Here is a 57,671-nt window from a genome sequence, read left to right as displayed (position 1 = left end):
TAAAGGTAGATAGCTGGTCATTACTGTCTCTCTTTGCAAACGAAAGCTTCAGTTCATTGCTGGATTGGGAATGGGATTCAAACGGACAATTATTCCTATCAAGCGCTTCCATCATGTATGAAGCTATTATGGAAGGTGTAGGGGTTCCGCGCTTTAATGAAACGGAAGACCATGTATTCGAGTGGAAGCTGCCGCAAATGGTATTGGATGAATTTGAACCAGAATTTTGGGAACAACCTATTCTTGACACTACAACGAAGGCATTTTTAGAAGAATGGTATGATTATGCTATTACTTCTTTCCTGAACAAAAAGGAAGGAATAAAGGAAAAAATAGATAACTTGAAGAAAACTTCCCTTACAACGGAAGAATTTACTTCCTATTTTGATGCAAAACGTTTTCGTGAGTGGATGGAAGGGGAAGACGAGCGTCCTTTTACCATCGGACTTCGTATTTCAGAACCGATGGAAGATGATGAACCATGGATTCTCGAAACCGTTTTAAGGGATAAAAGAAACCCAGAAAAACTGCTTACTACAACTCCCTCAAAAAATGTTCCGGTAAAATGGAGACAATATCTAGATGATGTAATGGAAGAACAAGAACGTTGGGTAAAACTCTTTCCCTGGTTAGGAGATAGTGATGGGCTAAAAAGGGAATTAGATGAGCTTTTAGCTTGGGATTTTTTAACGATTGCAAGTGAAAAGCTACTCTTGCTCGGAGTAGAAATTTTACTGCCATCTTGGTGGGTTGCGATGCGTGATGCGCAATTAACCGTGAAGGCAAGAATAAAGCAAACGAGTACAAACTACCGGCCATCCTTTGTCGGATTAAATGCCTTGCTTGACTTTGATTGGCGATTGTCCATGAATGGCGCTGAAATTTCCGAAGAGGAATTTAATCATCTCGTTGATCATCAGCGAAGACTGATTAAAGTAAATGGGCAATGGGTCAAATTAGATCCCAAAATGATTCGGCAGCTGCAAGACTTAATGAAACGGGCAAAGAAGGAAGGGTTGCGTCTTCAAGACATTATGGAGCAAGAATTAGTTCCAAGAGAAGAAATGGATATGGAGGAGTTAGAAGACTTTAATCCACGTGCCTTTGCAAACATTCAAATCGAGCTAAACCGTTCCTTAAAAAAGCTATTTCATGAATTAAGGGATACTTCCAATATCCCAGCCGTTCCGGTACCGCCGCAGTTTGACGGAAGTCTTCGCCCCTATCAACAGCATGGTTTCGATTGGCTTGTGTTTTTGAGACAATTTCATTTCGGTGCTGTTTTAGCCGATGATATGGGGCTTGGTAAAACCATTCAGCTCATTACGTACTTATTGCATGTAAAACATACAGAGGGAAATCCTGCACCGGCTTTAATTATCTGTCCGACATCCGTACTTGGGAATTGGCAAAAGGAAATCGAACGCTTTGCCCCGGAATTGTCCGTTAAACTGCATTATGGAGCAAATCGTTACAAAGGAGATCACTTTGAAGAAAATTTGAAAGGAACAGATATTGTATTAACAAGCTACGGGCTTTCCCATCTAGATTTTGACGAGCTTTCTTCCATTGAATGGGGAACGATTGCCCTAGATGAAGCCCAAAATATTAAAAATTCCCAAACCAAACAATCAAGGGCAATTCGCAAATTAAAAGGATTACATCATATCGCCCTTACTGGAACACCAATGGAGAATCGATTATCAGAACTATGGTCTATTTTTGATTTTACCAATCACGGGTATTTAGGTACCTATACACAATTTCAAAAGCGATTTATTCTGCCTATTGAAAAGGAAGAGGAACAAGCAAAAATCGGGGAGCTTCAGTCACTGATTCGTCCATTTTTGCTCCGTCGTACGAAGAAGGACCCTGAGGTAGAATTAAACTTGCCGGATAAGCTTGAGCAAAAGGAATATTGCCCATTAACATCGGAACAAGCCTCTTTATATGAACAGCTTATTCGTGAAACCTTTAATCAAATGGATGAGCTGACAGCAATTGAGCGTAAAGGAATGATCCTCCAAATGTTGAACCGTCTCAAACAGTTATGCAATCATCCGGCATTATATCTTAAAGAGGAACATCCGGATAATGTGGAACAACGCTCTCATAAGATGGAGAAGCTATTGGAATTGGTGGAATCCATTTTGGATGCTAAGGAAGCGTGTCTCGTTTTTACCCAATATATTGGAATGGGCGAGATGATTCAAAAGCTTTTATACGAACGTTTCGGTCTTTCTGTTCCTTTTTTAAACGGAAGTATGCCTAAAGCAAAAAGAGATGAATATGTTGGGCGTTTCCAGGATGGGGAATTCCCAGTGTTCCTCCTTTCTTTAAAAGCAGGTGGAACAGGGCTTAACCTAACGGCCGCAAATCACGTTATCCACTATGATCGCTGGTGGAATCCCGCAGTAGAAAACCAGGCTACTGATCGTGCTTACCGAATTGGTCAAAGTCGTTTTGTCCATGTTCACAAGCTGATTACAACCGGCACATTAGAGGAAAAAATTGATGCTATGCTTGAGAAAAAACAAGCATTAAATGATGAAATTATTAATAGTGACAACTGGATTACAGAGCTATCTGATCAGGAATTGCATCATTTGCTTATGTTATCTTAAAAACAGGATCAGCCTGAATATAGGCTGATCCTGTTTGCGTAAAATCAGACTATTGTGACTATATTACTAGGACTAAATAATCTAGTTTATCTCTCAATTACTATGTTAATTTATAAGTGTCTGAATTTTTTGTCACTAAGAGATTCAGAATTTTTTTTCGGGGGAGGTCTCTATTTAATCTATTAATCTATTTTTAAAAACTACTAATAGGGGGACAATAAATGCTGAAGCGAAGTCTTGCAATTTTACTTATTTTATTATTAGCTTGCAGTAGTGCAGTATTTGGGACAGGAAGTTCCCATGCTGTAAATCTAGACAAGGCAAACAAAGTAAAACCAACCAAGGTTCAGCCGAATGTAGATCCGAACAAAGATGTTCGTGTCTTTGTTGAGATGACGGGTGATCCAACCATTGAATATGCGAAGCAAAAAGGTGTTAAATACAATAAACTTAGTAAACAAGAAAGAAAAGGCTTGGAAGACAAAGCACTTGATGAACAAAAAACAGTTAAAGGCAAAATAAAGGACAAGAAAATAAAAACCAAGTTTATTAATGATGTAACAACTATCGTAAACGGTTTCAGCGCCGACATAAAATATGGCGATATTGACCAAATTAAAGCGATTGATGGTGTTAAGTCTGTACAGGTTGTAAACGAATACAAGAGGCCACAAGAAACACCTGATATGATTTATAGCAAGGAGCTGGTACAAGCACAAGAGGCTTGGAGAAACTACGGCTATAAAGGGGAAGGAATGGTTGTCGGTATCATTGATACTGGAATTGACTATGATCATAAGGATATGAAATTAACGGATCCTTCTAAGGAAAAGTTAACAAAATCGAAAATAAATGAGCTAGTTGCAGACAATGGTCTGCCAGGTAAATTTTATACAGATAAAGTTCCTTATGGATATAATTACTATGATAAAAATGATATTGTAAAAGATTTGGGAGCTGGTGCATCGATGCATGGTATGCACGTAGCTGGTACGGTCGGTGCAAACGGAGACGAAAACAATGGAGGCATTAAAGGAATCGCACCAGAAGCACAATTACTGGCGCTTAAAGTATTCAGTAATGACCAATCCAATAAATCAACATATGGAGATATTTATGTTAAAGCCATTGATGATGCGATTAAGCTTGGAGCGGATGTTCTGAACATGAGTTTAGGTTCACCATCCGGATTTGTTAACGCTGATTCACCTGAGCAGCAAGCGGTAAAACGTGCAACAGAGAATGGCATTGTTATGTCCATCTCTGCTGGGAACTCTGCTTATTTTGGAAATGGATACTATTATCCACTTACATCTAACCCTGATTATGGTGTAGTCGGGTCACCGAGTGTTTCGAATGAATCAATTTCTGTTGCATCATTTGAAAATACGAATATGGTAACGGATGGATTGAATTATACGATTGATGGAATTGCTGGAAACGCACCATTTTTATCTGCTGGACAAACACACCCGAATAGTGTTGAGCAAAAAACGTTTGAAGTTTTAGCTGCAGGATTAGGGGGACCAAATGATTTTGCCGGCAAAGACTTTAAAGGAAAATATGCTCTTGTCCAACGTGGAACCTATAACTTTGTAGACAAAGCCCTTAATGCTCAAAAAGCTGGAGCGGCAGGAGTTATTGTTTACAACAACCAAGAAGGTATTGTTAATATGGCATCTGATCCGGCTATCACGATTCCTCAGCTATTTATGCTAAAAGGTGATGGTGATAAACTGAGAGCTGCATTAGATAGCAGCAAACCGGTAACTATTACGTTTAATGGCGGTAAACTGGGTATCCCAAATCCAGATGCGGGAAAAATGAGTGCGTTCTCTTCTTGGGGTGTAGCACCGAGCTTAGATTTTAAGCCGGAAATTACAGCACCAGGCGGACAAATTTATTCCACACTTAATGATAATAAGTATGGTTTAATGAGCGGTACCTCTATGGCAGCACCACATGTTTCAGGTGGATCCGCTTTAGTGTTGGAACGCGTTGATAAAGATTTTGGTTTGGATAGCAGTGACCGCGTATTATTAGCGAAAAATTTACTAATGAATACAGCAAAACCAGTTGTATTTGATGGTAATTTCGTTTCTCCTCGCCGTCAAGGTGCAGGATTAATGCAAATTAACTCAGCTTTAACAACACCTGTAATTGTTACAGAATCAAAATCAAATGTAGGAAAAGTTGCTTTAAAAGAAATTAAAACGGGTAAGGTAACATTCCAATTAACGGCGAAAAACTTAACAAATAAACCAGCAACCTATAATTTGTCCATTAATGCGCAAACAGATACAGCTTTACAAAACGGCAGCGATTTAATTAACGCGCCAAACCTTGTTGGAGCAACTGATTTAAATGGACTTGTTGACTTCAAAATCAATGGCAAAGCAAAGGACCAAGTAGTTGTACCTGCAAAAGGTGATGTGAAAATTAATATTACGATGGATGCAAGAGCGGCTGAAAAGGAGTTAGCTTCTGCATATCCAAACGGATTCTGGTTGGAAGGATTTATTCAATTAACAGATCCATCTGATAACAATCCAACATTAACAGTTCCATATGTAGGATTTGATGGTCAATGGGATAAAGCGCCAATTTTTGATAAACCAATGTGGGATGCAAGCTCCTATTATGGTTACACAGGAGTAGTAACTTCTCAAGGTGGAGACTATGCTTTCCTTGGCGGAGATGTAAAAACGGGGGATATCGATCCTGCAAAAATTGCTTTCTCGCCAAATGGCGACGGGGTTCAAGATGATGCATTGCCAATCTTATCATTCATACGAAATGCAAAAAATGTAACTCTTTATGTGCTAGATAGCAAGAAGCATAGAGTAGCAACGATTGTAAATGAAGGAAACATGTATAAAGACGCTTATGATAGCGGAAATGGTTCTAAGTATACTTTAGATCCAAACTTTGTATGGGACGGAAAGATCAATGGAAAAACAGCACCGGAAGGTCAATACTACCTTCAAGTAGCAGGTGTCGTTGATTATCAAGCTGCGAAACCTCAAACCATTGAATTACCTATTAAACTAGATGTAACAAAACCAAAACTTGATGTAAGCTACGATAAAGTATCCAAGAATCTTACTGTACATGCTTCCGATGAGAAAAACGGCAGCGGACTTTCATACTGGGATGTTATCGTTGACGGTAAATCCGTCACAAATAAAGCTTACTATTCTGAAGCAGATACTAGCTTCAATGTAGGAGACATTAGCGGACATACAGTACTGGTTGTAGCATATGATAATGCTGGTAATACAACTGTTGTGCCTGTGAAATAATAACTTAAAAGATAGCTGCCAGTGCATTTCTGGCAGCTATCTTTTTTTCTTTATTATTCAGTTAGATTGATTCCTAGATCAAAACCTAATTCGTGCCGTTCAACAACGATTTCGTGCGGTTCATTTTTCCATTATTAAAAATAAGGTATATTAATGTCGCACCATATACTATTCAAACCACGCTTACTCAGGATATTAGAAAGGTTGTAAATTTCCAACCTAAAGGAAAACAATGCAGTAAAACAACGTAACAGCATATCATTGTATGCTGTTATTTTTTATGCCACAAGACCTTGATAAATCAACATTTAGTAATTTTTTTGAAAAAGGGCTTTGCAAACGTAACAGTGTTATGTTACATTATTTTGTGAAAGGAGACGAATACGATGAGTGAAGAATTAATATCTAAAAAAGATTTATTAGAGCTTACCAATATTTCTTATGGGCAGTTATATAGATGGAAACGAAAAAACCTAATACCGGAAGAATGGTTCATTAGGAAATCTACCTTTACAGGTCAGGAGACATTTTTTCCGAAAGAAAAGATTTTAGAACGAATTGAAAAAATCCAGACAATGAAAGAAAATCTTTCCCTTGACGAGCTGGCAGATGTATTTTCTCCCAATTTGTCAGAGCTTAGCCTAGAGGAAGAGGAAATTATCCAAAAAGGAATTGCTTCGCAGCCTGTGTTAAATATTTTTAAGGAATTGAATCAAGAAATGAAAAAGTTCTCATTTGAACAAATGCTTTCTATTTATATTCTTGAAAAGCTATTGCGCTCAGGTGACATTAATTTGGACGAAGGAAAAATGGTATTGCATGTGATGAATGATAATTATCATTCCATTAAAAGCGGGGAGTTGTTTTTCATCCGAAAGCTTGGAATATCCTCCTGTTTTGTCGTTTCTAGTGTGGATGACATTTATTTTGAAAAATCAACAAAAATTGTGACTCGGGTTTCTTTAACAAACTGTATGGAAGAACTGAAATCAAAATTATTGTAAGGGAGAAATGATGAACATGAATAAAAATCGGGATTTGATCATAAATGGATTTGGTAGTTCCAGTGGCGGTGAATTTGAGCTTGCTTCGATAAACGGAAAAGGCAAGGTGCATGGGGATATAGATTGCAAACATTATGATTGCAACGGATTTGGAACGGTGAACGGCAATATTAAAGCGGAAACGGTAAAAATTAATGGTAAATCGACAATCAATGGCAATGTTGATGCAGACAGCATTACTATTGATGGGCACTCTTCCATGAGCGGGGAAGTGAATACGGAAAAAATAAGAATATCCGGGAGTGGTTCCATTGGCGGATCTTTACGTGGAGAGCACATAAAAATTAACGGGAAAGCCTCCATTGGGGGGGATTGCGAAGCGGAGGAATTTGATTCTGAAGGGTTATTTACAATCGGTGGATTACTAAACGCGGAAAATATCGATATTCTTCTATACGGCGACTGTAAAGCCAAGGAGATTGGCGGACAGACCATTCGCATTAAGCAGAGGATTCATGGTTTTATGAAAATCGTCAAATCTATTTACCCAACTAGATTAGTAACGGATGTTATTGAAGGGGATGATCTTTACCTCGAAGGTGTAAAAGCAAAAATTATCCGAGGTAACAATGTTACGATTGGGAAGAACTGTGAAATTGATTTGTTGGAATATAAAGGAGCCATTGAGGTTGATAAATCTTCCAAAGTGATGAAAACCAACCAACTCTAATATTAAAGGAGGTTATCGTATGGAAAAAAGGAATTTAAATATATTTGGTTCTGGTAGCTCTGGGGGCGGAGAGTTCAACAAAATAAAGATTAGCGGTGATGGAACCATTACGGATGCCCTCACCTGCCAAGTATTTAAGGTATACGGAACAGGAGTTGCTATGGGCGATGTGAAAGCAGAATCGCTTGATATTTACGGAACGATTGATATACATGAAAATGTAAAATCAGGAAGCATTAAGATTTACGGAACAATGAGTGCAAATAAAGACGTAGCTGGAAAAGAAATGAAAATTCGGGGTGCCATGGATGTAGGCGGGAATGTCTCAGGGGAGGATATAAATTTGAAAGGAAGCCTTTCTGTAAAAGGTGATTGCGAAGTGGAAAACTTCATTTCAGATGGTTCCTTTGAAATTGGTGGCTTATTAAACGCTGGTAAGGTAAACATTGAATTGAAATATGGAAACAGCTCTGTGAAGGAAATAGGCGGGGAGGAGATACAGGTAAAAAGGAAATCCTCCTTTCTAGGTATAAATAAACAAAATGGAAGCCTAGATGTAGATACAATTGAAGGTGACCATATTTATGTTGAATATACGAAAGCATCTGTAATTAGAGGCAAAAAAGTTGAGATAGGACCTGGTTGCGATATTGGCTTAGTGGAATATAATGAACAGTTCCATTGTGCAAAAAATTCAAATGTAAAAAGACAGATAAAAATATAGGGTATGTTAGGGAGTTGAATGAATGGCTACAAAAAATAGCAAGTTAGGCTGGGTTGTTGCGGGATTATTATTAGGGATTTTGATGGCATCTATGGATAATACCATCGTTGTGACGGCTATGGGAACAATTGTTGCAGATTTAGGAGGGATTGATAGTTTTATTTGGGTAGTTTCTGCTTATATGGTAGCAGAAATGGCGGGAATGCCGATCTTCGGGAAGTTATCTGATATGTTTGGTAGAAAGCGATTTTTTATGTTTGGTTTATTACTATTTATGATTGGCTCCATTTTATGCGGAACTGCTGAAACCATTACACAATTGAGTATATGTCGTGCCATACAAGGAATCGGTGGTGGAGCCCTAATTCCAATTGCCTTTACGATAGTATTTGATATTTTTCCTCCTGAAAAGCGAGGGAAGATGGGTGGATTATTTGGGGCAGTATTTGGTTTATCAAGTATTTTTGGTCCGCTATTAGGTGCCTATATTACCGATCATATTAGCTGGCATTGGATATTTTATATTAATCTGCCGCTTGGCGTTGTAGCGCTGCTATTAATTACACTCTTTTATCATGAGTCTCGTATACATGAAAAACAAAAAATTGATTGGTTTGGTGCAATTACCTTAGTAGGATCCGTTGTATGCTTGATGTTTGCTTTAGAACTCGGCGGGGCGAAATATGCATGGGATTCTAGTATTATTCTAGGATTGTTTGCCGGTTTTGCCGTTCTATTTATTCTCTTTATCTTGATTGAGAGAGTTGTATCAGCGCCCATTATTTCTTTCAAAATGTTTAAAGAAAGATTATTTGCCGGGAGTACGATTGTATCTCTCTTCTATGGTGCAGCTTTTACGGGGGCAACCGTTTACATTCCTATATTTGTGCAAGGGGTTTACGGCGGAACGGCTACTAATTCAGGGTTAATCCTGCTTCCAATGATGCTTGGCTCAGTTGTGTCTGCACAAGTTGGCGGGTTTTTAACTACGAAATTAAGCTATCGAAATATCATGTTTATTTCCGGGATTATTACGATTATCGGAATCTATTTGTTAACTACTATAAATCCAGATACTGCTCGCTTTGTTTTAACGATTTATATGATTATTACCGGCTTTGGGGTTGGATTTTCGTTTTCTGTGCTTGGTATGGCTACTATTCATAATTTCGGTATGGATCAAAGAGGATCAGCAAGCTCGACAAGCAACTTTGTTCGTTCACTGGGCATGACAATTGGAATTACAGTGTTTGGAATGATTCAAAAGAATGCATTTTCTGATCAATTGAAGAAGGTTTTCGCTGGAATGGGACAGATGCCGCAAAATGGCTCCTATAATCCAAATGCAATTCTAAAGGAAAGTGCACGCTCACACATTCCTGTACAGGTTTTAAGCAAAATTACAGACGCATTATCCACTTCGATTGTCCATACTTTCTTATGGGGATTAGTTCCCGCTGGATTAGCTTTCTTGTTTATTTTTGTGATGAGCAATGAGAAAATGGCATTCCAAAAAGCCGATGGCAAATAGTTGTGAAAGGAATGTTAAAAATTTTCAAAATCAATATACAGACTTTGGATAATAGGGTAAAATAATAGAGAGTCGTAAATCAAAAGAGGTGATCTATCTTGAAAAGAAAAGATCATGATCAACTAAAAAAAGTAATGGCTAACTTAGCGGGTATCGGGGTAAAAATAACGAAAACGAAATCTCGCCGGGAGCTTTTTAAAGTGCTGGAGGATGTCAAATTAATCCCCAAATATCCAAAACTACATCATTAGTCATAAATAAGTCAGATGTGCTAAGCGCAACTGGCTTATTTTTTTGCAGGTGAATTTATGAAACCTTCCATTGTTATTTTCGTCTGCAAAAGCAGCTGCATATTTAATTTTTAACTACGGAATAGGTTAAAAGTCTAAATTCATATCCGTCTAGAGATGGAAAACATTAGAACTTAGAAGTGTATAATAAAGATAGAAAATTCTGATTAGGGGTGTGGAGATGGAGTATATCATAGACATACAAGGGATAAAGAAAAGCTATAAAAAAAGAAAATCGAAGGAAATAATTCAAGCAGTCAAAGGTGTCTCATTCCAAGTGAAAAGAGGAGAGGTTGTAGGACTGCTTGGACCAAACGGGGCCGGAAAAACAACCACTATTAAAATGATGTGCGGCTTGCTGCTTCCTAATGAAGGAACGATAAAAATAAATGGCATCGACATTGGAAAGCAGCGTCTAAAAGCACTTCGACATATTAGTACCGTTTTAGAGGGAAATCGAAACCTTTATTGGAGATTAACAGTGCGGGAAAACTTGGAGTATTTCTCGGGAAATCGAGGTTTGTCGAAAAAGGCAGTATCGGCTCAAATTGATGAATTATTAGAGCGGCTAAATCTGACACATAAAGCAAATGAAATGGTTAATTCCTTGTCACGAGGAATGCAGCAGAAGGTTTCCATAGCGGTTGCCTTATTATCCAATACGGAGATTATTTTTCTTGATGAACCAACATTGGGGCTCGATATTGAAACAAGCTATGAAGTTCGCAAATTATTAAAGGATATAGCGAAGGAGTACAATAAAACGATTTTACTAAGCTCTCATGATATGCCTGTTGTCCAAGAAATTTGCGAGCGGGTGATCATTATTAATGAAGGAAGAATTGTATCGGACGAGCGGGTTAGTGATTTGCTTGAATTGTTTGATACGAAGGCATATTCCTTTACGGTTAATTCAGTGCTTTCAGATAAGAATTTAAAAGAAATTCAAAATCATTTTATGGCTGAGTTAGAGCTTAATGACGGAATGCAATCCGTCATTACCGTTACGATTACGCATAGCGAAGATTTTTATAAAGTAATCAATTTGTTTGAGGAAATGAATATTGAAATCGATAAAGTAGATCGTTCTATTATTGATTTTGAACAAGTATTTTTGAAAATTGTAAAGGGGGAAATGAAACGTGAAATTGCTGCAACTGTTTAAGGCGAATTTTCGCAGGGAATTTATCCTGCTGAAGAGATATCTTCCCAATACAATTAGCGAACTGATAACTTTCTTTTGTATTTTTTTAGCCATGTTTTTTGGGATAAAAGTGGTCGGTGATCCATCCTCGATGGAAACAAATATTCAATATACTATTGTCAGCTACGTATTTTGGTTCTTGTCCATGGGTGCCATGCAGGGAATAGGGTGGAGTATTATGAGTGAAGCACAGCTTGGAACACTAGAGCAAATGTATATGTCTCCAATGGGGGCTTGGAGGATATTATTAGCGAGAATTGTTTCAACCACCCTGCAGCAGCTAATTATTTTAGCTGTCTTATTGTACTTGTCTATGCTGGTAACTGGCACCTGGTTAAATATAGATGTGGTTTCCATTTTACCTGTATTAATTTTCACCATTATTAGTATGTTTGGCATTAGCTTTATGATTGCTGGAATGGCTATTATTATTAAACAAATTAATGCCTTTTTACAGGTTTTGCAGTTCATCTTAATGGGACTAACTTTCTTTCCTATGTCTATTTCGCCTCTTTTAGCTGTCTTACCAGTTGTAAAAGGTGTAGATATGATAAGGGGAATTATGATTCAAAATCAAACACTTCTTGATTTTCATTGGGCAGATTACGCCAGTTTAATTGCAAATGCTATCATTTATCTTGTTTTGGGAATACTTGTCTTTAAAAGATGTGAGCGCACTGCGATGACTAAAGGAGTATTGGGGCAATATTAGAAATTTTCCTGAAAATGCTGTTGCCTTTTTACTTATTATCTGTATAATACTTAATAATAATGAAAACTCGAGGATGAAGAGAGTAATCTATATGGGGAAAAATAGAGAGTCGGGGATGGTGGAAGCCTGGCACAGAACCAATGGATGAAGCGCACTTCGGAGAGATGAATCTGAACTACAGTAGGATGAATCGGGAACTCCCGTTACAAGGTAAAGTGGTCATTAACCTGAACAATTAGAGTGGTACCGCGGGCTAGCTCGTCTCTTTATATAAGAGATGGGCTTTTTTTAATTAGATTAGGAGGGAAAATAATGGATTTAAAACAAGTCTTGGCAGTATGCCTAAAAGATTATCTGCACGGGGTGTTAACTCAGGAAAAAATATATAATTTAATCGAAATTCCGAAGAATCCCGAGCATGGAGATTTAGCTTTTCCTTGTTTTCAACTTGCAAAGCTTTTGAAAAAGTCACCGGTAGAAATTGCAACGGAGCTTTCTGAGGAGTTAGGGAAAAGTAATCATTTTTCTAAAGTAAACCCAATTGGTCCTTATTTAAATGTATTCTTTTCTTCAAAAGAAATTGGGAAGAAGGTTGTCACAGAAGTATTAAAAGACGGGCATGCATTCGGAAAGGGTTCAATAGGTGAAAACAAAACGGTTGTATTGGATATGTCATCTCCCAATATTGCAAGACCGTTCTCAATGGGGCATTTACGATCTACTGTTATCGGAAACGCATTAGCAAATCTCGCTGACAAATGCGGATATAAAACGGTAAAAATAAATCATTTAGGAGATTGGGGAACCCAATTTGGAAAGCTTATTACTGCCTATAAGAAATGGGGCGATGAAGAAAAGGTCAAAGCTAATCCTATCCAAGAACTATCGAAGTTATATGTTAAATTTCATGAAGAAGCTGAAATAAACCATAATCTTGAAGCAGAAGCACGCGCAGCATTTAAAAGCTTAGAAGACGGGGATAAAGAAAATTTACAATTATGGCAATGGTTTCGGGATGAGTCTTTAAAAGCATTTATGGGAATTTATGATTTATTAGGTGTTTCATTTGATTCGTATAATGGTGAAGCATTTTATAACGATAAAATGGATGAGGTTGTCGACTTACTGAAGGAACGAAAATTATTGGAGACTTCAGACGGGGCAGAAGTTGTCAAGCTAGATAATAACCAGTTACCGCCATGTTTAATTAAAAAATCAGATGGAGCTACTCTCTACGCTACACGGGATTTGGCTGCCGCAATATATCGACAAAAAACTTATCAGTTTGATACCGCCCTATATGTTGTTGGTCAGGAGCAAACCGTTCATTTCAAACAGGTAAAAGGTGTATTAGAAAAATTAGATTTCGGGTGGGCAGATGGAATGCATCATATTCCTTTTGGGCTGTATTTAAAGGATGGAAAAAGAATGTCAACTCGGAAAGGACGGGTTATTCTTTTAGAAGAAGTTTTAAGAGAAGCCATCCAACTTGCTGAAAAGAATATTAAAGATAAAAATCCAACCTTGGTGAATGCAAATCAAGTGGCAGAATCTGTTGGAGTAGGCGCAATTATTTTCCATGACTTAAAAAATGACCGAATGAATAATATTGAATTTTCCTTAAAAGATATGCTTACATTTGAAGGAGAAACAGGGCCATATGTTCAATATACACATGCTCGAGCGATGTCTATTTTACAAAAAGCGGAAATCGATGAATATGAATTTCACGGCCTAAATGATCAAGGAAGCTGGGAAATCATTAAGCACTTAAATCATTTCCCTGATATAATCGAAAATGCGTACAACCAGTTTTCCCCATCTGTGTTGGCAAAGTATTTAATTCATCTTAGTCAGTCCTTCAATAAGTACTATGCAAAAGTACGGATAATTGAAAAGGATGAAGAGCTATTATCAAGACTTTCGTTAGTAAAGGCTGTCACTATTGTACTGAAGGAAGGATTAAGAATTCTTGGTGTTAAGGCTCCGAATGAAATGTAAGAAAAAAAGCAGTGGTATGAAACTCTACATCCGTACAGAAACAGAATTCGTTGCTCTTAAGCGGACACAGGATCCCTTATTTTGATAAAACAGTCCTAATCTAAGGGTGTTTCGGACACAGAATCCGTTATTAATGGAAAACTACAATGAAATCACTGCTTTTTTGCAAAATAACGGAACCTCTGTCCGCAAAAATGAAGAATAACCTCATTTTGTCACAGATAGCGGATCCTATGTCCAGTATCACATCCATACTAGTTAAAAAGACCAAATCAATAGGATTTGGTCTTTTAACTAGTAATCTTTTTAAATCGCCTCCGAATTGGTAAGCGCAATATTATGTTTCACTTTTATTTCTTGAGTGCTTTTTTTCTTTACCTCAATATACTTAACGTGAAGGTCTTCTATTTCCTTAATAATAAATTCAAAATCCTCAAATTCGATAATATCGCCTTGCTTGGCCTCGTAATTTTCGGATAACACCCAACCTCCGAGTGTGTCGATATCCTCTTCTTGAATATCAATTCCTAATAAGTCGTTTACTTCACTTAAAAGTACTTTAGAATCGATAATAAAATGATTTTCTTTTACTTTCCGAATCAATGGAACTTCATCCATATCAAATTCGTCGCGGATTTCTCCGACAATTTCCTCTAATATATCTTCAACCGTAACAAGACCGGAAGTACCGCCATACTCGTCAATTAATACAGCCATATGGATTCGTTCCTTTTGCATCATGACCAATAAATCATGAATAGGAATCGAATCAATCACACGAATAATTGGTCGTATATAATCTTCTAAAGATAATGCTTCAATCTCTTTGTCATGGATTATGTCCGTAAGCACTTCTTTTACATTCACAATTCCGATGATATGGTCTTTATCTCCGTCAATGATTGGATAACGGGTAAAGCGCTCTTCTTTCGCAATATCTAAGAATGTTTGAAGATCATCTTCTTTCGATAAAGAAATAATCTCGGTACGAGGTACCATTATTTCTTTGGCAATTCGGTTATCAAATTCAAAGATGTTATTTACATATTTAAACTCTGATTGATTGATTTCTCCACTTTTATAGCTTTCTGATAAAATAATTCGCAATTCCTCTTCCGAATGGGCAATGTCATTTTCACTTGCAGGCTTGAGACCAAAAACCTTTGTTACGAGACGTGCTGATGTGTTTAATACCCAAATAAACGGGAACATTAAACGGTAAAAGAAAATCAAAGGTTTTGCATGAAATAAACTTAAAGCTTCTGCTTTTTGAATGGCCAGTGTTTTTGGTGCTAATTCACCAACTACCACATGTATGAAAGTAATAGTTGCAAATGAGAGTGCCAATGAAATCACATTTGAAATGGAAACTGGAATATGGATTAAATCAAACAATGGATGCAACAATTTGGATACTACCGACTCCCCGATCCATCCTAAAACCAATGATGCGATGGTAATTCCGAGCTGACAGGCAGATAAATACTCATCCAAGTTGGTAATAATTTTTTTCACAGCCAGCGCACTTCTATTTCCTTCTTCAATGAGCTGGTCGATACGTGAGCTCCGCACCCTTATAATTGCAAACTCCGAAGCAACAAAAAATGCGGAAAGTGCTATTAGGAAAAAAACAAGCACTAGTTTAAATATGTCCAAATAAGTTTTCCTACCCCGTGAAATACAGGATAGGAGTCACCTCCTATTTTGTTAAAAAGTGTAGCGATTGCAATAATGCAACGCTCTCCAATGTTAGCCTTTTGAAAATAGCCTCTTTTTGCTTTGTGTTAAGCACTTCTAATACTGGTGCCAAATCGGATAGTTCCATATTAAGTTGTTTTATATGCTCTGAAACAGTTTCAATATGCTGTTCCACAATGGATTCGTTCATTTCATGGCATTTCTTCATTTCCATTTTTCTGCGAATAGTCTCAAGTGATATCCCAAGCTTTTTATATCTTTCAATGAATTTAAGATCTTCTAAAGCTTCTGAAGCATATATACGATAATTTGATTTAGAACGATTAGCATGCAAGAGACCCAAACTCGTATAGTAATCTATCGTTCTCTTAGATACATTTGCTAAGGTTGCTAACTCCCCAATACGGTATACGACCCCATCCTATCACCACCCTTAAAGGAAAATGGTTGTTGCCATTTTTCGATAAAATATTATTAATATTATAAAAAAAACAAACCGTACAGTCAAACGTGATGCTTTTTATTAACTAAAGGCTCTTTTCTTAAAACTTGTTGTTTTAACAACTAAAGCCTAAACAATTTTTTAATCGGATATAAAAGAGATAACCTGAAGCTAAAGTACTTAAGGGTATTTAACAAAGAACGACAAGCAAAAATATATTCGAAATTAACCTTATTATTTTACAATATGGAAATTTATTGTCCAGTATTCTTTGTTCAAGACCGTTTTTTCAAAAGATTAATGATTTTTACTACTTGTTATGCAATTGCTACATATAAAAACGATCAGATGAAGTCGAAAACATATACTCTTTATGATAAAAACGAATGCTAAAAATAACTCCTAATGCAAGCATATTTCCCATTAATGAACTGCCTCCGTAGCTAATAAATGGTAAAGGAATACCTGTAATTGGCAGAACCTGTATTGTCATTCCGATATTTTGAAAGACGTGAAAGGTAATCATGGAGATGACTCCAGCACACACATATGTATTAAACTTTTCCTTTGTTAAAATGGCTGTCTTTGTTAAGTGATACACAAGAACGAAAAATAAACAGATAACTAAGCTGGATCCGATAAAACCATATTCCTCTCCAATCACGCTAAAAATAAAATCAGTATGCCTCTCAGGGAGATACACCTGTTTTCCCATAAACCCTTTTCCAAAAACTTCTCCTGACCCTATCGACATGATAGAACTGCGCAATTGCCGACCTTCATCTGGATAACTTTCCGGGTCAATCCATGTATTTATTCTGTCAAATTGATATGCAGGAACCTCCAAATATTTAATTAAAATTTCCGGTTTATAAATGGCTAAGGATAATATCGTTCCACCAATTATACTTAATGAAATAAACAATGGTGCGATTATTTTCCAAGTAATTCCTGACACAAGTGTCATTCCGGCTACAATCACTAAAATAACCAGGCTTGTTCCTAAATCTGGCTGCATCATGATCAACCCTAGTGGAATAATGGCAATGACTGCAATTTTCACTAAAAGGAGAAAATCACTCTTAAAAGTTTTTAAGCGGACTTTTTCGTGGTGAGATGAAATAACTCTACTTATCGCTAATATAATGAATGGTTTCATAAATTCAGAAGGCTGTATTTGACCTGCCCCAGGCAAGATATACCAGCTGATTGCACCATTTTTTCTCGGGACAAGACATCCTGTTTCAACGCAATGAGGAGCAACGATTAGTCCTATGAGTAAAATAATACCAAACCCATATAAGTAATAGGAAAGTTTATTATATTGACTTGGTTCCAATAAAAGGGAAAACCCAATGATGACGATTCCGATTCCGTACCAGAAAGCTTGCCGAATGACAAAATTCATTCCATATTGATCAGATGTCTGTGCACTTGATATCGATATGCAGCTTACAAGGAAAAACAAAAATATGATTAAAACAAGTGTCCAATCTATCTTATCAATTATCTTATGTTCTTTTTCCATATTTTTCACCTAATTCCTATCTTTATCCATAATATTAAGACGAAGGAAACAGAGAAAAGTTTCCGATATATTAAACTTAAGATAATTTCAACTGAAAAATGCATACAAAAAAAAAGCCTCTTATTCCTCAGAGACTTTTTGAGTGATTGTCTTTTTCTTTACTTCCACATAAAGGACATGAGACTCTTCCATTTCGGATACGATAAACTCACAAGTTGCCGTTTCTATTTTATCCCCTTGTTTTAAATCATATTTTTGGGTGAGCAGCCAACCTCCGATGGTATCTACCTCTTCCTCTGATATTTCAATTCCCAATAAATCATTTACATCTTCAATCAGTACCTTCCCGTCGAAAATGTAATGGTTATCCTCAACTTTTCGGACAAGCGGAATTTCATCCGCATCAAATTCATCGCGAATTTCTCCAACAATCTCCTCTAAAATATCTTCGACTGTAACCATCCCTGCTGTTCCTCCGTATTCATCTAAAAGAATGGCCATATGTGTTCGATCCTTTTGCATTTTCGCTAATAGGTCCTGTATCGGCACTGTTTCGATAAAACGAAGGATGGGGCTAATGTATTTATCGACAGGATCATCCTCCTGGCACTCATTGTATATGCAGTCGGTTAATAATTCTTTTATATTAATAAGGCCAATAATACTGTCTTTATCTCCATTTGTAACTGGGTAACGCGTATATTTCTCAATCCGGACAATTTCCATAATTTCTTCGAGGGTAGCGTTTTTATCGATACTGACGATTTCCGTTCTCGGAACCATGATTTCCTTTGCAATTCGATTGTCAAATTCAAATATATTGTTTACATATTTATATTCTGATTGATTAATTTCTCCGCTTTTTAAGCTCTCGGAGAGTATGATACGCAGCTCTTCCTCAGAATGTGCCATCTCGTGATCCGGAATGGGCTCAAAGCCGAATAATTTCGTGACAAGACGGGATGACCTATTTAATACCCATATAAAAGGGAACATAATTCTGCTAAACCAAACTAATGGTGTTGCAAATGATAAAGCTATCGACTCCGCGTTTTGTATTGCAATGGTTTTAGGAGCTAACTCACCTAACACAACATTTAAAAATGTAATAATTGCGAAGGAAATAATAAATGATAATATATCTTCTACTGAAGTAGGAAGATGTACCATGTGAAATAGTGGCTTTAAAATCTGCTTTATCGTAGGTTCCCCGAGCCAGCCTAATATTAAGGAAACAACGGTAATTCCTAACTGAATAGCTGAAAGAAATCCATCTAGTTTCGATAAAATTTTTTTTACAACCGATGCTTTTTTATGACCTTCCGCAATTAATTGATCAATCCTTGAAGAGCGGACTCTAACATAGGCAAATTCTGCTGAGACAAAAAAAGCGGTGAGAGCAACTAATATAAAGATGATAACGAGTTTAAAAATAGGCATCTTATTGTCCTATATAAGGCTCTTTTCATAAACAATGTGGCTTTTGCAGACGAAAACCTTATTTCGGCTTCTCTTTAAGAAAAAATACGCCGAAACTAAGTCTGCATAAGGGTTTTATATGAAAACTACCTTATCCAAAAAGGACAAGCACCTCCTAACATCTAACACATATAATGTTACTTTACCCGAAAAAGGAATCCAAATACCGTTATCTATGATAATAAGTAAATTTATCTCGAGTACATCAGTATAAGAATTTCTTTGTCAATAAGCTGTAATTTTAATGTAATACAAATAAAAAATTAATTTAGGCAAAAATTAATAAGGAAAATTAAAATAAATTTGGTAAAATAAATTGAAACTTAGATTCGAATAATACAGTTTCTTTTGGAAGCTGTTTTTTTTAGGCGTAGCAATTGCGTCTTCGTTTTGGAATTAGGGTTAGAGCTAATCGGAGGGACCTCAATTGAAAAATCATACAGGGAATCGTGACATTATCTATATACATGTGAATTACCCGGATCATTATGCAATATCCGCGGGAATAGAGTTTAAAGAATTTATGGCAGCCATCCCCGAAATATCAAATATGTTACTTCTTCGTCATCAATTTGAGGATGGGAATTATAATTTACATACTTTCTTTGATTATGTGGATAATGAAACGATTCCAAAGCTTGTCAATGATGATGTATATAGATATGGTGATTTTTGTTGGATTGATTTTGAAAATGAAGAAGCATTAAACCTATTAGAGGGCCAGGAGATCGCTGAGCTTTTATATTTGAGTCATTTGAAAAACCACCTTCGCCTGCCTTTTTATCGGAAACTGGATAATCATTTTGCTTATTTAGCACAAGAGGATGGGGTATTTAACAAGACATATTACCGATCATTTGAAGATTTCTATCGTGTACTGGGCACCTCCATTATGAACAAAATGAGCGATAAAACGGAAAAAACGATGTTTGGAAGAAGAAAAAAACAGGAATTTTCCAATGTACCTGTGGAAATTCTCTATCCGTTTATTGAGAACATGAAGGAAGGGATGGTCGTATCCCTGGAAAGAGCAAAATATTCCCGATCTCAAATTGAAATACCAATATGGGTGATTGGTGACTACTATTATATGGATGAAATGCAAGAAGAATATGCAGCTATTGGAAACCGACCAGTTGATGGCAAAATTGTGTATGATCGAAAATTGAAGGAATGGAAATGCTTTATAAAATAGAAACAGCGAAAACTCGTGCAGCTCTAGCGCACGGATAAGTAAAACCGTCTTCGACTGAGATAAAGAAAACCCGCTTTTAAGTAAGAGCGGGTTATTATTTAGAAAACTTTTTCTGTGCCCATGCATCCAATTTCTTAACTTCCTTTTTTCCGAACGTAAATCCATAAATAAGCAGCACCACAATAATTATCGTGAAGATGTCTAGCTTTCTTGTATGGATAAAATTAATAATCCCCATTATTACTTGAGGAATTACTCCAGTAACAGCAAATAAAACGCTGGCAACTTTAAACCAAAAAGTAGATTTCATGCCGTATCTGGCATAAAAAAGAAAAAAGGTGGATGCCCAAGCTAAAACTTCAAGAGACACTAGGATAATCCACTTATACTCTAATATAAAATTCATGATTTTTCCTCCTTTAAAAAAGCCTGAGAAATATATCGTTCCACATAAAAACGATATATCTCCCAGGCTTTTTCCCTTCCGTGTTACAAGCTTTCCCTCGGACCAGCTAGTTAAACATAATACTACGGAACCCAAGAAAGCCTTCTATGAATGGAACAACAGTTTACCAAAAGTATTCCAAAAAATCCAGAAAAGAAATTGGAAACAATTTCGCCTAGAACAAAAGGATGAAATCAAGGAAAAGAGGATGAAATACGACCTCATATAGGTTAATATTAATACCGAAGAAGGAGTCGTAATGGAAGATTTCACCGAAGTGTACATTTTTACATATGATATTTCTAGGCAAATGTCATGACTTTTAAAATATAAAGCGAGAGAATAACTGGAGGATTTTTATGAAAACAAAGCTTTGTTTATTATATGGAGGAAAATCCGCTGAACATCAAGTTTCTTTACAAACAGCTAAGGCTGTTATTCAAGCATTAAGCTTAGAAAAATATGAAATCCATCCTATTTATATAACGACAGATGGACAATGGGTGAAAGGACCCATATTAACACAAGCTGTGGAAAGTGTGCAGGCATTACAATTCACAAAGGGTGATGAAATTGTTCCTAATGCCATGATGTCAGCTTTAACCCCTAATGAGAATACTGGATATGATGTTGTATTTCCACTTTTGCATGGACCAAATGGAGAAGATGGAACCGTTCAGGGGATGCTGGAATTATTGAATCTTCCATATGTAGGAAACGGTGTTCTTGCATCAGCCGCTGGAATGGATAAAGTGATCATGAAAAATATTTTTGCACAGGCTGGTCTTCCGCAAGTGAAGTATGTTTGGTCATTAAGAAGTACATGGGAAGCTGATCCTCATTCTGCTTACCGATATGTGGAGGAGGAACTCGGATACCCATGCTTCGTCAAACCCGCTAATCTTGGATCGAGTGTAGGAATTAGTAAATGCACAAACAGAGAAGAATTGGAAGCGGCTTATAAGGAAGCATTCCAATTTGACCGCAAAATTATTATAGAGGAAGGTATTATCGCCCGTGAAATTGAGATTGGTGTTCTAGGAAATGACCATCCAGAATGCTCAGTAGCAGGTGAAATTTTACCAAAAACAGCGTTTTATGACTATAAAGCGAAATATGAAGATGGAGATACGGCTTTGATTATCCCTGCTGAAATTTCGGAAACGGTATATGCAAAGATGTCTGATATAGCGAAAATGGCTTTTAAGGCACTCGACTGTTCCGGTTTAGTTCGTGCTGATTTTTTTGTTTCAGACGAGGGAAAAGTGTTAATAAATGAAGTAAACACGATGCCAGGCTTTACTCCAGTAAGTATGTTTCCACTTCTATGGAAGCATAGTGGTGTAGAATATCCAGAACTAATTGAGCGTCTTATCCAATTAGCTCTGGAACGTTACGAAGAAAAGCAAAAAATAAAGTATACTTTTTAAAATTATTCAGTCTAGGTCAGCTACAGCGCTTATCGGCAAGCCGATGAACAAGGCGCTTGCGCTTTTCAAGCAGGGATCACGTTTTCGTGATTCCCATTACTTTAAATCGTGGTGGAAAGATCAAATTGGAGGCACGCAATAATGATGAAGCGTACAGTCAAGCAAATAGCAAATATGATAAAAATAGAAAATGATATAACCGATTTTCAAGATAAAGTAATTATCGGTGCTTGCATCGATACAAGAGCCATTCAAAAGGGAAACTTATATGTACCGTTGAAAGGAAGATTTGTGGATGGACACCAATTTGTAGAAACAGCTATCCAAAATGGGGCAGGAGCTTCCTTTTGGCAAAAAGATATGCCTAATCCGCCTGAAGGCTTGCCTCTTTTAGTAGTAGAGGATGTTTTAACAGCTCTTCAAGAATTAGCTCGTGTTTACCTGCAGGAATTAAATATAAAAGTAGTTGGCGTTACCGGAAGCAATGGGAAAACGACCACAAAAGATATGGTTGCCAGTGTTTTAAGTCAAAAGTTTAAAGTACAAAAAACAATTGGAAATTATAATGGACGCGAAGGCTTGCCGCTAACTGTTTTATCCTTAAAGGAAGATACAGAGGTAGCAGTTCTTGAAATGGGCATGAGTGCTAGAGGAGAAATTGAATTTTTAACGAAGCTTGCCCGCCCGGATATTGCCATCATTACTAATATTGGAGAAGCACATTTGCAGGATTTGGGTTCACGGGAAGCAATAGCAGATGCAAAAATGGAGATTGTTCAAGGCTTGTCACCGGACGGATTATTTATCTATATGGGAGACGAGCCATTATTGAAGGAAAGGGTACAAGACCATACGCATCTGCGCATGCAAACATTTGGTAAAAATAATGAAAACGACATTTACCCTATTGCGATAAACCAAGAAGAAACAGGGAGTACTTATTCTGTTAATTTAGCCCCAGATCAGCCATTATATATACCGGTTTTAGGAGAGTACAATGTGCTGAATTCCCTAGCTGCCATCCTTACTGGCAAGGAACTTGGATTAACCATAGAAGAAATAAAAGCTGGTTTATCTTCTGTAAAGCTAACAGCAATGAGGATGGAAATGCTGGATGGAATGAATGGGATTAAAGTTATTAATGATGCATACAATGCAAGCCCAACTTCTATGAAAGCGGCCTTAAATTTGATAATGGATCTTGATAAAAAAAGAGAAAAAATCGTTGTGCTTGGAGATATGTTGGAGCTGGGAGAGGAAGAAAAGGAATTTCACCAAGAAATTGGACGCTTCCTTCAGTCTTCCAAAATTAAATATGTTTTTACTTATGGTGAACTTGGGTATTATATTGCAGAGGAAGCACATAAACAATTTGGCGCTGATCGGGTGTTTTCGTTTACAGATAAAAAAGAATTAATTCAATCTATAATATCCCATATAAAAGGGAACGAACTTGTTCTTGTGAAAGCTTCTAGAGGAATGCAATTGGAAGAAGTGGTTACTGCCTTAACGTAAGAAAAGCGGAATTGCTTTAGTCATCTGCTAGCCTATAGGTGCTTGAGCTAAGCAGAGATTAAACTTAATAAATAATTTATTTTGGCAATAAACTTTCACTTCCAACCCAGATCCTCTAAAGGTATACGAATGGATTGATTTTGTTAAACTAAAAATAATTGCCCCCTCTTTAAAATGGTTAAGGAAGAACGATGAATTGGCAAAAGGAGTAAGTCAAGACTGCTTCTTATGGGTTCCATTGACATTGAAATCTCTATTTATTAATGGTACCATATATAGTATCGTTTACACTTTTTGCCGTAAAACAAAAGAGATAGAAATGTCTTTTTTTTTGAAAATAGAATCGGGTGTAACCCGAGGGGGTTAATATGGCCCTGTTAAGTGTCTAGAAGGAGAATGAGAAGCATTGACGAAGTTTTCAGAATTAGAGTTAAGCCCATCACTAATAAAATCAGTGAGAAGAATGGGTTTTGAAGAAGCAACACCGATACAAGCGAAAACAATTCCACTAAGCTTAAAAGGTATCGATATTATCGGTCAAGCACAAACGGGAACCGGAAAAACAGCAGCATTTGGAATCCCGCTCATCGAAAAAATTGATACCAAAAACCCTAATATTCAAGGAATTATTATTGCTCCAACACGTGAACTTGCAATTCAAGTATCCGAAGAACTATATAAAATTGGTTATGATACTAGAACACGTGTATTAGCTGTTTATGGTGGTCAGGATATCGGTAGACAGATAAAAGCGTTGAAGAAGGGACCACATATTATTGTTGGAACACCTGGAAGAATTCTTGATCATATTAATCGCCGTACATTGAAATTGGACCAAGTTCATACATTGATTCTTGATGAGGCAGATGAAATGTTGAATATGGGATTCATCGATGATATTGAAGCTATTCTTTCAAGTGTACCAGAAGATCGACAAACACTGCTTTTTTCTGCTACAATGCCAGATCCAATTCGCAGAATAGCTGAAAGATTTATGAAAAACCCTGAAACAATTAGAGTAAAAACAAAAGAGATGACTGTACCGCTTATTGAACAATATTTTGTAAAGGTTTATGAGCGGGAAAAATTTGATGTGCTTTCACGTCTAATTGATGTGCAATCACCAGAGCTTGCTATTGTATTCGGTCGTACAAAAAGACGAGTGGATGAATTAGCAAATGCCCTAAATCTTCGAGGTTATATTGCAGAAGGTATTCATGGTGATTTAAGCCAAGCAAAACGTCTTTCTGTATTAAGAAAGTTTAAAGAAGGTAAAGTAGATGTGTTGGTAGCAACGGATGTAGCAGCTAGAGGGCTTGATATTTCCGGTGTTACACATGTATACAATTATGATATTCCTCAAGATCCGGAGTCTTACGTACATCGTATTGGCCGAACTGGCCGGGCAGGCAAAGAAGGTATGGCTATTACTTTTGTTAGTCCTCGTGAAATGGGATATTTGAAAACGGTAGAGCAAACAACGAAAAAACGCATGATGCCTATGCGTCCGCCATCCATTGACGAAGCATTTGAAGGACAACAACGTGTTTCCATGGATAAAATTAATGAAATATTAAGAGAGGGCAGTCTTGATCAATATGTTAACGTTGCGAAAGAGTTACTGGAAGGAAATGATCCAGTAATGGTTACTGCAGCAGCTTTAAAACTTATGACAAAAGAGCCTGATAATACACCAGTTCATATTACGGAAGAACGTCCTTTGCCAATGAAAAAAGATTCCCAAAAATCTTCTTATCGCAGAGGGAAACAGTCATCTTCTTCCTATGCTAATAAAAACAGAAAGCCAAAAAGGGCTGGAAGACGACCATAATATTATTGAAATAGTAAATTTAAATTAACCAGAACGGGGCCTAAAAAAGGGTAAGCGATCGGATAAACTGGTTAGAACAAATGCGAAAAGGGGCTATTCATCAACGTACAAACTGTAGGGATTCGACTAAGATAAAAAAACACAGCAAGTGTTCACGAGCTGATGTTGACCTTATTATAGGCGGAAAACCGGAAGTTTGTACATCGATAGCCACTGAAGCTAAACATAGCAACAATATCGAAATAGGTTATCATTGAATAAATACTCCTTATTTAGTATAAGGGGTATTTTTTTATTGAGAAGTTTTCTTCTAACAGTACTGGTAATTTTTTCGACATAATTTTCATAAATACAATAACAAATTATTTTCTTTGAATAATAACTAATTCGAATATTCCTACTATTAAATGATAAAAAATTATTCTGATAATTATGAATCCGAAAAAATAAATGCCATTAATTTAAGTCCACCAAGGAGTCCGACCTAAAAAGCAAAATTAAAAATTATATAAAAAAAATAATTGTATTGACTATTCAAATATATCAATCTATACTTTGAAATATAAACTTAATGAAATTTTAACGAAATTCAACAAATTTCGACATATAGGTTTCTTAGTAAGGGGGATTCATATTGGGTAATCAACCACTTTTACAAGTTGAAGATTTACGTACTTCATTTCGAATACAAGACGATTACCATGCTGCGGTAGATGGTGTTACTTTAACGGTTAATGAAAATGAAGTCGTTGCAATTGTAGGTGAGTCAGGATGCGGCAAGAGTGCATTTGCTCTTTCGGTTATGGGACTGCATCCGGAAGGAAGAACAAAGCTAGAGGGAAATGTTAACTTCAATGGACGAAACCTGCTTTCGTTGTCAACAGCAGAAATGAATAAGGTGCGCGGAAAGGATATTGGGATGATCTTTCAGGATCCTCTTACTGCCCTAAATCCATTAATGACTTGCGGAAAGCAAATTGAAGAAAGCATGAACTATCATACAAAACTATCATCCTCAGAAATTAAAGCAAAGGCATTGGAACTCCTAAAAAAAGTTGGGATTCCTAATCCCGAACGAACTTATAAGCAATATCCTCACGAATTATCAGGTGGAATGCGTCAACGTGTTGTTATTGCAATTGCAATTGCATGTGATCCGTCTCTCGTCATTGCGGATGAACCGACTACCGCACTGGATGTAACTATTCAAGCCCAAATAATGGACTTGTTAAAGGACCTTCAGAAGCAAATGAAAACTGGAATCATCCTTATTACACATGATCTTGGGGTTGTCGCCGAAATGGCGGATCGAGTTGCTGTTATGTATGCTGGGGAAATTGTGGAACTGGCGGATGTAAAGACATTATTTAAAAATCCACTTCATCCATATACACGTTCCTTATTAAATTCTATCCCATCCACAACTTCAGGGAATGATCGCTTACATGTTATTAAAGGTATCGTTCCATCATTACAAAAACTTCCGAGACAAGGCTGCCGTTTTAAAGCCCGTATAGATTGGGTAGATGAGCATGAACATGAAGAAAATCCAATTTTGCGAGAAGTTGAACCAAATCATTTTGTTCGCTGCACATGTTATAAAAATTTTCACTTTCCAGAAAATATAGGGGACATGAACAATGACATTTCTTAAAGTTAATAATCTCAAAGTCTATTATCCAATTCGAGGTGGTTTTTTCAGAAGAGTCGTTGACCATGTGAAAGCGGTAGACGATATTAGTTTTGAATTAAAACCCGGAGAGACATATGGACTCGTTGGAGAGTCAGGATGCGGGAAAACAACAACCGGACGAACTCTTATTGGGCTTAATAAAGCGACATCCGGTGAAATTCTTTTTGAAAATAAAGATCTTACAAAATTAAGCAGAAAAGAATTTCATAATATACGCCGTGATGTTCAAATGATTTTCCAGGATCCTTATTCTTCCTTAAATCCAAGAAAACGTGTTTTGGATATTATTGCAGAGCCATTACGTAATTTTGAAAAATTATCAAAAGCAGATGAAAAGGACAAAGTAGCGTACTACATTGAAAAAGTTGGTTTGAACGCAGAATCCATTTATAAGTATCCTCATGAGTTCTCAGGTGGACAACGACAGCGGATTGGGATTGCAAGAGCTTTAACTCTAAAACCAAAACTAATTATTGCCGATGAGCCTGTTTCAGCACTGGACGTTTCCGTACAAGCACAGGTGTTGAACTTTATGCAGGATATCCAAAAGGAATTTAATTTAACATACTTATTTATCAGTCATGACTTAGGAATCATTCAACATATGTGTGATCGTATTGGCATTATGTATCGCGGTCAATTTGTGGAAGAAGGAACAAGTAGTGAAATCTATGCAAATCCGCAACATATTTATACGAAACGTTTGATTTCTGCTATACCGGATATTAATCCTGAAAACAGAGAAAGACAAACAGAGCTTCGCCAGGAAGTAAATGCAGAGTATAAGAATTCGTATGATAAATATTTTAATGCTGAGGGCAAAGTACACAAACTGAAAGCTATTTCTGATACACACTTTGTTGCACTGCCATAAAGAGAGGGGACCCGTAAAAAATGTTGAAGTTTATATTACGAAGAGTTTTAATCATGATCCCTCAGTTATTTATTTTAAGTATTCTCATCTTTGCATTAGCGAAGGCTATGCCGGGAGATGCGTTAACAGGACAATTGGCAAGTAATCCAAAAATGGACGCACAAACTTTGCATGAATTGAAGGATAAGCTAGGTTTGCTTGATCCTCCGTATGTCCAATATGGAAGATGGATTAAAGGATTATTGCATGGGGATCTAGGTATGTCTGTTATGCACCAAGTGCCGGTAACAGAATTAATAGCAGGGAGAATATGGAATACCATTCTTTTATCTGCTGCAATTTTAATTCTGAGTTACCTCATAGCAATCCCACTAGGAATTGTTGGCGGTAGATGGACTGACTCATGGGCAGACAAAGCGATTGTTGGTTATAATTACTTAACTTATGCGACACCGTTATTTATTTTTGGCTTACTTGTACTATTTGTGTTTGGGTTTGTACTCGGATGGTTTCCGACAAGTGGAAGTGTAGATATCCGGGTGGAGAATGGTACGTTTGCTTATTGGATGAGTAAGTTAAATCATATTATTTTACCTGCTTTCTCAGGAGCAATAATTAGTACAGGTGTTACCATTCAATACTTGCGTAATGAAATTATTGATACAAAAATTAAGGACTTTGTGAAAACTGCAAGAGCAAAAGGGGTTAATGAATCGAAAGTTTATTCACGTCATATTTTAAGAAATTCCTTATTACCGATTGCAGCATTTCTAGGATATGAAATTACTGGTTTAATCGGCGGTTCTGTATTTTTGGAGTCCATTTACGGCTATCCTGGAATTGGACAGTTATTTATAGCCTCTATCTCACAACGTGATTTCAGTGTTGTTACAGCTCTTGTTATGATATCTGGACTAGCTACATTAATCGGAACCTTACTTTCAGATATTATTTTAAGTGCTGTAGATCCACGTATCAGAATTGATTAACAAGTGAGAGGGGAGGAAAATCATGAAAGCGGAAGCTATTAATCCAACAGAAGTAAAAGTAAAGAAGACTAAAAAAATTAGTGCTTTGTCCATTATGATGAGAGAAATCGTAAAGGATAAACTTGCTCTTTTTTCATTAATTTTATTAGCTGTCATCTTAATTATTGTATATGGTGCAGCACTTCTACTAGATCAAGATAAAATCGTAACCGTTGATTTATTATCGATTTATTCACCTCCATCTGCTGAACATTTATTAGGTACAGATTATGGAGGCAGAGATATATTAGGGCAACTAATTATTGGGGCCAAAAACTCATTTACTATTGGTTTATGTATAACATTGTTAACTGGTATCATCGGACTTTGTGTCGGTCTATGTGCAGGTTATTTCGGTGGGAAAGTTGATAATATTATTATGCGTATTATTGATTTTATTATTATCTTGCCTACATTAATGTTAATTATCGTCTTTGTTACTATCGCACCAAAATATAATGTTTACACATTTGTATTAATAATGAGTGCTTTTTATTGGACAGGAAAAGCAAGATTAATTCGTTCCAAAACTCTTGCTGAACGCGAGCTTGATTATGTTCAAGCTTCGAAAACATTGGGAACACCAAACTGGAAAATTATTTTCCGTGAAGTGCTGCCAAACTTAAGCTCTATCATTATCGTTAACTTAACTTTAAACCTTGCTGGAAACATTGGAATCGAGTCAGGTTTAACTTATCTAGGATTTGGTTTGCCTGAAAGTACACCAAGTTTGGGTACTCTTGTAAGCTACGCGTCCAATCCGGATGTTCTACAAAATAAATGGTGGATTTGGTTACCCGCATCAATACTAATTCTAGTTATGATGCTGTGTATAAATTTCATCGGTCAAGCGTTAAAGCGTGCAGCCGATGCAAGACAAAGATTAGGTTAAAAAGGGAGGAAAATAAGGATGAAGAAACAGAAACATCTATTCAAGTTCATGAGTCTTATCGTTGTCCTTGGTTTGCTGTTATCTGCGTGTGGCAGTAAATCAAGCAGCGGGGGCTCATCGGGATCTTCTTCTAAGCCAAAGGAAGACATCAGCAAATTCCCGTTGGTAGTAAAGAATGACAAGAGTGCAGTGGCTGATGGAAGCCTAAATTATGCATTAGTTTCAGATACTCCATTTGAAGGTACTCTGAACCGTGCATTTTATCAAGGTAATCCAGACGCAGAAGTAATGCAATTCTTTGATGAACCATTATTCTCAAATAACGGTGACTATGAGTATACAAATGATGGTGCTGCATCATATGAACTGTCAAATGAAAATAAAACCATCACTGTAACAATTAAAGACAATGTTAACTGGTCTGATGGAAAACCTGTTACTGCTGAAGACTACAAATATTCTTTCTTAGTAATCGGCAGCAAAGATTACACTGGTGTTCGCTACGGTGACGCTATCATCCAAAGCATCGTTGGTATGAAAGATTACCATGCTGGAAAAGCAAAAGATATTTCTGGTATTAAAATTCTTGGTGAGAAAAAGCTTTCTATCACATTTACAGAAGCTAACCCATCTTTATTGACTGGTCTATGGCCATATGCAATGCCTAAGCATTACCTTGGCGATGTTCCTATTAAAGATCTTGCAAAATCTGATAAAATTCATAAAAATCCAATTGGTTTTGGACCGTTCAAAATTAAAAAGATTGTACCAGGTGAATCTGTAGAGTTCGTTCGTAACGATGATTACTATGCAGGAAAACCTAAGTTACAGAGCTTGGTTCTAAAAGTAGTTAACCCTAAAGTTATCTTGCAATCACTTAAAAAAGGCGATGTTGATATTGCAGAATTCCCTGTAGATCAATATCCTGCAGCAAAAGGATCTAAAAACTTTCAATTCGTTGGTACAGTTGATTTAGCTTATAGCTACATTGGATTCAAATTAGGACATTGGGATGCTAAAAAAGGTGTTAACGTAATGGATAACCCTAAATTTGCTGACAAGCGTTTACGCCAAGCTATGGCATATGCTTTAGACGAAAAATCTGTTGGAGAAAAAATTTACAATGGATTACGTTTTCCAGCTACTGGTTTAATCCCACCTTCATTTGCTAGCTGGTACAGCAAGGATACAAATCCAGTTGGATTTGATCCGGCAAAAGCGAAAAAATTACTAGACGAAGCTGGCTACAAAGATGTTGATGGCGATGGTCTTCGTGAAGATCCAAAAGGAAAGAAATTCCATATTAATTTCTTATCTATGAGTGGTGGAGATACCGCTGAACCACTTGCAAAATTCTATATGCAATGCTGGAAAAATGTTGGTTTAGATGTTTCTCTTGTTGATGGACGTCTAGCAGAATTCAACTCATTCTATAAAATGGTTCAAGAAGATGATCCAAAAGTAGATGTGTTCGCAGCTGCTTGGGGTACTGGTACTGACGTAGATCCGTACGGATTATACGGAAGAGATGTTCCATTTAACTACTCTCACTTTGTAAGCGAGAAAAACGATCAATTATTAGCGGATGGTCATTCAGTAAAAGCATTTGATCATGATTATCGCCAAAAAGTTTATGTTGAATGGCAAAAATATATGAATGATGAAATGCCAGTAATCCCTACACTATTCCGTTCTGCCATTACTGCAGCTAATAATCGAGTAGTAGGATATTCAGTTGATCCAGCTGCACAACACGTTTGGATGAATGTAGGCGTATCAAGCAAAACACCAGATGTTGAATAATCGTAGGACAAAGGAAGATCCCAAGTTGGGGTCTTCTTTTTTTGTGCTTTTATAAAGAACAATATTTACATTTTAAATATAGAGGATATGTGGGTTTTTAAAATTCTACTAGTTTGAAATTGTAGTGTTCGTTATAAAAAATATTAGTCTCGCATAGCACTTTATAGAAAATTTAAATTATTTAAGAGGAAAGTACTACTGATTAATTAGTAAAAATCCATATTTATCAACGGGCCATAGGGTGTATAGGTAAAAATACTCAGTAAAAAAGTTTAATTTGAAAATTATATAAATAAAAAAACTATATTGACTATTCAAATATATCAATCTATAATTTGGTTAATGAATTTAATCAAATTTTAATAAAATTTTAAATTTTGACATCAAGGTTTTATTGTTAAGGGGGATTAATATTGGAGAATCAACCACTTTTGCAATTACAAAACCTACGTACTTCCTTTCGTATACAAGATGAATATTTTGCTGCAGTGGATGACGTTACATTAACGGTCAATGAAAACGAAGTGGTTGCAATTGTAGGGGAGTCCGGATGCGGAAAAAGTGCACTAGCTCTGTCAGTCATGGGATTACATCCAGCTGGAAGAACGAAATTAGAAGGTAATGTTAACTTTAATGGTCGAAATCTTCTTTCATTGTCAACGGGGGAAATGAATAAGATTCGGGGAAAGGATATTGGCATGATCTTTCAGGATCCGCTTACTGCCCTAAATCCATTAATGACCTGCGGAAAACAAATTGAAGAGAGTATGACTTACCATACAAAACTTTCAAGCTCGGAAATTAAAGCAAGAGCGCTTGAACTTTTAAAAAAAGTCGGAATTCCTAATCCGGAAAGAACATACAAACAATATCCTCACGAGTTATCTGGCGGGATGCGTCAACGTGTTGTTATAGCAATTGCTATTTCGTGTGATCCATCACTGGTCATTGCAGATGAACCGACTACAGCATTGGATGTTACGATACAAGCCCAAATAATGGACTTATTGAAAGAGCTTCAAAAACAAATGAAGACAGGTATTATTCTTATCACCCATGACCTTGGGGTTGTTGCAGAAATGGCAGACAAAGTGGCAGTTATGTATGCTGGTGAAGTGGTGGAATTGGCTGATGTAAATACGTTGTTTAAGAACCCTTTACATCCTTATACAAGATCACTGCTTAACTCTATTCCATCTACTACCACTGCAAAGGGTAGATTGCATGTGATTCAAGGGATTGTACCATCTCTGCAAAAATTGCCAAGACAAGGCTGCCGATTTAAAGGACGTATTCAGTGGATGCCTGACCATGAGCATGAAGAAAATCCTGTTTTGCGTGAAGTAGAACCAAATCATTTTGTGCGCTGCACATGTTATAAGAACTTTGACTTTCCGCAAAACGACATAGGAGATCTTAACTATGACATTTCTTAAAATTAATAATCTAAAAGTTTATTATCCAATCCGCGGGGGATTCTTTCGAAGAGTAGTCGATCATGTAAAAGCGGTTGACGATGTCAGCTTCGAATTAAAACAAGGAGAAACATACGGATTGGTTGGAGAATCAGGATGTGGGAAAACAACAACGGGCCGTACTATTATTGGGCTAAATAAAGCTACCTCCGGTGAAATAATTTTCGAGGGTCAAGATTTGACAAAGCTTAGTCGTCGAGCCTTTCATAATCATCGCCAAGATATACAAATGATTTTTCAAGATCCTTATTCTTCATTGAATCCGAGAAAACGGGTATTAGATATCGTCGCGGAGCCGTTGCGGAATTTTGAGAAATTATCGGCTGCGGAAGAGAAAGAAAAGGTTGAGTATTATATTGAAAAAGTAGGGTTAAACCCTGAATCCATTTATAAATATCCTCATGAGTTTTCTGGAGGGCAACGGCAAAGGATTGGGATTGCCCGCGCGCTGACGTTAAAACCAAAACTAATTATCGCAGACGAGCCTGTATCTGCATTGGATGTTTCCGTCCAAGCGCAAGTGTTGAACTTTATGCAGGATATTCAAAAAGAATTTAATTTAACATACTTATTTATCAGTCATGATTTAGGAATTATTCAACATATGTGTGACCGGATTGGAATTATGTATCACGGACAATTTGTGGAGGAAGGAACTAGTGAAGAAATTTACTCGAACCCACAGCATATTTATACAAAACGATTAATATCTGCAATTCCAGATATTAATCCGGAAAATAGAGAAAAACAAGTCGAACTTCGCCGAGAAGTGAATGCAGAGTATAAAAATTCATATGATAAATATTTTAATGCCGAGGGTAAAGTACACAAGCTAAAAGCAATTTCCGATACCCACTCAGTGGCACTACCGTAGAGAGGGGACCAATCAAAAAATGTTGAAATTTATATTGCGAAGATTCTTAATTATGATCCCTCAATTATTTATTTTAAGTATTCTTATTTTTGCTTTGGCAAAGGCGATGCCTGGTGATGCGTTAACAGGACAATTAGCAAGCAGTCCAAAAATGGACCCGCAAACCTTACATGAATTGAAGGAGAAGCTGGGATTGCTTGATCCTCCATATGTCCAATACGGAAGATGGATGAAAGGATTAGTACAAGGGGATCTGGGAATGTCTATTATCCATCAAGTTCCTGTAACACAATTATTAGAAGGAAGAATCTGGAACACAATTCTTTTATCGGCTGGAGTGCTAATTTTAAGTTATCTTATCTCCATCCCTCTTGGAATTGTAGGAGGAAGATGGACAGATTCATGGGCTGATAAACTAATTGTCGGTTATAACTATTTAACTTTTGCCACACCACTTTTCATTTTTGCATTATTGGTATTATTCATATTTGGTTTTGTCCTCGGATGGTTTCCGACAAGTGGAAGTGTAGATATCCGAGTGGAAAATGGTACATTTGCCTATTGGATGAGTAAGTTAAATCATCTTATTCTACCATCTTTTTCAGGAGCCATAATTAGTACAACCGTAACGATTCAATATTTACGAAATGAAATCATTGATACGAAAATCAAGGATTTTGTAAAAACCGCTAGAGCAAAAGGAGTTCATGAATCAAAGGTTTATACGAACCATATTTTAAGGAATTCCCTCCTACCTATAGCGGCGTTTCTAGGATATGAAATTACGGGATTAATTAGCGGATCCGTCTTCTTGGAATCTATTTTTGGTTATCCGGGGATTGGGCAATTATTTGTTTCCTCTATCTCGCAGCGTGATTTCAGTGTCGTCACAGCTCTCGTTATGATATCTGGATTTGCTACCTTAGTAGGTACATTATTGTCAGATATTATCTTAAGTGCTGTAGACCCACGAATCAGAATTGAGTAACAGGTATGGAGGGAGACAAATATGAAAGCTGAGATTGTTAATCCGAAGCTGAAAATAGGGAAGCCGAAAAATGTTGGGGTTTTATCCGTCATGTGGCGGGAAATCATCAAAGATAAAATTGCGTTAGCTTCACTAATTCTACTAGGAATTATTGTAATTATCGTTTATGGAGCAGCGCTCTTATTAAATCAAGATAAAATTGTTACAGTCGATTTACTATCCATATACTCTCCTCCATCAGCAGAACATTTATTAGGAACTGATTATGGTGGCAGGGATATATTAGGACAATTAATTATCGGAGCCAAAAACTCCTTTACCATTGGATTATGCATCACATTATTAACAGGAATTATCGGCCTTTGTGTAGGATTATGTGCAGGCTATTTCGGCGGTAAGGTTGATAATATTATTATGCGGATTATTGATTTTATCATAATCTTGCCAACATTAATGTTAATTATCGTATTTGTAACAATCGCACCAAAATATAATGTTTACACTTTTATTTTGATAATGAGTGCTTTTTATTGGACTGGAAAAGCAAGGTTAATTCGTTCGAAAACCCTTGCTGAACGAGAGCTTGATTATGTTCATGCTTCCAGAACATTGGGAACACCACATCGGAAAATTATTTTTCGCGAAATATTGCCAAATTTAAGCTCTATTATCATTGTTAACTTAACATTGAACCTTGCTGGAAACATTGGAATCGAGTCAGGTTTAACCTATTTAGGATTTGGATTGCCGGAAAGCACCCCAAGCTTGGGTACTCTCGTCAGTTACGCATCCAATCCAGATGTGCTTCAAAATAAATGGTGGATTTGGTTACCTGCTTCATTACTAATTCTAGTAATGATGCTGTGTATAAATTTTATCGGTCAAGCGCTAAAGCGTGCAGCCGATGCAAGACAAAGATTAGGATAATAAAAGGGGGAAAAGTAAGGATGAAGAAGAAACATCTATTTAAGTTTTTCAGCCTCATCGTCGTCCTGGGACTACTGTTATCTGCTTGTAGCAGTTCGACGGGTGGAGGAAAGAAGAATGAAGGAAAGCCATCAAAGCCTGGTAAGGAAGTAGTGGATACTAGTAAATTTCCGTTGGAGGTAAAAAATAACAAGGATGCTATTCAAGACGGAACTTTGAATTATGCATTAGTTTCCAATACTCCGTTTGAAGGTACTTTGGACTATGCATTCTACACAGGATCTCCAGATTCCAAAGTATTACAATTCTTTTCAGAACCATTATTCTGGACAAATGAAGATTATGAATATACAAATGATGGTCCAGCAAGTTATACATTGTCAGACGATAAAAAAACGTTCACTGTAAAAATTAAAGATAACGTTAATTGGTCAGACGGAAAACCAGTTACTGCAGAAGATTATAAGTATTCTTTCTTAGTAATTGGAAGCAAGGACTATACTGGAGTACGTTATGGTGACGATCTAATCCAAAGCATCGTTGGTATGGATGACTACCATAAAGGAAAAGCAAAAGATATTTCCGGTATTAAGATCATTGATGAAAAAACAGTTTCTTTCACATTTACAAAAGCTAGCCCAGCATTACTAACTGGTTTCTGGCCATATGCAATGCCTAAGCATTACTTAGGTGATATTCCGATTAAAGATCTTGCAAAATCTGATAAAATTCATAAGACTCCAATTGGTTTCGGAGCATTCAAAATTAAAAAGATTGTTCCTGGAGAATCTGTTGAGTTTGAACGCAATGATGATTACTTTGCAGGTAAGCCGAAGCTAAAAACCATTATCTTAAAGGTAGTTAATCCTAAAGTTATTTTACAAGCACTTAAAAAGGGCGAAGTGGATATTGCAGATTTACCTGCAGATCAATACCCAGCTGCAAAAAATGCTAAAGCATTCCAATTCGTAGGTAAGATTGATTTAGCCTACAACTATATTGGCTTCAAGTTGGGTCATTGGGATGCGAAAAAAGGCGAAAACATCATGGATAATCCTAAATTTGCGGATAAGAAATTGCGCCAAGCGATGGCTGCTGCTATAGACTTTAAATCAGTAGGAGAAAAAATCTTCTATGGATTGAAATTCCCAGCTACTGGATTAATCCCACCATCATTCCCGACTTGGTATAATAAGGACTCAAATCCAGTAAAATTTGACCCTGAGCACGCGAAAAAATTATTGGATGAAGCAGGTTACAAGGATAAAGATGGTGACGGACTCCGTGAAGATCCAAACGGTAAGAAGTTCCACATTAATTTCTTAGCAATGAGTGGATCCGACACTGCGGAACCACTTGCAAAATACTATATTCAGTCTTGGAAAAATATTGGTTTAGATGTTTCTCTAGTAGATGGACGTTTAGCTGAATTCAACTCATTCTATAAAATGGTTGAAGAAGATGATCCAAAGGTTGATGTTTATGCAGGTGGATGGGGAACAGGTAGTGACGTAGATCCTTATGGATTATATGGTAGAAATGTACCATTTAACTATCCACACTTTGTAAGCGAGAAAAACGATCAATTGTTAGCTGATGGGCATTCTGAAAAAGCATTTGATAAAGATTACCGTAAGAAAGTGTACGATGAGTGGCAAACTTACATGAATGATGAATTACCTGTAATTCCAACATTATATAGTTATGCACTTAAGGCGGTTAATAACCGTGTGAAAGATTACTCACTTGATGTGATAAAAGGAAATACTACGTGGAGAGACGTATCTGTAACAAGCAACACTCCAGATGTAGAATAATAAATCGAAAAGGGATGGCCATACGTATAGGTCATCCCTTTTTATTATTATTATTAACATGTAAACTGAAACAAAATAGAATCGGCATTCGTAATATAATAAGTTTGTATCAGAAAAAAATATGGAAGCAATGGAGGTGGAAAGATGGATTTCCCAGTACCGCAAAAGAGAATTTCTAAAAGGGCATTACCAGTTTGGAGAATTTCAGGAATTATTTCTTCTCTAATCGTTATTGGTATATTAGCGACCATTCTATTTATTATTCATTTTTTCCTTAATCTTTCGGAATGGTGGTATGTGTTAGGAGTAATTGTTGCTGTACTTTATTTCATTTTAAAGGTGGTTGTTATTCCGAATATTAGATGGAAGATTTGGAGATACGAAGTGAGAGAAAAAGAAGTGGAGCTGCAGCATGGGGTTTTTGTCATTAGTCGTACCTTGATTCCGATGGTTAGGGTTCAACATGTGGACACAGTTCAAGGTCCGTTGCTAAGAAGATATCGTTTAGCTAGTTTATTAATTTCTACCGCTGCAACGGTTCATCATATACCTGCCATCGATATTGATGAAGCGGATCAGCTAAGACATTCCATTTCCTCTTTAGCAAAGGTGGACGAAGAAGATGTCTGAACGAAAGAGATTACATCCAATTACGTGCATAACAAATGTATTAAAGCAAATAAGAGGCATGATCATTCCTCTTATTGGGATATTTATGATTGGACATAAAAGCGATTCTGATGCGGACTGGATTTCCCTTATAACAACCGGTGTTGCTATAATTATTGTATTATTTTCCGGAATAGCAAAGTGGCTTAGGTTCACTTATAGAATTGAGGAAGGAGAACTACGTATTGAGTATGGACTCTTTGTAAAGAAGAAACGGTATATTCCATTAGAAAGAATTCAAAGCCTTAGTTTTTCTGAGGGGATTTTACATAGGCCATTTGGATTGGTAAAAGTAGTAGTGGAAACAGCCAGCTCTAATCTTCATGAAGCAGAAGCAGAACTGACAGCTATCAAAAGGTCGGATGCGGCTGATCTAGAGAAAAAGATAAATGCATCAAAAGGTAAACAGGAAATAATGGAAGAGGAAATGAAGGAAAAGGAAATACAACATTATCATATTACGTCTAAAGAATTACTTATTATGTCTGCTACCTCGGGTGGAATAGGGGTAATATTTTCCGCAATCCTTGCATTTCTATCGCAGTTGGATAATTTAATTCCGTACAAAAAATTATTTAATGAAGCTGGTGCTTTCATACAGGGCGGCATTTTCTTCGTTATAAGTATGATCTTTCTTGGACTTTTAATTGCATGGGTGATCTCCGTCCTCATTACTTTCTTAAAGTATAGCGATTTTACTGTATCAGAAATAGAGAAAGATATCATTATTTCAAGAGGACTGTTAGAAAAGAGAAAGATTACTATTCCTTTAAATCGCATTCAAGCAATCAGAGTATCTGAAAACCCAATTCGTGGTCTATTAGGATATACGTCTGTGTTCATTGAAAGTGCTGGAGGAAATGTAGAAGACAAGGAAAGCAGAAATATTTTATTATTGCCGATGGTAAAAAAAGAGTCATTCGCCGAGATACTGCATCGTTTTTTAAAAGATTACCACTTTTCCGTGAAGTTTAAAAAACCTCCATTACAAGCAAGAGTGAACTATTTAATGAGAGAAATAATCAAGGTTGCTCCTATTATCGTGATACTAATTATTATTTTTAAGACTTACGGACTATTTAGTCTCTTCCTGTTACTATATCCGATTATCATCGGTCATTTTCGTTACCATTCATCGGGGTGGCATATTTATGAGCAGCAATTAACCTTAAGATATCGCGTCTTTCTAAAACATTCCATTTATATGAGAAAAAATCGGATTCAATCATTGGAAGCATCCTCAACATGGTTTCAAAAAAGGAAGCAATTATCATCTATCCATTCCACAGTGAAATCCACTGGTTTAGGCATGAAAACGAATGTCCGTTATTTATCCGAATCAGATGTGGAAACTATTTTTAAATGGTATTTTCCGAAATAATCCATGTATAAATCATTTGTTTTTTAAAAACAACCATCCGCATAATAGGCCGGTGAATAGACCCGCGGTATGAGCGGTTACGTTTATATCTGTTTTAAAAATGGTCATAAAAGCGGATATACCTAATATAAGCAATAGGATCACCTGATTTTGTTTAGAAACATAAAACTTTTTTTTCAAAACAAATAGAATAAAGCAGCCTAGAAGTCCGAATATAGCACCGCTCGACCCTGCATGTGTATATGTTAGTGGAAGAAAAATAAAAGTAGCAGAATTACCTGCTAATCCTGAAAGAAGATATAATAATGCAAATTTCCATTTTCCTAGAATACTTTCAATCAAAGGCCCCATGATTACAATGGATAATGTGTTGTAAAAAAAATGGGCAAAATTAAGATGTATGAACATAGGGGTCAATAGTCTCCATACATCTCCTTCAGATATATATAAATTAACTCCAACTAAATTTTTATAAAGAGATTGGTGTGGAATAAACGGCATTGACAATATGATATATAAACATAGATGAACCAATACAATGGAACATGTGATAGGGTAGGATTTTATAAATATGGAAAATGAACGGTTATATCGGGAATACATAAGCTTGCTCCTTTTCTAAAGGATTGTACAATATATGTATGCCATAGAAATGTGTGATAGAAGGGATTTTACATATGATAAAAGGAATAGGAATAGATATTGTAGAAATGGAAAGAGTTCAAAAAGTATGTGAAAGACAAGAGAGATTTTCGGAGAGGGTTCTTGTGGAAAGTGAGCTGCAAGTCTATAAAACATTAAATGGAAAGCGGAAAATAGAATTTTTAGCGGGTAGATTTGCTGCAAAAGAAGCTTATGCTAAGGCTAACGGAACAGGTTTTGGAAAAGAACTATCCTTTACAGATATTGAAATTTCCGTTGATCGAAACGGAAAGCCTTATATAACGAAACCAAAAGAGCTAGGGGTCCACCTTTCCATCACACATAGTGAACACTATGCGGTAGCGCAAGTCATAATAGAAGAATAAATCTTTGTAGATCAAATTATAGAATTTTAAAGAGAGTTATACATCCTTTGCATATTCCTGAAGGTTGTCTCATATATTCATAGTGCGATAGGAGAGACAAGGCTCAGGAAAAAATAGCTTCAAAGTTCACTTCAAGCAGAACTTTTGGTTATCGATTAATTTGAATGGCCTTTCTCTTCACCAACGAATAAATGAGTGATGAAGGGGTTGAAGGGATGAAGAAAAAGTTTTGGATACTTGCAGTGGTATTTGCAGCAATTCTTGCACTATCAGCTTGTGGATCCAAGTCGCAAGAGGATGTTGTCCAAGATTTAAATGGAAAGCTCGAAAAATTATCAGGATACAAGGCAACAGCAGAAATGACTTTGAAAATGGGAACGGAACCGCAGAACTACGATATTGAAGTTTGGCATAACAAACCGGATTATTATCGAGTTCAATTGAAAAACTCGAAAAAGGATCAAAGCCAAATGATTCTACGTAACAATGACGGTGTGTTTGTATTAACTCCAACCTTAAACAAAAGCTATAAATTCCAAAGTGATTGGCCAAAAAATAGTAGCCAAGCCTATTTATATGAATCTTTAGTAAAAGATATTTTACAAGATAAAAGCGCAAAATTTAAAGTAACCAAAAATGCGTATGTATTTGAAACAAAAACACGTTATCAAAATAATAAAATGCTTCCATATCAAGAAATTTCATTTGATAAAAGGACATTAACACCGAAAAGCGTGAAAGTAATGGATACAAATAAAAACACATTAGTTTCCGTTAAATTTACAAAGGTACAATTTAATGCAAAGTTTGATAAAAATGCATTTGATACGAAAAAGAATTTAACGAGTGCTAGTTTTGAAAAAGCTCCAAAGGATGTAAAGGTAAGTGGCACAGAATTCTCAGTTAAATATCCGGAAGCGAAAGTTGGTAAGCTGTATGAGGAAAAACAAATAAATACAGCAAATGGCAAACGAGTTATTATAACTTATACTGGTGATAAACCATTTACATTGATACAAGAAAAGGCAACTGTATCTTCTAACAAAGCAATGGAAGTCACTGCAATGAGTGGAGATATGGTGGATTTAGGATTTGTTGTTGGAGAAATTACGAAAAACTCCATATCTTGGACTCAAGATGGAGTTAATTACATGATTGCTTCTAATAAATTATCCCAGGATGAAATGATTGAAATTGCTGAATCAGTGCAAGGACAGCCGGTTAAATAGTTAGAAAAGCGAAAGCACACTTGCTCATCGACGGAAAAATCCGCTAGCCGCTGAATCCTGACAAGAATACACGGATATATAATATATATGTTAAAATTACTTTTACTCCCTATAGTAAAGGCAGGTTACTCTGGTAACCTGTTTTTTATCGTCTAGGAATTATTAAATTTAACCCTGCGAATAACATTTTTTAAAAGTTGGCTACGTCTAGCTACAGCGCCTATTGGCTAGCGAATTTCTACGTCTTCTCCCTTCGATAAGTCAACATCAGCTCGTGAACTACCTCACTGTGTTTCCTATATCTCAGTCGAAGACTCCGGAATCCGTACGCCGATGGACAAGTCGCTTGCGCAATTGTTCTTATGAATGAATCATGAAATAGTTGACATTACGAAATAAGAGATAAATAATCAATACAATTATTACTTTTAATTTTTTCAGGGATGTGTTTTTAGATGAATTCACCATTTTATCGTGATACTTGGGCGGAGATACAGTTAGATTATTTAAAGGAAAATGTGCTGTCTGTAAGAGAACATTTACCAAAGGACGTCGAAATATTTGCTGTTGTAAAGGCTAATGGATATGGACATGGAGATGTACAAGTTGCGAAGGCCGCATTGGAAGCAGGTGCTCACGGTTTGGCAGTGGCTTTTTTAGATGAAGCGTTGGTTCTCAGAAAAAATGGAATTGATGTCCCAGTTCTTGTATTGGGAGCTACTCGTCATGAAGATGCAATTATAGCTGCAAAAAATAAAATTTCACTAACTGTTTTTCAAAAGGAATGGCTGGAAAAAGCTATGTTAACATTAGGTAATGACATGCTTTCTGTTCATGTGAAATGTGATACAGGTATGGGCAGAATAGGAATAAGAAACAGAAGTGAACTAAAGGACATCGTAAATGTTATCGAAAATAGCCATAATCTTATATTCGAAGGGATTTTTACTCATTTCGCAACGGCTGATGAGCTAAATACGGATTATTATGAAACACAATTACATCGATTTATGGAAATGGTCAACGCTTTGGATATAAAACCGCGTTATATTCATTGTGCAAATAGTGCTGCAACCTTGCGTTTTCCTCAATCAGGGTTTAATGCCGTTCGATTAGGTATAGCTATGTATGGCTTATCCCCTTCGGATGAAATGAAAAATCTAGTTCCTTTTCCATTAAAAGAGGTTTTTTCTCTGCATACAAAGATTGTCCATGTGAAAAGGCTGTCCCCAGGTGAGAGTATTAGCTATGGTGCAACCTATCAGACAAAAGAAGAGGAGTGGATAGCAACTCTTCCAATTGGATATGCTGATGGGTGGATTCGAAAATTACAAGGGCAAGTTGTTTTAGTGGAAGGAAAAGAAGCTCCTATAGTCGGTAGAATATGTATGGATCAATGTATGATTAGGCTCCCATACTATATGCCTGTTGGAACGAATGTTACATTAATAGGAGAACAAGAGGGTCATTTTATTTCCATAAATGACATTGCTTATAAATTGGAAACGATAAACTATGAGATTCCGTGTACTATATCTAAAAGAGTTCCGAGAGTTTATATAAAAAACGGCGAAGTAGCTGAAATTAGAAATGGATTATTAGACTCCTGAAAAATATTGTTGATGTTAAAGTTATATTAGGTGATTTCGATTGACTTATAGCCTTATGTGTTTACGTGAACGGGTTTTATTTGGGGTGAATGACTTTAGTGAATGTGTATGCAAAAGACGGTATGAATGTTAACTAAACGATATAACCAGACAAATTTTAAAATTAAATGCTATTAAAAAACATTTTGGAGATACTGTTAAATGGTATAGTATTTTCAAGGAAAATATGGATTTGAATGATGCACAGCCTATATATATGCATAAATGGTTGATTTTTTTGCCGATAATAGAGAGGAATGACTAATTAGTCTTTGCATATAGTTAATTTGGTGGTATTATTAAATTGGTATTTAAGAATCGGTGTGTAGTGATTGGTGGAGGTGTCGTTTGTGTCTGAATCCAGCGCAACAACAGAAATATTAATTAGATTACCGCAACAGCTATTATCAGAACTTGATGGATTTGCTGAACAAGAAAATGTGAATCGTAATGAGTTTATTTATCGTGCTACAAAAATGTATCTTCGTGAAAGAAGAAAACGTCAAATTCGTGAATCCATGAGACGTGGCTATATGGAAATGGCTAAAATAAATTTAGCGATAGCATCGGAAGCGATTCAGGCAGAATACGAAGCAGAACATACAGTAGAACGCTTGGTTAGCGGGGGTTAGTCCTTTGATTGTTAAGCGTGGTGACGTGTACTTTGCTGACCTTTCCCCAGTGGTTGGATCGGAACAAGGTGGAGTCCGACCGGTACTAGTTATACAAAATGATATTGGGAATAGGTTTAGTCCGACTGTAATTGTTGCTGCTATTACAGCGCAAATCCAAAAAGCAAAACTGCCTACACATGTTGAAATTGATGCAAAGCGTTACGGCTTTGAACGCGATTCTGTTATTTTGCTTGAACAAATTCGCACAATTGACAAACAACGCTTAACGGACAAAATCACGCATCTTGACGAAGAAATGATGGAAAAAGTAGATGATGCCTTGCAAATAAGCTTAGGACTCATAGAATTTTAAACGTCTCTCCAAAGAGAGCGTTTTTTTATTTTACAAGTAGTCTGAACATTCGGTAATATTACAGGGAATAAGAATTATTTGTTTTCCATAAAAGGCAAAAGAATTTTTTCAATATTAATAATTTGTTACCATTAATATAATAACAAAAGTGGAAACTTCAGCTTATCTAAGGATGTAGGTTAAATGATAATTATAAGAATGGAGAGGTCCTATGCAGAACTTTTTGAAAGACTTTTTGACCAACAATAAAGAAGCTATTTTAACGGAATGGATGAAGAGAATGCAGGAGGAAGGAGATGAACGGGTTACAAAAACAGTTTCAGAAACTGTGTATGTTAACCTGAGTACAGAATTTGTTGAGGTTATTTTTGCAAGAATGAAAAAATCCAATCAGGAATATACGGAAAAACTCGAGGAATTTTCCGAAAGAATTGTCCGCTTAGGCTGGCCGTTGACTTACGTTTCATTAGGTTTAACAACTTTAGGGCGCATTATATATTCGGAAATTTTTAATAAAGAGTTAATCCCATCAGAAAAAGTAAAGGAATTTGCAACCGTTTATGATCAATGGATGACACCTGTGCTTCAGGAAATTATTCATGCGTATACCGCATCGTGGGAACGGACGGTTTCATTGCAAAAAATTGCTCTTCAAGAACTTTCGGCACCGTTAATTCCAGTGTTTGAAAAAATATCTGTTATGCCATTGGTGGGAACGATTGATACAGAAAGAGCTAAATTAATTATGGAAAATCTCTTGAGTGGAGTGGTAAAACACCGATCTGAGGTGGTGTTAATCGATATTACTGGTGTTCCTGTTGTAGACACTATGGTTGCTCACCATATTATTCAGGCTGCGGATGCAGTTCGATTAGTAGGTGCTAAGTGTATGTTAGTAGGAATTAGACCAGAGATTGCACAAACGATTGTTAATTTAGGAATAAATTTAAATCAAGTCATTACTACTAGCACTTTGCGTATTGGCATAGAAAAGGCATTAGAGATGACCAATCGAAAAATTGTAAAAATGGAGGCATAGGTAGTGAGAATACCAATATTAAAGTTATATGAATGTCTACTTGTTTCCATTCAATGGGAGCTTGATGACCAAACTGCACTGCAATTTCAAGAAGATTTATTACATAAAATACATGAAACGAATGCCAGGGGTGTTGTTATTGATATAACATCGATTGATTTTATCGATTCATTTATAGCGAAAGTTCTTGGGGATGTAATTGAAATGTCAAAGCTAATGGGTGCAAAGGTTGTTGTAACAGGGATACGCCCTGCTGTCGCCATTACACTCATCGAACTCGGAATTCGTTTAGAGGATGTATCGACCGCACTTGATTTAGAAAAAGGTTTGGAGAAATTACAACAGGAACTGGGGGATTGACTTTATGGAGTTCCAATCCAGCGTAAAGATTTTAACCGAATGGGACATCGTTGCTGTCCGCCAGTTAGGAAGAAATATTGCAAAAGAACTCAACTTCGGCACTGTAGATCAAGCAAGAATTACGACAGCAATTAGTGAACTTGCTAGGAATATCTTTCTATACGCGAAACAAGGTCAAATAACAATTAAAAAAGTCTTTGACGATGGGAAATGGGGCTTGCAAATTATTGCCGAAGACGATGGACCTGGGATTCAAGATATTCGCAAAGCAATGGAAGATGGGTACTCAACCTCAGGTGGATTAGGAGCGGGGCTGCCCGGGGTAAAACGATTAATGGATACATTTGATATTGATTCTAAACCGAATCAGGGAACCATTATTACAGCGACAAAATGGCTCCGATAGGGGGAGTTACCTGATGACATTTAAAAATAGGATGGAAACAAAGTATAGAAATATTTTATTGAATTATCTGCAGCACCAAAGTGAACAAGTTTTATATCAAGGCCAGAAGTTCAGCCGGAAATTGATTGAACATCAAATATCACCAGAAGAAATGATTAGTTTACATCGTTCGATATTGTTAGAAATTGAACCAAATATGAATGAAAATGTGCTTCATTCCTTTGATGTGCTATTAGAAATTATGATGGGCTATGGTTTAGCCTACAGGGAACACCAAAGTCTCCGTGATCAGCAAATTGAATTGAAGAACGAGATTGAAGTAGCGGCCAATATGCAAAAAACATTACTTGGAACGAAAATCCCTAAAACAGCATATTTAGACATCGGGGCAATTAGTGTGCCAGCGAAAAAAATGAGCGGTGATTATTTCCACTTTATTGAAGATGAGCAAAACCGCATTGGGGTGGCTATTGCTGATATCATAGGAAAAGGGGTCCCTGCGGCTCTTTGCATGTCCATGATCAAATATGCGATGGATAGCTTAACGGATATCCAGCATCAACCAAGCCGATTGCTTGAGGATTTAAATCGCGTCGTGGAGCAAAATGTGGATCCAAGTATGTTTATTACCATGTTTTATGGGATGTATGACCCTAATGCACAGCAATTTCATTATGCATCAGCAGGGCATGAGCCGGGATTTTTCTATGATGCAAGCAAGGGCCGATTTTTAGATCTGGAAGCAGAAGGTTTGCTTCTTGGAGTAAATAAAAAAACTCGTTACCAGGGATATTCCAAAAAACTGCAAATTGGAGATATGATTGTTCTTTTATCTGATGGTGTTACAGAGTGCAGAACGGACACGGGATTTATTGAAAGAGAAGCCATCGTTTCATACATACGAAAAAACATTGATTTACCAGCTAGTGAAATAGTGAATACCGTATATAAAGAATTGGAAAGGCTGCAAGCATTCCAGCTGCGTGATGATTTTACGTTGATTATTTTAAAAAGAGTAAAATAAAAGGTTTGACTGAATGGTAAACAGGGTAAAGAGTAAAAGCAAACATGGTAAAGGGGTGGAGTTATGAATTTGACTACAAACATACGAGAAACAGATAACCAAGTGCAAATGGATGTGAACGGTGAGATAGATGCATATACAGCACCGAAGCTTAGGGAGGCATTGAAACCGTTTGAAGGAAAAAAGTCTATACATGTGATGGTTGACCTTTCAGATGTCACTTATATGGATAGTACAGGCTTGGGAGTGTTTGTAGGACTATTTAAACTGTTAAGAGAAAATGAAGGGAGCTTAAAATTGACAGGCTTGTCACCGCGTCTTAAACGTTTATTTCAGATAACTGGTTTAGCAGAGATTATGGACATTAATACCGAGGCAGAGGGTGTGTAAAAAAATGGGGGCATTTGAATACATCGAGATGAAAATACCTGCAAAACCTGAATATGTTGGTATTATTCGCTTAACACTTTCGGGTATTGCCAGTCGCATGGGATTTGATTACGAAAATATTGAGGATTTGAAAATTGCCGTAAGCGAGGCAATTACAAATGCCATTCAGCACGGATATAAAGGGAGTAAGGAAGGGCAAATTTCCATTACCTTTGGGATTTATTCCGACCGATTAGAAGTTGTGGTAGTTGATTCAGGAAAAAGCTTTGATTTTGAAAAAGTAAAAGGAATGATAGGTCCATACCATGAAAGGAACCAAACGGATCTATTGAATGAAGGGGGATTGGGTCTGTACTTAATTAAGAGTCTCATGGATGAAGTAGAAATTCTTCAAAACGAAGGGGTAACTGTCGTCATGACAAAGTACCTTGAAGGAGAGCAGGTGGAGACCGATGGGAAAATTGTCTCAACCTAAATATATGGAATCAAATCAGGTGACCAACTTGATTAAATCATTTCAAAAGGATGGGGACGAAGAGATACAAGAAAAACTTGTAAAACATTTTGAGAGGCTAGTTGATTCGATTGCGCGAAAATATTCAAAGGGAAATCATTATCATGAGGATATTTTTCAGGTTGGAATTATCGGTTTGCTAGGAGCATTGAAAAGATATGATGAATCATTTGGGAAGGGCTTTGAAGCTTTTGCTGTTCCAACTATCATTGGGGAAATAAAACGATTTTTACGTGATAAAACATGGAGTGTGCATGTCCCAAGAAGAATTAAAGAGCTTGGTCCGAAAATTAAAAAGGCCGCGGAGGAATTAACAGTAGAATTGCAGCGGTCACCTAAAATTGCAGAAATTGCCTTAAGAATAGATGTATCCGAGGAAGATGTTCTTGAGGCAATGGAAATGGGGAAAAGCTACCAATCTCTGTCTGTAGATCATTCCATTGAAGCGGATTCAGATGGAAGCACTGTCACGTTATTAGATATAGTAGGAAATGTAGATGAAGGATATGAAAAGGTAGATCAGCGCTTAGTTGTCGATAAGGCATTACACGTACTAAGTGATCAAGAACGCCAAATTATCCAATATACTTATTTGGAAAATAAAAGCCAAAAAGAAACAGGTTTGAAGCTTGGGATATCCCAAATGCATGTATCAAGACTACAGCGTCGTGCTATAAAAAAATTACGTGAAGCCATTTTTGAGGAAGATACAATAGATTCGGAGAAATACTTATCATGATGCAAATTCAACATAATTTGATGGAAGCAATTGCTTTTCAAACAGCAAAAGAAGGAAAGGATTATTGTGGAGATAGCTTTTTTATGACCGTAAAGAATGACATATTTTTATGTATATTAGCTGATGGACTTGGAAGCGGGAAAGCCGCTTTTGAGGCATCCTCATCTGTTGTAGATTTTGTAAAGGAACACCTGGAATTAGATGTGGAAACACTCATACAAGAATGCAATAAGTTACTAGTAAATAAAAGAGGAGCAGCCGTTTCGATAATGAAAATCGATTTACGGAAGCGTGAATTTATTTATAGCTGCGTCGGGAATATTCGTTTTTTTTTATACACACCTTCCGGGAAAACAACGTATCCTCTACCGGTGACAGGCTATTTATCGGGAAGACCACAAATTTACCGGACACATCGTTTTTCTTATGAAACGAATTCTCGTTTTTTGTTACATTCGGATGGATTAAAGCTTTCTAATTCAAAAACATTTATTCAAAGCGGACGTCCTCTTGAGGCGATCGCTAATGAAATAGAACGAGACCATATTCGGAAGACGGATGACTCTACTTTTATCCTTGGAAGCTTGCTATAGGTTGCAGGCTTTTTCACTGCTTAGGAATTTATAAAATTGAACCTTTTGGATAACTTTTTAAAAAGTTGTCTACGTCTAGCTTCAGCGCCTATCGGCTAGTGGATTTCTCCGTCTCCTCCCTACGATAAGTCAACATCAGTTCGTGAACTACCTCACTGTGTTTCCTTTATCTCAGTCGAAGACTACGAAATCCATACGCCGATGGGCAAGGCGCTTGCGCATTTGTTCCTTTTTTATAGAAAATGGTAAAATAATAAGGGTCTCACAATAATTCAATAATGGTGGAAATGGGTGAATTGAATGGTTGAACAAACAGTAGCAACAAGAGATGAACAATTAAAAAAGCAATTAGCTGTGGAATTGAAATTTTCCTCTAAACAGATAAATACAGTCATTTCTTTACTTGATGAAGGAAATACCGTTCCGTTCATTGCAAGATATCGAAAAGAGATGACGGGAGCGTTGGATGAGGTTCAAATCAGAGCTATTATGGAGCGATGGACCTATATTCAAAATTTGGAACAAAGAAAAGAAGAGGTTATTAGATTAATTGGAGAGCAGGGAAAGCTTACAGATGAGCTGCAACAAAAAATAATTGCTGCAGATAAGCTTCAAACGATAGAGGACTTGTATCGACCATATAAGCAAAAACGTCGTACAAAAGCAACCATTGCAAAAGAGAAAGGATTAGAACCGCTAGCGGAATGGATGATGACCTTTCCGACAACCGGTAATGTAGAAGAGAAAGCTGCACAATTTATTTCGGAAGAGAAGGAAGTACATACAACAGAAGAAGCTATAATTGGCGCGAAGGATATTATTGCAGAATGGGTGTCGGATGAGGCTTCCCATCGGGAGTGGATTCGACGTGATACATATAAAACCGGAATCATTTCCTCCTCTGTGAAAAAAGCAGAAAATGATGAGAAAAAGGTTTTTGAAATGTACTATGAATACGAAGAACCGATTAGGAAAATTGTTCCCCACCGAATTTTAGCCTTAAATCGCGGTGAAAAAGAAGATATATTGCGTGTATCCATACAGCCAGAAATAGAAAGAATTATCGATCAGCTTTCTAAAAAGGTAATAAAAACGTCTCATTCTATTACTGCTATTTATGTTCAACAAGCAGTTGAAGATGCTTATAAACGATTGATCCAGCCGGCAATCGAAAGGGAAATTCGTAATGAGCTAACGGAAAAGGGTGAAGATCAAGCGATCCATATCTTTTCCGAAAATTTACGAAACCTTTTATTACAGCCACCATTAAAAGGGAAAATGGTATTGGGGGTAGACCCCGCTTATCGAACCGGCTGCAAATTGGCAGTAGTAAATGAAACAGGAAAAGTATTGTACATAGGTGTCATTTACCCACATCCACCAAAAGCAAAGCCAGAAGAAGCGAAAGAAAAAATTATCAAGATCTTAGAAGAGTACCATATTGAAATCATTGCGATCGGTAATGGAACTGCTTCTCAGGAAACAGAGCAATTTGTAGCAGGAATTCTGAAAGAGGTAAAAAACGATATATCTTATATTATTGTTAATGAAGCGGGTGCAAGCGTTTATTCTGCATCTGATCTAGCGCGGGAGGAGTTTCCGGACTTGCAGGTCGAGGAAAGAAGTGCGGTATCTATTGCAAGAAGACTTCAAGATCCTCTAGCGGAATTAGTAAAAATTGATCCAAAATCCGTAGGGGTCGGCCAATATCAACATGATGTTTCGCAAAAGAAATTAAATGATTCTTTAACATTTGTGGTGGAAACCGCTGTAAACCAAGTTGGGGTGAATGTAAATACAGCTTCACCTTCACTTCTACAATATGTAGCTGGTTTAAGTAAAACTGTAGCTGGAAACATTGTTAAAGTTCGGAATGAGAGTGGTCGGTTCGTTAATCGAAGGCAATTAAAGGACATTCCTCGTTTAGGAGCAAAAACGTATGAGCAATGTATCGGGTTTCTGAGGGTAACAGATGGGGACGAGCCGCTTGATAAAACCTCTATTCACCCTGAAAGATATGAAGAAGTAAAAGCATTGTTGAAAAAGTTGAATTTTACCACTGCAGATATTGGTTCTGAAAAATTAAAGGCTGCAATTGAAGCTCTGTCTATTCAAGAGATTTCGAATGAATTAGGAATAGGAGAGCTTACCTTACGAGATATTATAGATGCATTAAATAAACCGGGACGTGACCCGAGGGATGAATTACCTAAACCACTATTGAAGAAAGATATTTTAAAACTAGAAGACTTAAAGCCTGGAATGGAAATGCAAGGTACAGTAAGAAATGTTGTTGACTTTGGAGCATTTGTGGATGTAGGAGTAAAAGAAGATGGACTAGTCCACATTTCAAAATTAAGCAATCAATTTGTCAAACATCCGCTTGATGTTGTATCTGTTGGGGATATTGTTACTGTGTGGGTTGAAAACGTTGATACTCAAAAAGGAAGATTATCCCTTACAATGCTGAAAAAATAAGTAAGACTGCAATAGGTCTGTTACTTTGGAGAACATTGTGTGAAAAAAAACGACCGAAACGCGTACATGTTTGGTCGTTTTTTGAATTTAGCGGACAGAGGTTCCGTTATCTGCGAGAAAATGGGTTGTTTCCTTCGATTTGCGGACACAGGTTCCGTTATTTAGCAAAATATCAGTAATTTCAATGTGTTTTTTCGCGAATAACGGAACCTCTGTCCGCTTAGTCATGAAATTGAGGTCATTTTATCAAAATAACGGATTCTCTGTCCTCTAATATTATATAGATAGATCGGTAAGACCATGAAATATCAATTGGATTTTTCATTGTTCTGGTTTGTGTAAAAAAACCAGCATTGATTTAATAGTTTAATTTGATATCGATTTTTTTCATTAAACGCCCTTCGCATTTGATTCTGAAACCAGATTGGCATATCGAAACCTCCTTGATTGATAAGTAGGTTAATACCTAGTATATGTTATAATGGGTTGTCATGTTCATTTTGAGTTGTTTAAAAAGGGGAGTTTAAGATTGGACAATCTAAAGCTTCAAAAACTTGTTGAGGATATTTCAATCACTTTTTTTGGAAAGCCATTTAAACATTATGCGTTATTCAATCCGAGATTGCGAACAACTGGTGGACGCTATTTATTGAAGAGCCATAATATTGAGCTTAATTATAAGTATTTTGAGGAGCATGGAATGACGGAACTCATTGCAATCATTAAGCATGAATTATGTCATTATCATCTTCATATAGAAGGAAGAGGCTATCAGCATAAGGATTATGATTTTAAGGCATTGTTAAAACAAGTTGGAGGTTCGAGATTTTGTACGCCTCTTAAAAATGTAAAAACAAAAAGAGTGACTGTTCTTCATTTGTATGAATGTACGAACTGTAAAACCCTGTATAAAAGAAAGAGAAAAGTGGATACGACTCGTTATGTATGTGGAAAATGCGGAGGAAAGCTAAATAAAGCAAAATAATAGTGTCGTAAAAAAGTTTTTTTGAAATTGGGTTGACACATGGCCTGTTCCTCATTATAATTTTAAGAGTCGAGATTGAAATAATATTCCGCAGTAGCTCAGTGGTAGAGCTATCGGCTGTTAACCGATCGGTCGTAGGTTCGAATCCTACCTGCGGAGCCAATATGGGGAAGTACTCAAGTGGCTGAAGAGGCGCCCCTGCTAAGGGTGTAGGTCGCGTAAGCGGCGCGAGGGTTCAAATCCCTCCTTCTCCGCCATAATTCATTAGTTGTTATGGCCCGTTGGTCAAGCGGTTAAGACACCGCCCTTTCACGGCGGTAACACGGGTTCGAATCCCGTACGGGTCATTAGAAATTCATAATATTGGTCTGGTAGTTCAGCTGGTTAGAATGCCTGCCTGTCACGCAGGAGGTCGCGGGTTCGAGTCCCGTCCAGACCGCCATTTTTAATGGGGTTTGAAATTTGTTTTAGTATATGCTATGATGAATTTCCTTTCTTTTAAAATCAATATTGGGCTATAGCCAAGTGGTAAGGCAACGGACTTTGACTCCGTCATTCGCTGGTTCGAATCCAGCTAGCCCAGCCATTTTTTTATTTTTGAAAACTTTAACGAGCCATTAGCTCAGTCGGTAGAGCATCTGACTTTTAATCAGAGGGTCGAAGGTTCGAGTCCTTCATGGCTCACCATTTTAACGTGGATTTTCTTTCTGTAACGCGGGTGTGGCGGAATTGGCAGACGCACCAGACTTAGGATCTGGCGCCGCAAGGCGTGGGGGTTCGACTCCCTTCACCCGCACCAAAATTTACTATTGAAATTTATCTAGCTGTTTGTTATAATGTTTTTTGTCACTTTTAATAAATGCGGTCGTGGCGGAATGGCAGACGCGCTAGGTTGAGGGCCTAGTGGGGGCAACCCCGTGGAGGTTCAAGTCCTCTCGGCCGCACCAAAGTTTTTTGCACAGCAAATTAACTTTCTATAAATAATTTCACTATAATGCGCCCATAGCTCAATTGGATAGAGCGTTTGACTACGGATCAAAAGGTTAGGGGTTCGACTCCTCTTGGGCGCGCCATAAAAAAACTATTCAAGCGAGTATATTATTGTTTTGTATACTTACTTCAATCGGGAAGTAGCTCAGCTTGGTAGAGCACATGGTTTGGGACCATGGGGTCGCAGGTTCGAATCCTGTCTTCCCGACCATTATGAAATTTAAATATGCGGGTGTAGTTTAGTGGTAAAACTACAGCCTTCCAAGCTGTTGTCGTGGGTTCGATTCCCATCACCCGCTCCAAAAAAAGATTTTAAAAAGTTGTTGACATCTTCTTCTGGAGATGATAAACTATAAAAGTTGCTTCACAAGAAGCGGCAAATAATTGATCTTTGAAAACTGAACAGAACGAAACGTCAATGTTTTAAATAATGAGCTATATCAAACACTTTTTTGGAGAGTTTGATCCTGGCTCAGGACGAACGCTGGCGGCGTGCCTAATACATGCAAGTCGAGCGGACTTTTAAAAGCTTGCTTTTAAAAGTTAGCGGCGGACGGGTGAGTAACACGTGGGTAACCTGCCTGTAAGACTGGGATAACTCCGGGAAACCGGGGCTAATACCGGATAACTTCTTTCCTCGCATGAGGAAAGATTGAAAGATGGCTTCGGCTATCACTTACAGATGGACCCGCGGCGCATTAGCTAGTTGGTGAGGTAACGGCTCACCAAGGCAACGATGCGTAGCCGACCTGAGAGGGTGATCGGCCACACTGGGACTGAGACACGGCCCAGACTCCTACGGGAGGCAGCAGTAGGGAATCTTCCGCAATGGACGAAAGTCTGACGGAGCAACGCCGCGTGAGTGATGAAGGTTTTCGGATCGTAAAACTCTGTTGTTAGGGAAGAACAAGTATCGTTCGAATAGGGCGGTACCTTGACGGTACCTAACCAGAAAGCCACGGCTAACTACGTGCCAGCAGCCGCGGTAATACGTAGGTGGCAAGCGTTGTCCGGAATTATTGGGCGTAAAGCGCGCGCAGGCGGTTTCTTAAGTCTGATGTGAAAGCCCACGGCTCAACCGTGGAGGGTCATTGGAAACTGGGAGACTTGAGTGCAGAAGAGGAGAGTGGAATTCCACGTGTAGCGGTGAAATGCGTAGAGATGTGGAGGAACACCAGTGGCGAAGGCGACTCTCTGGTCTGTAACTGACGCTGAGGCGCGAAAGCGTGGGGAGCGAACAGGATTAGATACCCTGGTAGTCCACGCCGTAAACGATGAGTGCTAAGTGTTAGAGGGTTTCCGCCCTTTAGTGCTGCAGCTAACGCATTAAGCACTCCGCCTGGGGAGTACGGCCGCAAGGCTGAAACTCAAAGGAATTGACGGGGGCCCGCACAAGCGGTGGAGCATGTGGTTTAATTCGAAGCAACGCGAAGAACCTTACCAGGTCTTGACATCCTCTGACAACCCTAGAGATAGGGCGTTCCCCTTCGGGGGACAGAGTGACAGGTGGTGCATGGTTGTCGTCAGCTCGTGTCGTGAGATGTTGGGTTAAGTCCCGCAACGAGCGCAACCCTTGACCTTAGTTGCCAGCATTCAGTTGGGCACTCTAAGGTGACTGCCGGTGACAAACCGGAGGAAGGTGGGGATGACGTCAAATCATCATGCCCCTTATGACCTGGGCTACACACGTGCTACAATGGATGGTACAAAGGGCTGCGAGACCGCGAGGTTAAGCCAATCCCATAAAACCATTCTCAGTTCGGATTGCAGGCTGCAACTCGCCTGCATGAAGCCGGAATCGCTAGTAATCGCGGATCAGCATGCCGCGGTGAATACGTTCCCGGGCCTTGTACACACCGCCCGTCACACCACGAGAGTTTGTAACACCCGAAGTCGGTGAGGTAACCTTTAGGAGCCAGCCGCCGAAGGTGGGACAGATGATTGGGGTGAAGTCGTAACAAGGTAGCCGTATCGGAAGGTGCGGCTGGATCACCTCCTTTCTAAGGATAATGGAAAACCACTTACGTGGTTACAAGAAGACGTTTATAAGTTCTGTTCAGTTTTGAAAGGTCAATCCTTTCAAATATATTGTTATAAATTAGAAACTATTAAGAAACTTTTTCTAATTCTAACAAAGTTTTTTGCTCCTGCGGCAAAGCATATTCGAGGATGATTAGGTTCACCTCGGAGCAAGTCAGCATGTAGCAAATTCTCTGACGTTTAATCATGATGTGATTGAAGTCAGTAGCCTTGTTCCTTGAAAACTAGATACTGATAGAAGAAACCAAGTAAAACCGAGAATCGCCACTTTATGGATTTCATCCAATTTAAAGTAGTAATAACCTTATAGGTTAAGTTAGTAAGGGCGCACGGTGGATGCCTTGGCACTAGGAGCCGATGAAGGACGGGACTAACACCGATATGCTTCGGGGAGCTGTAAGCAAGCTTTGATCCGGAGATTTCCGAATGGGGGAACCCACTGCTCGTAATGGAGCAGTATCTTTACCTGAATACATAGGGTAATGAAGGCAGACCCGGGGAACTGAAACATCTAAGTACCCGGAGGAAGAGAAAGCAAACGCGATTTCCTGAGTAGCGGCGAGCGAAACGGAAGAAGCCCAAACCAAGAGGCTTGCCTCTTGGGGTTGTAGGACACTCTATACGGAGTTACAAAGGAACGGAGTAAATGAAGAGGTCTGGAAAGGCCCGTCAAAGAAGGTAACAACCCTGTAGTTGAAACTTCGTTCCCTCCAGAGTGGATCCTGAGTACGGCGGGACACGTGAAATCCCGTCGGAAGCAGGGAGGACCATCTCCCAAGGCTAAATACTCCCTAGTGACCGATAGTGAACCAGTACCGTGAGGGAAAGGTGAAAAGCACCCCGGGAGGGGAGTGAAAGAGAACCTGAAACCGTGTGCCTACAAGTAGTTAGAGCCCGTTAATGGGTGATAGCGTGCCTTTTGTAGAATGAACCGGCGAGTTACGATTTCATGCAAGGTTAAGCTGATGAAGCGGAGCCGCAGCGAAAGCGAGTCTGAATAGGGCGAATAAGTATGAGGTCGTAGACCCGAAACCAGGTGATCTACCCATGTCCAGGGTGAAGGTAAGGTAACACTTACTGGAGGCCCGAACCCACGCACGTTGAAAAGTGCGGG

At 37.5% G+C, this 57,671-nt stretch carries 48 protein-coding genes, 11 tRNA genes, 2 rRNA genes, 1 riboswitch and 1 other annotated feature (2 of these 63 cut by a window edge); of the genes, 54 read left to right on the top strand and 7 right to left on the bottom strand.

The genetic code is table 11. From position 1 onward, the window contains the following. The 10 genes from AN964_RS18915 to argS all read left to right on the top strand — a co-directional run. Positions 1 to 2,624: the 3' portion of a DEAD/DEAH box helicase gene (locus AN964_RS18915; RefSeq protein WP_055741381.1), read on the top strand. Its footprint begins 190 nt before the window's first position; 2,624 of the gene's 2,814 nt are visible here — the last part of the coding sequence; its start codon lies beyond the left edge, outside the window; the stop codon is at positions 2,622 to 2,624. Between the two features lie 221 nt (positions 2,625 to 2,845). Beyond that, positions 2,846 to 5,926: a S8 family serine peptidase gene (locus tag AN964_RS18910; protein WP_055741380.1), complete on the top strand. Its 3,081-nt coding sequence runs from the start codon at positions 2,846 to 2,848 to the stop codon at positions 5,924 to 5,926. A gap of 386 nt (positions 5,927 to 6,312) precedes the next feature. Further along, the gene (locus tag AN964_RS18905) at positions 6,313 to 6,930 is read left to right on the top strand and encodes a YhbD family protein (protein ID WP_055741379.1); all 618 of its coding nucleotides are present in this window, start codon (positions 6,313 to 6,315) and stop codon (positions 6,928 to 6,930) included. Positions 6,931 to 6,946: 16 nt separating this feature from the next. Then, positions 6,947 to 7,660, top strand: a complete 714-nt coding sequence (locus AN964_RS18900; RefSeq protein WP_235950739.1) for a polymer-forming cytoskeletal protein — start codon at positions 6,947 to 6,949, stop codon at positions 7,658 to 7,660. Positions 7,661 to 7,679: 19 nt separating this feature from the next. Continuing rightward, a complete protein-coding gene (locus AN964_RS18895) occupies positions 7,680 to 8,384 on the top strand; it encodes a hypothetical protein (RefSeq protein ID WP_055741377.1) in 705 nt (234 codons plus the stop codon). Positions 8,385 to 8,406: 22 nt separating this feature from the next. Beyond that, the gene (locus AN964_RS18890; RefSeq protein WP_055741376.1) at positions 8,407 to 9,915 is read left to right on the top strand and encodes an MDR family MFS transporter; all 1,509 of its coding nucleotides are present in this window, start codon (positions 8,407 to 8,409) and stop codon (positions 9,913 to 9,915) included. A gap of 98 nt (positions 9,916 to 10,013) precedes the next feature. Next, a complete protein-coding gene (locus AN964_RS26785) occupies positions 10,014 to 10,166 on the top strand; it encodes an Lmo0850 family protein (protein ID WP_163258601.1) in 153 nt (50 codons plus the stop codon). A gap of 220 nt (positions 10,167 to 10,386) precedes the next feature. Then, entirely contained in the window at positions 10,387 to 11,370 is a 984-nt protein-coding gene (locus tag AN964_RS18885) for an ABC transporter ATP-binding protein (RefSeq protein WP_055741375.1), read from the top strand. Further along, positions 11,348 to 12,121: an ABC transporter permease gene (locus AN964_RS18880; RefSeq protein WP_055741374.1), complete on the top strand. Its 774-nt coding sequence runs from the start codon at positions 11,348 to 11,350 to the stop codon at positions 12,119 to 12,121. The genes AN964_RS18885 and AN964_RS18880 overlap by 23 nt, the downstream gene beginning before the upstream one ends. 61 nt (positions 12,122 to 12,182) lie before the next feature. After that, positions 12,183 to 12,390 (top strand) — a binding site (T-box leader). A gap of 43 nt (positions 12,391 to 12,433) precedes the next feature. Next, positions 12,434 to 14,122, top strand: a complete 1,689-nt coding sequence (gene argS / locus AN964_RS18875) for an arginine--tRNA ligase (protein ID WP_055741373.1) — start codon at positions 12,434 to 12,436, stop codon at positions 14,120 to 14,122. Positions 14,123 to 14,428: 306 nt separating this feature from the next. Here argS and AN964_RS18870 read toward each other — a convergent pair whose 3' ends face one another. From AN964_RS18870 to AN964_RS18855, 4 genes are all read right to left on the bottom strand, one after another. After that, positions 14,429 to 15,778: a hemolysin family protein gene (locus AN964_RS18870; protein ID WP_055741372.1), complete on the bottom strand. Its 1,350-nt coding sequence runs from the start codon at positions 15,776 to 15,778 to the stop codon at positions 14,429 to 14,431. 43 nt (positions 15,779 to 15,821) lie between these two features. Beyond that, entirely contained in the window at positions 15,822 to 16,223 is a 402-nt protein-coding gene (locus AN964_RS18865) for a MerR family transcriptional regulator (protein WP_055741371.1), read from the bottom strand. A gap of 367 nt (positions 16,224 to 16,590) precedes the next feature. Then, positions 16,591 to 17,790: an FtsW/RodA/SpoVE family cell cycle protein gene (locus tag AN964_RS18860; protein ID WP_055741370.1), complete on the bottom strand. Its 1,200-nt coding sequence runs from the start codon at positions 17,788 to 17,790 to the stop codon at positions 16,591 to 16,593. 120 nt (positions 17,791 to 17,910) lie between these two features. Beyond that, positions 17,911 to 19,230 carry a hemolysin family protein gene (locus tag AN964_RS18855; protein WP_055741369.1) on the bottom strand — a complete coding sequence of 440 codons (1,320 nt, stop codon included), beginning with the start codon at positions 19,228 to 19,230 and terminating at the stop codon, positions 17,911 to 17,913. Between the two features lie 466 nt (positions 19,231 to 19,696). Here AN964_RS18855 and AN964_RS18850 point away from each other — a divergent pair, with 466 nt between their 5' ends. Next, entirely contained in the window at positions 19,697 to 20,464 is a 768-nt protein-coding gene (locus tag AN964_RS18850) for a hypothetical protein (protein WP_055741368.1), read from the top strand. 94 nt (positions 20,465 to 20,558) lie between these two features. Here AN964_RS18850 and AN964_RS18845 read toward each other — a convergent pair whose 3' ends face one another. Next, positions 20,559 to 20,870: a hypothetical protein gene (locus AN964_RS18845; protein ID WP_055741367.1), complete on the bottom strand. Its 312-nt coding sequence runs from the start codon at positions 20,868 to 20,870 to the stop codon at positions 20,559 to 20,561. Between the two features lie 57 nt (positions 20,871 to 20,927). Further along, a riboswitch (guanidine-I (ykkC/yxkD leader) is annotated at positions 20,928 to 21,017 on the bottom strand. Positions 21,018 to 21,268: 251 nt separating this feature from the next. Between AN964_RS18845 and AN964_RS18835 the strand changes: the two genes are divergently transcribed. The 15 genes from AN964_RS18835 to AN964_RS18765 all read left to right on the top strand — a co-directional run bounded on the left by AN964_RS18835 (position 21,269) and on the right by AN964_RS18765 (position 40,106). Beyond that, positions 21,269 to 22,339 (top strand): D-alanine--D-alanine ligase, encoded by a 1,071-nt coding sequence (locus AN964_RS18835; RefSeq protein ID WP_055741365.1) that lies wholly within the window; start codon positions 21,269 to 21,271, stop codon positions 22,337 to 22,339. Between the two features lie 141 nt (positions 22,340 to 22,480). Continuing rightward, positions 22,481 to 23,854 (top strand): UDP-N-acetylmuramoyl-tripeptide--D-alanyl-D-alanine ligase, encoded by a 1,374-nt coding sequence (locus AN964_RS18830; protein WP_055741364.1) that lies wholly within the window; start codon positions 22,481 to 22,483, stop codon positions 23,852 to 23,854. A gap of 406 nt (positions 23,855 to 24,260) precedes the next feature. Beyond that, positions 24,261 to 25,685, top strand: coding sequence for a degradosome RNA helicase CshA (cshA, locus tag AN964_RS18825; protein ID WP_055741363.1), 1,425 nt, complete (start codon positions 24,261 to 24,263; stop codon positions 25,683 to 25,685). A 634-nt stretch (positions 25,686 to 26,319) separates the two neighbouring features. Continuing rightward, on the top strand, positions 26,320 to 27,339 hold the full coding sequence (locus AN964_RS18820; RefSeq protein WP_055741362.1) for an ABC transporter ATP-binding protein: 1,020 nt from the start codon (positions 26,320 to 26,322) through the stop codon (positions 27,337 to 27,339). Beyond that, on the top strand, positions 27,326 to 28,252 hold the full coding sequence (locus AN964_RS18815) for an ABC transporter ATP-binding protein (protein WP_055741361.1): 927 nt from the start codon (positions 27,326 to 27,328) through the stop codon (positions 28,250 to 28,252). Before AN964_RS18820 ends, AN964_RS18815 begins: the two co-directional genes overlap by 14 nt. 20 nt (positions 28,253 to 28,272) lie before the next feature. Beyond that, the gene (gene opp4B / locus AN964_RS18810; protein WP_055741360.1) at positions 28,273 to 29,241 is read left to right on the top strand and encodes an oligopeptide ABC transporter permease; all 969 of its coding nucleotides are present in this window, start codon (positions 28,273 to 28,275) and stop codon (positions 29,239 to 29,241) included. Between the two features lie 22 nt (positions 29,242 to 29,263). Beyond that, complete coding sequence (locus AN964_RS18805) at positions 29,264 to 30,172, top strand: ABC transporter permease (RefSeq protein ID WP_055741359.1); 909 nt, start codon at positions 29,264 to 29,266, stop codon at positions 30,170 to 30,172. Between the two features lie 18 nt (positions 30,173 to 30,190). Next, a complete protein-coding gene (opp4A, locus tag AN964_RS18800) occupies positions 30,191 to 31,975 on the top strand; it encodes an oligopeptide ABC transporter substrate-binding protein (protein WP_055741358.1) in 1,785 nt (594 codons plus the stop codon). 413 nt (positions 31,976 to 32,388) lie between these two features. Beyond that, positions 32,389 to 33,411 carry an ABC transporter ATP-binding protein gene (locus AN964_RS18795; RefSeq protein WP_055741357.1) on the top strand — a complete coding sequence of 341 codons (1,023 nt, stop codon included), beginning with the start codon at positions 32,389 to 32,391 and terminating at the stop codon, positions 33,409 to 33,411. After that, positions 33,398 to 34,324, top strand: a complete 927-nt coding sequence (locus AN964_RS18790; RefSeq protein WP_055741356.1) for an ABC transporter ATP-binding protein — start codon at positions 33,398 to 33,400, stop codon at positions 34,322 to 34,324. The genes AN964_RS18795 and AN964_RS18790 overlap by 14 nt, the downstream gene beginning before the upstream one ends. Before the next feature lie 19 nt (positions 34,325 to 34,343). Then, complete coding sequence (opp4B, locus tag AN964_RS18785; protein ID WP_055741355.1) at positions 34,344 to 35,312, top strand: oligopeptide ABC transporter permease; 969 nt, start codon at positions 34,344 to 34,346, stop codon at positions 35,310 to 35,312. A gap of 21 nt (positions 35,313 to 35,333) precedes the next feature. Continuing rightward, positions 35,334 to 36,239 carry an ABC transporter permease gene (locus AN964_RS18780; protein WP_055741354.1) on the top strand — a complete coding sequence of 302 codons (906 nt, stop codon included), beginning with the start codon at positions 35,334 to 35,336 and terminating at the stop codon, positions 36,237 to 36,239. 20 nt (positions 36,240 to 36,259) lie between these two features. Next, positions 36,260 to 38,056 carry an oligopeptide ABC transporter substrate-binding protein gene (gene opp4A, locus AN964_RS18775; RefSeq protein WP_055741353.1) on the top strand — a complete coding sequence of 599 codons (1,797 nt, stop codon included), beginning with the start codon at positions 36,260 to 36,262 and terminating at the stop codon, positions 38,054 to 38,056. A gap of 144 nt (positions 38,057 to 38,200) precedes the next feature. Next, positions 38,201 to 38,686, top strand: coding sequence for a PH domain-containing protein (locus AN964_RS18770; RefSeq protein ID WP_055741352.1), 486 nt, complete (start codon positions 38,201 to 38,203; stop codon positions 38,684 to 38,686). Then, complete coding sequence (locus AN964_RS18765; RefSeq protein WP_055741351.1) at positions 38,679 to 40,106, top strand: PH domain-containing protein; 1,428 nt, start codon at positions 38,679 to 38,681, stop codon at positions 40,104 to 40,106. Before AN964_RS18770 ends, AN964_RS18765 begins: the two co-directional genes overlap by 8 nt. A 12-nt stretch (positions 40,107 to 40,118) precedes the next feature. Here the strand turns inward: AN964_RS18765 and AN964_RS18760 are convergent, their stop codons facing one another. Further along, a complete protein-coding gene (locus AN964_RS18760; protein WP_161809290.1) occupies positions 40,119 to 40,607 on the bottom strand; it encodes a rhomboid family intramembrane serine protease in 489 nt (162 codons plus the stop codon). A gap of 176 nt (positions 40,608 to 40,783) precedes the next feature. On the opposite strand from AN964_RS18760, the gene acpS reads away from it, so the two are divergent. The 14 genes from acpS to AN964_RS18690 all read left to right on the top strand — a co-directional run bounded on the left by acpS (position 40,784) and on the right by AN964_RS18690 (position 52,542). Then, positions 40,784 to 41,134 carry a holo-ACP synthase gene (gene acpS / locus AN964_RS18755; RefSeq protein WP_055741349.1) on the top strand — a complete coding sequence of 117 codons (351 nt, stop codon included), beginning with the start codon at positions 40,784 to 40,786 and terminating at the stop codon, positions 41,132 to 41,134. A 215-nt stretch (positions 41,135 to 41,349) separates the two neighbouring features. Next, positions 41,350 to 42,363 (top strand): outer membrane lipoprotein-sorting protein, encoded by a 1,014-nt coding sequence (locus AN964_RS18750; protein WP_055741348.1) that lies wholly within the window; start codon positions 41,350 to 41,352, stop codon positions 42,361 to 42,363. Positions 42,364 to 42,818: 455 nt separating this feature from the next. Beyond that, positions 42,819 to 43,973 carry an alanine racemase gene (gene alr, locus AN964_RS18745; protein ID WP_055741347.1) on the top strand — a complete coding sequence of 385 codons (1,155 nt, stop codon included), beginning with the start codon at positions 42,819 to 42,821 and terminating at the stop codon, positions 43,971 to 43,973. A gap of 389 nt (positions 43,974 to 44,362) precedes the next feature. After that, positions 44,363 to 44,644, top strand: a complete 282-nt coding sequence (locus AN964_RS18740; protein ID WP_055741346.1) for a CopG family ribbon-helix-helix protein — start codon at positions 44,363 to 44,365, stop codon at positions 44,642 to 44,644. Positions 44,645 to 44,648: 4 nt separating this feature from the next. Further along, positions 44,649 to 44,999, top strand: coding sequence for a type II toxin-antitoxin system endoribonuclease NdoA (gene ndoA / locus AN964_RS18735; protein WP_055741345.1), 351 nt, complete (start codon positions 44,649 to 44,651; stop codon positions 44,997 to 44,999). Between the two features lie 211 nt (positions 45,000 to 45,210). Further along, entirely contained in the window at positions 45,211 to 46,038 is an 828-nt protein-coding gene (gene rsbRA, locus AN964_RS18730) for an RsbT co-antagonist protein RsbRA (protein ID WP_055741344.1), read from the top strand. A 3-nt stretch (positions 46,039 to 46,041) separates the two neighbouring features. Beyond that, the gene (locus AN964_RS18725) at positions 46,042 to 46,398 is read left to right on the top strand and encodes an STAS domain-containing protein (protein WP_055741343.1); all 357 of its coding nucleotides are present in this window, start codon (positions 46,042 to 46,044) and stop codon (positions 46,396 to 46,398) included. 4 nt (positions 46,399 to 46,402) lie between these two features. Then, a complete protein-coding gene (locus AN964_RS18720) occupies positions 46,403 to 46,804 on the top strand; it encodes an anti-sigma regulatory factor (RefSeq protein ID WP_055741342.1) in 402 nt (133 codons plus the stop codon). A 13-nt stretch (positions 46,805 to 46,817) separates the two neighbouring features. After that, positions 46,818 to 47,828: a PP2C family protein-serine/threonine phosphatase gene (locus tag AN964_RS18715; protein ID WP_055741341.1), complete on the top strand. Its 1,011-nt coding sequence runs from the start codon at positions 46,818 to 46,820 to the stop codon at positions 47,826 to 47,828. Between the two features lie 63 nt (positions 47,829 to 47,891). Then, positions 47,892 to 48,218, top strand: coding sequence for an anti-sigma factor antagonist (locus tag AN964_RS18710; RefSeq protein WP_055741340.1), 327 nt, complete (start codon positions 47,892 to 47,894; stop codon positions 48,216 to 48,218). A gap of 4 nt (positions 48,219 to 48,222) precedes the next feature. Continuing rightward, positions 48,223 to 48,693 (top strand): anti-sigma B factor RsbW, encoded by a 471-nt coding sequence (rsbW, locus tag AN964_RS18705; protein WP_055741339.1) that lies wholly within the window; start codon positions 48,223 to 48,225, stop codon positions 48,691 to 48,693. Continuing rightward, on the top strand, positions 48,671 to 49,471 hold the full coding sequence (sigB, locus tag AN964_RS18700; protein WP_055741338.1) for an RNA polymerase sigma factor SigB: 801 nt from the start codon (positions 48,671 to 48,673) through the stop codon (positions 49,469 to 49,471). Before rsbW ends, sigB begins: the two co-directional genes overlap by 23 nt. Continuing rightward, a complete protein-coding gene (locus tag AN964_RS18695) occupies positions 49,468 to 50,064 on the top strand; it encodes a PP2C family serine/threonine-protein phosphatase (protein ID WP_055741337.1) in 597 nt (198 codons plus the stop codon). The genes sigB and AN964_RS18695 overlap by 4 nt, the downstream gene beginning before the upstream one ends. A gap of 300 nt (positions 50,065 to 50,364) precedes the next feature. Continuing rightward, complete coding sequence (locus AN964_RS18690) at positions 50,365 to 52,542, top strand: Tex family protein (RefSeq protein ID WP_055741336.1); 2,178 nt, start codon at positions 50,365 to 50,367, stop codon at positions 52,540 to 52,542. Between the two features lie 308 nt (positions 52,543 to 52,850). Here AN964_RS18690 and cmpA read toward each other — a convergent pair whose 3' ends face one another. Further along, entirely contained in the window at positions 52,851 to 52,973 is a 123-nt protein-coding gene (gene cmpA, locus AN964_RS26150; protein ID WP_126650054.1) for a cortex morphogenetic protein CmpA, read from the bottom strand. 98 nt (positions 52,974 to 53,071) lie between these two features. Here cmpA and AN964_RS18685 point away from each other — a divergent pair, with 98 nt between their 5' ends. From AN964_RS18685 to AN964_RS18620, 14 genes are all read left to right on the top strand, one after another. Continuing rightward, the gene (locus tag AN964_RS18685; RefSeq protein WP_055741335.1) at positions 53,072 to 53,527 is read left to right on the top strand and encodes a SprT family protein; all 456 of its coding nucleotides are present in this window, start codon (positions 53,072 to 53,074) and stop codon (positions 53,525 to 53,527) included. A gap of 87 nt (positions 53,528 to 53,614) precedes the next feature. Further along, positions 53,615 to 53,689: transfer RNA gene (locus tag AN964_RS18680), tRNA-Asn, on the top strand. A 4-nt stretch (positions 53,690 to 53,693) separates the two neighbouring features. Continuing rightward, positions 53,694 to 53,784, top strand: a tRNA-Ser gene (locus AN964_RS18675). Positions 53,785 to 53,802: 18 nt separating this feature from the next. Then, positions 53,803 to 53,874: transfer RNA gene (locus AN964_RS18670), tRNA-Glu, on the top strand. 18 nt (positions 53,875 to 53,892) lie between these two features. After that, positions 53,893 to 53,969: transfer RNA gene (locus AN964_RS18665), tRNA-Asp, on the top strand. Positions 53,970 to 54,038: 69 nt separating this feature from the next. Continuing rightward, positions 54,039 to 54,113, top strand: a tRNA-Gln gene (locus AN964_RS18660). 25 nt (positions 54,114 to 54,138) lie between these two features. After that, positions 54,139 to 54,214 (top strand) — tRNA-Lys (locus AN964_RS18655). Positions 54,215 to 54,241: 27 nt separating this feature from the next. Next, positions 54,242 to 54,326, top strand: a tRNA-Leu gene (locus tag AN964_RS18650). Positions 54,327 to 54,388: 62 nt separating this feature from the next. Then, positions 54,389 to 54,474 (top strand) — tRNA-Leu (locus tag AN964_RS18645). Between the two features lie 49 nt (positions 54,475 to 54,523). Continuing rightward, a tRNA-Arg gene (locus AN964_RS18640) sits at positions 54,524 to 54,600 on the top strand. A gap of 51 nt (positions 54,601 to 54,651) precedes the next feature. Next, positions 54,652 to 54,728 (top strand) — tRNA-Pro (locus AN964_RS18635). Between the two features lie 17 nt (positions 54,729 to 54,745). Continuing rightward, positions 54,746 to 54,819 (top strand) — tRNA-Gly (locus AN964_RS18630). A 147-nt stretch (positions 54,820 to 54,966) separates the two neighbouring features. Continuing rightward, positions 54,967 to 56,517, top strand: a 16S ribosomal RNA gene (locus AN964_RS18625). Between the two features lie 349 nt (positions 56,518 to 56,866). After that, a 23S ribosomal RNA gene (locus tag AN964_RS18620) occupies positions 56,867 to 57,671 on the top strand; it runs 2,130 nt beyond the window's last position. The 16S and 23S rRNA genes sit together here with 11 tRNA genes alongside, the layout of an rRNA operon.

Origin of the sequence: Heyndrickxia shackletonii, assembly GCF_001420715.1 — a bacterium.
In the GTDB taxonomy this organism is placed as follows: domain Bacteria; phylum Bacillota; class Bacilli; order Bacillales; family Bacillaceae_C; genus Margalitia; species Margalitia shackletonii.
This window is presented reverse-complemented; position numbering and strand designations above follow the sequence as displayed.

Coding starts and splice junctions, on each gene's coding strand:
- AN964_RS18710 (WP_055741340.1), top strand. CDS start 47,892: ATGAATTTGACTACAAACATACGAGAAACAGATAACCAAGTGCAAATG.
- AN964_RS18885 (WP_055741375.1), top strand. CDS start 10,387: ATGGAGTATATCATAGACATACAAGGGATAAAGAAAAGCTATAAAAAA.
- rsbRA (WP_055741344.1), top strand. CDS start 45,211: ATGCAGAACTTTTTGAAAGACTTTTTGACCAACAATAAAGAAGCTATT.
- AN964_RS18845 (WP_055741367.1), bottom strand. CDS start 20,870: ATGAATTTTATATTAGAGTATAAGTGGATTATCCTAGTGTCTCTTGAA.
- argS (WP_055741373.1), top strand. CDS start 12,434: ATGGATTTAAAACAAGTCTTGGCAGTATGCCTAAAAGATTATCTGCAC.
- opp4A (WP_055741358.1), top strand. CDS start 30,191: ATGAAGAAACAGAAACATCTATTCAAGTTCATGAGTCTTATCGTTGTC.
- AN964_RS18765 (WP_055741351.1), top strand. CDS start 38,679: ATGTCTGAACGAAAGAGATTACATCCAATTACGTGCATAACAAATGTA.
- opp4B (WP_055741360.1), top strand. CDS start 28,273: ATGTTGAAGTTTATATTACGAAGAGTTTTAATCATGATCCCTCAGTTA.
- alr (WP_055741347.1), top strand. CDS start 42,819: ATGAATTCACCATTTTATCGTGATACTTGGGCGGAGATACAGTTAGAT.
- AN964_RS18690 (WP_055741336.1), top strand. CDS start 50,365: ATGGTTGAACAAACAGTAGCAACAAGAGATGAACAATTAAAAAAGCAA.
- AN964_RS18890 (WP_055741376.1), top strand. CDS start 8,407: ATGGCTACAAAAAATAGCAAGTTAGGCTGGGTTGTTGCGGGATTATTA.
- AN964_RS18900 (WP_235950739.1), top strand. CDS start 6,947: ATGAATAAAAATCGGGATTTGATCATAAATGGATTTGGTAGTTCCAGT.
- AN964_RS18760 (WP_161809290.1), bottom strand. CDS start 40,607: ATGCCGTTTATTCCACACCAATCTCTTTATAAAAATTTAGTTGGAGTT.
- AN964_RS18805 (WP_055741359.1), top strand. CDS start 29,264: ATGAAAGCGGAAGCTATTAATCCAACAGAAGTAAAAGTAAAGAAGACT.
- AN964_RS18720 (WP_055741342.1), top strand. CDS start 46,403: ATGGAGTTCCAATCCAGCGTAAAGATTTTAACCGAATGGGACATCGTT.
- AN964_RS18835 (WP_055741365.1), top strand. CDS start 21,269: ATGAAAACAAAGCTTTGTTTATTATATGGAGGAAAATCCGCTGAACAT.
- AN964_RS18895 (WP_055741377.1), top strand. CDS start 7,680: ATGGAAAAAAGGAATTTAAATATATTTGGTTCTGGTAGCTCTGGGGGC.
- AN964_RS18830 (WP_055741364.1), top strand. CDS start 22,481: ATGATGAAGCGTACAGTCAAGCAAATAGCAAATATGATAAAAATAGAA.
- AN964_RS18715 (WP_055741341.1), top strand. CDS start 46,818: ATGACATTTAAAAATAGGATGGAAACAAAGTATAGAAATATTTTATTG.
- AN964_RS18750 (WP_055741348.1), top strand. CDS start 41,350: ATGAAGAAAAAGTTTTGGATACTTGCAGTGGTATTTGCAGCAATTCTT.
- AN964_RS18770 (WP_055741352.1), top strand. CDS start 38,201: ATGGATTTCCCAGTACCGCAAAAGAGAATTTCTAAAAGGGCATTACCA.
- AN964_RS18780 (WP_055741354.1), top strand. CDS start 35,334: ATGAAAGCTGAGATTGTTAATCCGAAGCTGAAAATAGGGAAGCCGAAA.
- AN964_RS18790 (WP_055741356.1), top strand. CDS start 33,398: ATGACATTTCTTAAAATTAATAATCTAAAAGTTTATTATCCAATCCGC.
- rsbW (WP_055741339.1), top strand. CDS start 48,223: ATGGGGGCATTTGAATACATCGAGATGAAAATACCTGCAAAACCTGAA.
- AN964_RS18860 (WP_055741370.1), bottom strand. CDS start 17,790: ATGGAAAAAGAACATAAGATAATTGATAAGATAGATTGGACACTTGTT.
- AN964_RS18905 (WP_055741379.1), top strand. CDS start 6,313: ATGAGTGAAGAATTAATATCTAAAAAAGATTTATTAGAGCTTACCAAT.
- AN964_RS18815 (WP_055741361.1), top strand. CDS start 27,326: ATGACATTTCTTAAAGTTAATAATCTCAAAGTCTATTATCCAATTCGA.
- acpS (WP_055741349.1), top strand. CDS start 40,784: ATGATAAAAGGAATAGGAATAGATATTGTAGAAATGGAAAGAGTTCAA.
- AN964_RS18910 (WP_055741380.1), top strand. CDS start 2,846: ATGCTGAAGCGAAGTCTTGCAATTTTACTTATTTTATTATTAGCTTGC.
- cmpA (WP_126650054.1), bottom strand. CDS start 52,973: ATGCCAATCTGGTTTCAGAATCAAATGCGAAGGGCGTTTAATGAAAAA.
- sigB (WP_055741338.1), top strand. CDS start 48,671: ATGGGAAAATTGTCTCAACCTAAATATATGGAATCAAATCAGGTGACC.
- AN964_RS18695 (WP_055741337.1), top strand. CDS start 49,468: ATGATGCAAATTCAACATAATTTGATGGAAGCAATTGCTTTTCAAACA.
- opp4B (WP_055741355.1), top strand. CDS start 34,344: ATGTTGAAATTTATATTGCGAAGATTCTTAATTATGATCCCTCAATTA.
- opp4A (WP_055741353.1), top strand. CDS start 36,260: ATGAAGAAGAAACATCTATTTAAGTTTTTCAGCCTCATCGTCGTCCTG.
- AN964_RS18855 (WP_055741369.1), bottom strand. CDS start 19,230: ATGCCTATTTTTAAACTCGTTATCATCTTTATATTAGTTGCTCTCACC.